The organism is Cellulomonas fimi, assembly GCF_028527925.1.
Classification (GTDB): domain Bacteria; phylum Actinomycetota; class Actinomycetes; order Actinomycetales; family Cellulomonadaceae; genus Cellulomonas; species Cellulomonas fimi_C.
Genome location: NZ_JAPESW010000012.1, coordinates 1 through 57505, shown reverse-complemented (window position 1 = coordinate 57505; position 57505 = coordinate 1). Strand labels below are relative to the sequence as shown.

Below are 57505 nucleotides of genomic sequence, written 5' to 3'. Positions count from 1 at the left end.
ACCCGACGCCCGGCCACCCGATGGGCCTGTCGTTCTCCGTGCAGGCGGACGTGCGGCCGCTGCCGCGCTCGCTCGACAACATCTTCAAGGAGCTCGTCGCGGACCTCGGCGTGCCGCGGCCGACCACGGGCGACCTCTCGCCGTGGGCCGACCAGGGCGTGATGCTGCTCAACAGGGTCCTCACCGTGCGGCCGGGCGCGCCCGCGTCGCACCGCGGGAAGGGGTGGGAGGCCGTGACGGACCGCGCGATCGCGGCGCTCGTCGAACGGGGCGGCCCGCTCGTGGCGGTCCTGTGGGGACGCGACGCGCAGTCGCTCCGGCCCGCGCTCGGGTCGGTGCCCCGCGTCGAGTCGGTGCACCCGTCCCCCCTGTCGGCGAGCCGTGGGTTCTTCGGCTCGCGCCCGTTCTCGGCCGTCAACCGCCTGCTCGCGGAGCAGGGCGCGCCTCCCGTGGACTGGCGCCTGCCGTGACCGTCGGGGCGGCCGCCGGCCCCGGGGGACCGCACACCCTCCGGCGTCGCGCCAGAATGAGGGCGTGACGACCCCCCTCGACCCTCCCCGCTGGACCCGCTACGTCGCGATCGGCGACTCGTTCACCGAAGGGCTCTGGGACTCCCCCGACGGCCCCGACGCCGCCCAGCGCGGGTGGGCGGACGTGCTCGCCGCGCGCCTGTCGCAGCGACGGACCGCGGCCGGCGAGGCGCCGCTCGAGTACGCCAATCTCGCGATCCGGGGACGGCTGCTGCGGCCGATCCTCGTCGAGCAGGTCCCCGCCGCGCTCGCGATGAAGCCCGACCTGGTCAGCCTCGTGGGCGGCGGGAACGACATCCTGCGGCCCGCCGCGGACGTCGACCGGCTGGCCCGGATGCTCGAGCAGGCCGTCGTGCGGCTGCGCGAGGCCGGGGTCGACGTGCTGCTCGGCACAGGCGTCGACGCGTCCGACAGCCCGCTCGTGCGGGCCACGCGGTCGCGCGTCGGGATCTACAACGCGCACATCTGGTCGATCGCCCGCCGGCACGGCGCGCACGTCGTCGACCTGTGGGGCATGCGCAGCCTGCGCGACTGGCGGATGTGGGCCGACGACCGGATCCACCTCACGTCCGACGGGCACGCGCGCGTCGCGCAGGCCGCGCTCGTCGGCCTCGGCCTGGAGCCCGACGAGCCGCGCTGGGACGACCCGCTCGCGCCGCTCCCGCCCACGCCACGCCTCGACCAGCTGCGCGGCGACGCGCAGTGGTTCCGCGAGCACGTGTACCCGTGGGCGACCCGTCGTCTGCGCGGCCGGTCGTCGGGCGACACGCGCGTGCCCAAGCGTCCGGTCCTGACGCCGCTCGACTAGCGCGCCGCGGTCAGCGGTCGACGACGCAGGTGGAGAACGAGAAGCTCTGCGTCCCGACGATGTTGGACGCGGTCCGCGACGTGGTCTGGAAGACGTACGGTCCCGCCAGCGACGGCACGACCGTCCGGTCGAGTCGCCACTCGTCGCCGCCGTACCGCCACGCGTCGGGCGAGCGGCCCGCGGACCGCAGGCGCGCGACGGCCGCGGTCATGTCGACGGGCGTCTGCCAGGCCACGTAGAACGGCGACGTGCCGTTGCCCGTGACGGTCGTGACGACGCACGCCTCGCGGTCGGTCCACGTGCCCTGGGCGAAGGACACCGTGTAGGCCGACGGGGTCACGACGGCGCCCGGCAGCGAGAAGTTGCAGACGGTCACCGTGCGGACCTGACCCGCGACGACCGTGTCGTACGGCTGCCACACGTCCGTGCGGCCCGAGATGCGGATGAGGCCCGCGGTCGTGGGAGCGCCGAGCTGGTACTTCCACGACTCGTCGCCCTGCAGCGTGTAGCCGGTGCGCGCGCCGTTGAAGGGCGCCTGCGTCGTGTCGATCCAGGCGGACCAGACGATCGGCGTGGTCGACCGCGTCGTGACGCGGATCGTGAAGCACGCCTGCTGGCCGCTCGTGGCGTTGGTGAGGTCCCACGTGACGCTCGTGTCGAACGCGGACCCGTCGGGGCCGGGGTACACGGGACCGGACGCGGCGGGCGGGGTCCACGTGGCGGCGACGGGCCAGCCGTCCCCGGCGACGAAGACGCGCGCGGTCGTGGCGGTCGGTGCGGAGAACGGCGTGGTCGTCGACGCCGTGAAGGTGCCGGCGGCGAGCGTGCCCGTCGCGTCCAGCAGCACGGTGCCCGTGCTCGTCGCGAGGATGACGCGCCCGGTCGTGCACGTGCCGCCGAGCCCGCTCACGGTCACCTGCGTGTACTGGCCGCCCACGGGCGTGCCGCTCGCCGCGACGGTCGCGGGCCCGGTCGCACAGCGCTGGACCGCGGTGCCGTACGGCTGACCCGGCGTCGTGAGCGGCAGTCGCGCCGCGCTGGCGACGCCCGTGGCGAGGACGGCGACGACGAGCACGAGCACCGTGACGACCAGGCCGGCGGTGCGCGGGTGCAGCAGGCTCCGGTGCACGGCGTCAGCCGCCGGCGGGGGTGAGCGCGGGGCGCCGGGTGCCGTCGTGGTCGACGGCGTGGGGCTCGGCGGGGGCGGCATCGCCGTCGGGGCCGGGTCCGGCGGCGGCGGCCTCCGCGGCGCGCGCGTCACCCTCGTCAGGCTCGTCACCCTCGTCACGCGACGACGGCCAGACGAGCAGGGCGCCGGCGATGAGCAGGCACGAGCCGAACACCCAGGGCGACGCGACGAACCGGCCCACGAGCCCGACCTTCGCGACGTGCAGCTGCGCGACGCCGAGGATCTGGTCGTTCGTGGGCGCGAACGGGTCGGTCCAGTCGTTGTTGTCGCCCTGGACGACCCAGCCGTTCGTGCCGTCGCCGCCGACGAGGCGGTGGATGATCCGGCCGCCGTCGAGCTCGTCGGGCCGGTAGACGACGACGTCGCCGACCTGCGGCGTGCCGCAGCGCGAGACCACGAGGTCGCCCGTCTCGTAGGTGGGCTCCATCGAACGCCCGGAGACGATCGTCAGCGTCGTGCAGCCGCCCAGGTTCGTCGGCCACAGCAGCCACGCGGCGACCGCAGCCGCCGCGTAGATGAGGACCGACGCTACGGCACGCAGCACCCGGCGCGCGAGGGGCGCACCGGGTGCCGTCGTGACGTCGCTGGTCATCGGTCTCAGCCGTCGATGCTGACCGCGAACGACGAGATCGTGTTGTAGTCGACGCCCGCCGGGAGGGCGAAGGCGACGAGCGTGGCCGTGGTGTGCGGCGCGGTGAGCGTCTTCGGGGTGAGCTCCGTGTACGAGCCGGTCGCGGTCTTCCACGCGACGCGGATCGTCTTGCCCTGGCAGTCGGCGTCGATGTTGCTGAACTGCACCTCGGACGGCGCGAAGCCGGTGGTGCCGAGCGTCGGCGTCTTGTACTTGGCGGTGACGGCGCCCGTCGCGGCCTTCTGGCACGTCGCGTCGACGCTCACGGTGCCCGTCGCGGCCGTGCCGCTCGAGGTCAGGTTGAGCTGCGACGCGGACGCGAGGGACAGGCCGGCGACGCCGAGGACGGCCAGGCCGACGGCCAGGCCCTTGCGGGTGGAGAACTTCGCCATGGTGACTCCTGGATCGTGACGACGCGGGTCGGCGTGTCGTCGATCCGCACGGCCTCCGGTCGCGGAGCGCCGTCGCAGACGCTACGAATCTCCGATCGACCGCCGTCGGCCCGGCCTGGGTGCCAGCACCTGGCCCGCCGGGAACGTCGTTTTCTTTCACCCGGAGCGGATCCGAACGTTCCTGGACGACCGTCCATGAAGCGGACAGTGCGCGTGTGACCTGGCCCTACGTCCGAACGGGTGAGGGCTTGTGGCCGTTGGTGCCGAGCGGGATGCGCGCGACGAGACGCGCGCCGCGGCCGGCGCCCGGGCTCAGCTCGACCGACCCGCCGACGAACCGCAGCCGCTGGCGCATCCGCGCGGTGCCCGACGCGACCCCCGCCGTCTCCTCGTCGTAGAGCGCGCCGTCGTTCTCGACCGCGACGACGAGGACGTCGTCCTGGACGTCGATCTCCGCCGTGATCGACGTCGCGGGCCCGTGCTTGAGCGAGTTGGTGACGCCCTCCTCGACGACGCGCACCGCGAGCAGCCGCTCGGGGATCGTGAGGCGAGGGCTCGCCGGGTCGTCGTGCGCCCGAGCGGCGTCGGTCACGTCGAGGCGCGTCGCGATGCTCGCGGGCAGGCGGCCGAGCAGCGCGCGCACCGCCGGGACGAGGCCGAGCTCGAGGCGGTCCGGGTAGAGCAGCCGGCTCATCTCGCGCACGTCGGCGGCCCGGGCCTGCTCGAGCTCGCCCGAGATCCAGCGCAGGTCGTCGAGGTCGCCGTCGTCGAGCGGGCCCTGCGCGGCGTGCGCGACGATCTGGTCCAGCCGCGCCTCGACGAGCACGAGCTTGTTCTGCAGCGTGCCGTGCAGCCCCTCGGCGACCTCGCGCCGGACACGGATCTCCTCCTGCTCCAGGGCGCGCACGGCGTTCTCGACGAGGACCGCCTCGCGCTCGGCGCCCCGGATCTGCGCGCGCAGCCGGCGCCGGGCGACGAGCCCCCACATGCCGATCGCGCCGGAGATCACGCCGATGACGAGACCCGAGAACAGCTCCGCCTCGACGACCTCGCGCGTCGGGTCGTCGTAGACGCCGAACAGCTGCTGCGCGCCGATCCGCAGCACCGCGCACGCGGTCGCGGCGAACAGCAGCGAGACCGCCATGTGCCAGACGCGCGTCGCGCGGTGCGCGTTGACGACCGCGAGGACGGCGACGAGACCGACGACGGCGGCGAAGTTCGCGGCGAGCCGACTCCAGACGCTGACCGACTCCCACTCCTGGACGACGCGGCTGTAGATGTACGTCGTCTGCAGGGCGGCACCGATCGCGTAGCCGCTCGCGACGATGCCGCTGGCACGCAGCAGGCCGACGCGGTCGTTGCGCAGGTCGCGCGCGCGGCGGGCGACGAGGGCGGCCGACTCGTCGTCGGGCGTCGTGGTGCGGGTGGTGGGCATCGTTCGTCCCTGCGGGTCATGCGGGTGCACCGGACGGGTGCTCGTGCGCGTGGCGTCGGTCACGTTGCCGCGTGCAGGTGACTGCGTCGGGGCGCGGCGACGACGATACTTGCCCCGATGAACGCTGCCGTGACCGGCCCGGTGCGCGTCGCCGTGGTCGAGGACCAACCACTCTTCCGGTCGATGCTCGAGCGGATGCTCGACGACACCGACGGCCTGGAGGTCGTCGTGGCGACGGGCTCGGTCACGGAGGCGACCCGCCTCCTGCCGCCGGGGACCGTGGACGTCGTCGTGCTCGACGTCGACCTGCCCGACGGCAACGGGATCGCGCTCGGCGTGACGCTCCGGCGCCGCCAGCCCGGCGTCGGCGTGCTGCTGCTGTCGGCGCACGATGCGATGGACCTCCTGCTCGACCTGCCGCCCGACGTGGCCGCGGGGTGGGGCTACCTGTCGAAGACGTCGTCGACGAGCGAGGAGGTGCTCGTCTCGGCCGTGCGGGCGGCGGCGGTCGGCGAGACGGTCCTCGACCCCGCGCTGCTGGCCCGCATGGCGCCGCGGGCCGGGTCCGCGGTGTCGCGCCTGACCGACCGGCAGTACGAGGTGCTCCGGCTGCTCGCCGAGGGACTGTCGAACGCGGGCATCGGCGCACGTCTGGGGATCACCGAGAAGTCGGTGCAGAACCACGTCAACGCGCTCTACGCGACGCTGGGCATCGACACCGACCCGAGCCGCAACCCGCGGGTGAGCGCGGCGCTGCGGCTGCTCGCGGAGACCGGCCCGGCGTAGACGCCACCCCATCAGGCCTGGTCAGGAACAACTTCTCGATTCGGCTTGACCGGTACAGGCGCGGATCCTACTGTACCGGTATAGCGATCTGTAGCGGTACAGATCGGAAGGGAGAAGGACCCGTGCTCGACCAGTCGATCGGCCTGCTGCTCGCCCGTGACGCGTCCGTCCTCGAGTCGCACAGCGCCCGCCCCTGGGCCCCCGTGGCCGAGGAGCGTCCCGCCCGCGAGCCGCACGCGCGCCGTCCGCGCGTCCCGCGCACCCGTCGCGCCCTCGCCCGGGGCCTGCACCGCGTCGCCGACGCCGTGCAGCCGACCTGCACCTTCGAGGTCGGCCACCCCGCGCGATGACCACGACGCCCGCCCCGCCCGCCACGTCCGGGACCAGCCCCGCGGCGACATCCCTCGGGCGGCGCTCCCCGGCGCCCGGCGGCACGACCTACCCTGTCCCGCATGCCGCGGAACAGGGTGGCGTCGTGCCCCGGGTGACCCTCCAGACCATCGCCGACAAGGTCGGCGTCAGCCGCATGACCGTGTCCAACGCGTTCTCGCGCCCCGACCAGCTCTCCGCCGACCTGCGGCGGACGATCCTCGACGCCGCCGCCGAGCTCGGCTACGTCGGCCCCGACCCCTCCGCGCGCGCGCTCGCCCGCGGCACCACCGGCGCGATCGGCCTGCTGCTCACCGCGTGGGTCGGCGAGGCGCTGCGCGACCCCATCGCCGCGTCGTTCTTCGGCGCGATCGCCGAGGAGCTCCAGCCCACCGGCTACGCCGTCGCCCTCCTGCCGGGCGAGAAGGCCGCGCGCGACATCCCCCTCGACGGCGCGCTCGTCTACGCGTGCGGCGGCGACTCCGCGGCGCTCGACTGGCTGGTCCGCCGCAAGCTCCCGCTGGTCTTCGTCGACCTCGACCCCATCCCGGGCCACCCGTCGATCGTGCTCGACGACCACGCCGGCAGCCGGCAGGCCGCCGAGCACGTCCTCGCCCTCGGGCACCGGCGCATCGCGTTCTTCACCATGGGCGGCCGCGACCGCCACGGCCACCTCGCCGACGGCCGCACCGCCGGGCACGACTACGTCTCCCGCGCCCGCGTCGCCGGTGCGGTCGAGGCGCTCGACGCCGCCGGCGTGGTGCCCACCGCGTACGAGATCGTCGACAACGTCGACCCCTACGCGCACGAGGGCGCCCGCGCGCTGCTCACCGGCCCCGACCGCCCGACCGCGGTCCTCTGCTTCTCCGACCTCATGGCCACCGCGGTCCTCGACGTCGCCGCCGAGCTCGGCCTGCGCGTCCCCGAGGACCTGTCCGTCGTCGGCTGGGACGACAGCCCGCTCGCCGCGCGCGTCCGCCCCGCGCTCACCACGCTGCGTCAGGACCTCGACGCCAAGGGCCGCACCGCCGCACGCACGCTGCTCGCCGCGATCGAGCGCTCGCGCGCGGGCGCGCCCGTCGACGCCGTCCGCACCGAGCTCCCCGTCGAGCTCGTCGTGCGCGAGAGCACCGGACCCGCGCCGACGGACTGACGCGCCTCGTCGACGCCCCGCCCCTCCGGTCCGCGGAGCGCCGTCGGCCCCGCGTCGCCCGTCGGGGCGGTCACCCGCCGCGCGTCACTGGTCCGGGTCGCCGATGTGACCCGGCGCCGTCACCGACAGCACCCGCTCGACGAACCCGCAGTACTCCGCCATGTAGTGCCGCAGGAACTGCTCGAGCGAGGAGTCCGCGACCGACCCGTCGTCGCCGAACGTCTGCTCCGTGACCTGGATGTACACCTCGGGCGAGTTGAGCTGGGGCGCGTTGAGGAAGCTCAGGACGCTGCGCATCGACGACTGCATGACGGCCGTGCCGACCGCGCCGATCGACGCCCCCACGATCCCCGTCGGCTTGCGCGCGAACGAGTTGGTCCCCCAGGGCCGCGACCCCCAGTCGATCGCGTTCTTCAGCGCTCCCGGGATGCTGCGGTTGTACTCGGGCGACACGAACAGGATCCCGTCGGACGCCTCGATCGCGTCCTTGAGCGCGCGCGCCGGCGCCGGGTAGTCGGCGTCGTGGTCCGGGCTGTAGAGCGGCAGGTCGCCGATCGGGATCTCGGTGAACTCCAGCTCGTCGGGCGCGAGCGCGATCAGCGCCTGCGCGAGGCGCCGGTTGATCGAGCTGCTCGACAGGCTGCCGACGAAGTAGCCGATGCGGTAGGTCACGAGGGTCTCCTCTCCGCGGGCCGGCGGAGCAAGACGCGCACGCCGGCACCGGGCTTGCGGACCCGTCCGATTCTCGTGCGGACCGTCGGGGCGCGCGCGGCGGGAGGACCGTCGTCGTGGAGCCCCCTGTCGGATTCGAACCGACGACCCCCTGTTTACAAGACAGGTGCTCTGGCCAGCTGAGCTAAGGAGGCGGGCGGGGACAGCGTACCGGTGCCCCGTGGCACGCCCGGGCGCACCACGACGCACGGCGCCCGACGCGCCGACGGGCGGACCGGGACCCCTCGCGGGGTCCGGCCCGCCCGTCGGCGGTGCTGCGGTGCGGCGTCAGCCCTTCGCGGCGGCGGCCTGCTCCACCGCGGCGCGCAGGGCACCCGGCTGCTGCCAGTTGCCCTCCCACTTCACGCCGTCGATGAGGATGTACGGCGTGCCGAGGTCGGGGAACTGCTCGGACGCGGATGCGTAGGCGGCCTTGATCCAGGGCGCGAAGGTGCGCCACTCGCCGTCCTTCTCGGTCGTGTCGTCACCGGTGCCGACCTCGTACGTGCCGGTGACGGTCGAGGTGAACTTCCCGATGACGTCGTCCGGGACGCCGACCCCGGACGCGACGTCGGCGATCTCGGCGTCGGACAGGCCGGACGTGCCCTCGGCGGGCTGGGTGCCGTCCGCGTACATCGCGGACATGAAGTCGACGAGGTGCTCGGGCGACTCGTCCGCGATCACGGCGTACGCGTTGGCGGCGCGCGTCGAGTAGAACGTCCCCTGCGACGTGTAGTCGAGGAACGAGAGCGGGTGGAACGCGACGGTCACGCCGTCGGTCTCGGTGAGGGCCTTCACGTCCTCGCCGTTGGTCTGCTCGAACTGGCCGCACACGGGGCACATGAAGTCGAAGTAGATGGACAGGACGGTGTCGTCGTCGCCCTGCTCGCCGACGCCGGCGGGGCTCACGGGGATGCCGCCCTCGTCGTTCGCGGGAGCGGGGGCGTCGACGTCCGCGAGCGCGGGAGCGACGACGTCCTCCGCGCCGCCGCCGTACGCGACGCTGCCGTAGGCCTCGGCGCGCTCCTTCGACTGGTTGACGATGAAGAAGACGACGGCGCCGAGCGCGAGGACGGCGACGACGAGGCCACCGATCGCGAGCATCCGGTTCCGCTTGGCCTTGCGCTCCTGCTCGGCGCGCATCGCGGCGGCCTTGGCGCGCGCCTCGTCGCGGCGGACCGCCTTGGTCGGGCGGGGTTCGTTCGTGGGCATGGGGTACTCCTGGTCCGGGAAGAGAGGGGGGCGGGTCGGTCAGGGGGTGACCGGTGGCCCGCGGACCGGGAGGACGGCGACGAGCAGGCGGTCGCGCAGGACGGGCGCGGCACGGTCGACGGCCGCGGTGGCGTCGACGGGCACCACGACCGCCGCGTCGTCCAGACGGACGGCCCAGCGACGCAGCAGCCGCGCGACGCCCCGGGCCGCCCGGGCGACGACGACCGACGCGCCGAGGCCGCTCGCGGCGAGCGCGAGATGCGTGAGGGCGACCGGGACCGCGACGCTCAGCAGGAGCACCGCTCCGCCGGTGGCCGGGCCGAACGCGTAGGCACCGTCGGGGCAGTCGGCCGCGTCGCTCAGGAGCAGCAGCCGGACGCCCCAGGGGCCGACGCCGCCGGCCGACACGCACTGGTGCAGCAGCACACGGCCGGACATCGCGATCGCGAGCCCGAGCACGGCGGCGAGCGCAGCGACGGCGACGAGCGCGCGCGAGTCCGTGAGCGGGACTCGTCGTGCGCGCATGCGCCACAGCGTAGGGCCCCGACCTGTGCGCCCGGGCGGCCCGGAACGCTTCGTCCCCGGTCCGGCGGTGCCGGTGCCTCGCGCGTCGCGGCCGACGGACGGTCGACGGTCCTGGTGGGCCGCGCCCGGGTTCACGGCATGGTCGGCGCGGGCAGCGGCCACCACGTGATCGCACGCCCGTTCAGCAGCAGCGCGACGAGGACGGCCGCGGCGGCGAGCAGCACGACGACCGCGACGAGCCCGCCGAGACCCCCGGGGGCGACGACGGCCAGCGTCCGCCGGGCCCCGACGCGCGTCATGCTCGACAGCGGGCCCCACCACACGACGAGCACGGCGAGCAGCACGAGCCCGCCGACGACGAGCGACGCGGTGAGCCCCTGCACGGGCTGCCCCGACGGCGAGCCGTCGACGGTCCACCGGCCCGAGTCGAGGAGCCACCACATGACCCCGGCGGCGACGACCGCGACGCTGCCCCCGACGACGAGCGAGGGCACGAGACCGGCGGTCGCCCGCAGCAGGTGCCAGGGGCCGGCGGCGACGGTGACGGGCACGTCGGAGCGCCGCACGCCGAACCGTTCGCGGCGGATGTGCATGGCCTCGACGGCGGTGCCGAACGTCCGGACGACGAGGAGGAGCACGCCGACGACCACGAGCGTGCCCCCGGGGAACAGCGTGCCGGCGACGCCCACGAGCAGCCCCGCGGCGAGGAGCGTCCCCCAGCGCCGCTCGGTGGGCGGTCGCACGTAGCCCGACCCCTCGGGCCCGGGCTGCTCGGACGCGTCGAGGTCGTCCTGGATCCACTCGACGCCCTCGGGGTCCTCGTCGTCGGACCAGCCGTCGGGTTCGTCGTCGGACCAGCCGTCCCAGCCGTCGTCCCCGTCGGCGACGTCGTCGTCGGTGCCGGGCTCGAACGTGCGCGTCCGCCCGTCGTTCGCGACGAGCGTGGCCGTGCCCGCCGCGGCCGCGGGACCACCCGGACGCGTGCCCGCGCCCGTGAGGAGCGCGGTGCCGGTCGCGTCGGCCGGGTCCGGGCGGGTCGTGTCGGTGCCGTCGCCCGGGCCGAGGTGCGTGGTGTCGGTGAGGTCCTCGGTGCTGACGAGCATGGTCGCGGTGCCGTCCTCGGTGACCACGTCCCCGTCGGTCGCGGCGACGGTGAGGGCGGCGACGACGTCCTCCGGGTCGGTGCGGGCGTCGGGCGCGGCGACCAGGGCACCGCGCAGCGCGGTCGCGGTGAGCGGGCCGAGGCCGTCGAGGTCGGGGTCGCCCGAGCGCGCACGGGCGAGCACGGCCTCGAGCGGGCGGGTGCCGAACGGTGCACGCCCGGTCGCGGCGAACGCCAGGACGGCGGCCCAGCCCCAGTAGTCGCTCGCCGCGGTGGGCTCGTCGCCGTCGAGCAGCTCGGGCGCGAGGTAGCCGGGCGTGCCGATGACGAGCCCGTCGGAGGTGAGCGGCGCGTCGCCGGCCGCCTGCGCGATGCCGAAGTCGATGAGCACGGGACCGTCGTCCGTGACGAGGACGTTCGCGGGCTTGAGATCACGGTGCACGACGCCGGCCCCGTGCACGGCCGCGAGCGCGGCCCGCAGGCCCTCGGCGAGGTCGAGCAGGTCCTGCGCGCCGAGCGGCCCGCGCTCGCGCACGTGCTCCTCGAGCGTGTCGCCGTCGACGAGCTCGGTGACGAGGAAGGCCTCGGTCGAGTCGGCCTCGGCGTCGAGGATCGCGGCGACGCCCGGGTGCCGGAGCTTCTGCAGCGCGCGGACCTCGCGACGCAGCCGGTCGCGCGCGACCGCGTCGGAGCCGAGCTGCGGGTGCAGCAGCTTGAGCGCGACGGCCGTGCCGCCCCCGTCGACGGCCCGGTAGACGGTCCCCATGCCGCCCGAGCCGAGCGGCGCGACGATGCGGTACCCCCCGATGTCCGACCCCGGCGTCAGACCGATCCGCTCCATGCCCCGCAACCTAGCCCGCGGCGCGGACGGGCGTCCCCCAACGCGCGGGTGACGTGTGACGCGCGTCGCGTCCGTCCGTGACCAGGGGCGCTCACCTGGTCGGACGGCTAGGGTCGACGCAGACCCGAGGAGTTGATCGCGTTGCCTTCCGACGTGCACGACGCCGGCTACGACCTGCTCGTCGTCGCGAACCGTCTCCCCGTCGACGTCGCGCTGGGCGACGACGGCGAGCCGACCTGGACCCGCTCCCCCGGCGGTCTCGTGACCGCCCTGGCGCCCGTGATGGCGGGCGCCGACGGTGCCTGGATCGGCTGGGGCGGCTCACCCGACCTCGAGCTCGAGCCGTTCGAGGTGGACGGCACGCAGCTCGTCCCCGTGACGCTGAGCCAGGCCGACGTCGAGCGGTACTACGAGGGGTTCGCCAACGACACCCTGTGGCCGCTCTACCACGACGTGATCGCGCCGCCGACGTTCCACCGGCAGTGGTGGGACGCCTACCAGCGCGTCAACAAGCGGTTCGCCGAGGCGGCCGCCAAGGCCGCGTCGAAGGGCGCGACGGTGTGGGTGCACGACTACCAGCTGCAGCTCGTCCCGAAGATGCTGCGCGAGCTGCGCCCCGACCTGCGGATCGGCTACTTCCACCACATCCCGTTCCCGCCGCTGGAGATCTTCGCGCAGCTCCCGTGGCGCCGCCAGGTCGTCGAGGGCCTGCTCGGTGCGGACCTGGTCGGCTTCCAGCGCGCCGGGGACGCGGCGAACTTCGTGCGGATCGTGCGGCGCCTGACGGACCTCACGACGCGCGGCCAGGTCGTCACGCTCATGAAGCACGGCCGCGTCGACCGGCACGTGCGGGCCGCGGCGTTCCCGATCTCGATCGACTCGCACGCGTTCGACGACCTGGCACGCAGCCACGACGTGCAGATGCGCGCCAAGCAGATCCGGCACGAGCTGGGCGACCCGGAGGTGCTGCTCCTCGGCGTCGACCGGCTCGACTACACCAAGGGCATCCGGCACCGCATCAAGGCGTACGGCGAGCTCCTCGAGGACGGCCGCCTGTCGCCCAGCACGACGACGCTCGTGCAGGTCGCGAGCCCGAGCCGCGAGAACGTCGGCGCGTACCAGCAGCTGCGCGACGAGGTCGAGCTGCTCGTCGGACGCATCAACGGCGACTTCGGCCAGGTCGGGCACGCGCCGGTGCAGTACCTGCACCAGTCGTTCCCGATGGAGGAGATGGCGGCCCTGTACCTCGCGGCCGACGTCATGCTCGTGACCGCGCTGCGCGACGGGATGAACCTCGTCGCGAAGGAGTACGTCGCGGCGCGCTCGGACGACCGCGGCGCGCTCGTCCTGTCGGAGTTCACGGGCGCCGCCGACGAGCTGCAGGGCGCGGTCCTGGTGAACCCGCACGACATCGACGGCATGAAGGACGCGATCACGTACGCCGTGCACATGGACCAGCGGGAGGCGCGCAAGCGCATGCGCCGCCTGCGTCGCCGCGTGCTCGGTCACGACGTGACCGCCTGGTCGAAGGAGTTCCTCGCGGTGCTGACGGCGATCCCCGCCCGGACGGACCATGTCTGACGCCCCCGCGGGCGCCGCGGCCCTGCGGGACACGCTCGCCGACCTCGTCGCCGACCCCGCGTCCCGCCCGCTGCTCGTCGCGCTCGACTTCGACGGCACGCTCGCGCCCCTCCAGGACGACCCGCAGGCGTCGCGCATCCTGCCCGACGGCGTCGACGCGCTCACGCGGCTGGCCGCCGCCGAGGGCGTCGCGCTCGCGCTCGTGTCCGGCCGCGCGATGAACGACCTGCACGCACTCGCCGAGGTCCCGCCCGGCACGTACCTGGTCGGGAGCCACGGCGCGGAGCGGGCGCGCGTCACGCGCTACGGCCTCGACCGGGACGTCGTGCAGCTCACCGACGAGCAGGCGGACCGGCTCGCCGCGCTCGGCGCGGAGGCCGCTCAGGTCGCGCGCGGTCGCGACGGCGTCTGGGTCGAGACCAAGCCGACCGCGGTCGTCGTGCACACCCGGCTCGCCGAGCCCGACGTGGCCGAGCCCGCCGAGACCGAGGCGATCGCGCTCGGCGAGCGGCTCGGGTCGGGGGTCCTGCACGGCAAGGACGTCGTCGAGATCTCCGTGCTGCGCGCGAGCAAGGGCGAGGCGCTGACCGCGCTGCGCGACGAGCTCGGTGCGCCGGTCGTCCTGTACGCGGGCGACGACGTGACCGACGAGCACGCGTTCGCCGCGCTCGCCGACGGCGACGTCACCGTGAAGGTCGGTCCGGGCGACACGCGCGCGCGGTTCCGCGTCGACGACCCGCACGCCGCGGTCGCGGTGCTCGCGGACCTCGCGGCGCAGCTGCACGCCTGACCGTCCCGCGGCCTCACCCGCTCTCCGCCCGCGCCCGCGCGGACCCGGGGTTACCGTGACGAGATGTCCGGCCGCATGCAGGACGTGCACCTCGTCGAGGTCGATGAGCACGACGACGGACCGGTCACGCCCGGCCGGCGGACCGGTGCGCGCGGCGACGCACCCCGTCGGCGCGGGACCCGCCCGGCCGCGGCCGCAGCACCCCACGCGCCGGGAGGACCGGCCGACCCCGACGACCCGGCGGCGCCGGACACCGCGAGCGCTGCGGCGCCGGACGTCGCCGCGGGAGCGTCCGGCGACCCCCGCGACCCCGCGGCCGCCGCGCGCGGTTGGGTCCGCCGGCACCTGCGCGTCCTCGTCCCCGCGGTGGTCGCCGTCGCCGCGCTGCTCGTCGGCGCGCAGGCGCTGCTCGACGCGCGCGAGCGGGCCAGGGTCGACGCGCTCGCCGACGTCCGCGGGGTGCTGCGTCCCGTCGACCCCGGGCTCGCGGTGCGCTGGGCCGCAGGCGCCGAGGACGCGCGCGTCGTGGAGTCGGGCGTCCTCGTCGCGGGCCTCGTCGTGGGCGTCGCGCCGCTGCCGGCGGCACAGGTCCAGGTGCGCGCGCTCGACGAGCGCACCGGCGCGCTGCGCTGGACGCGCGACCTCGACCTGCCGACGCCTCTCATGACGCTCGACGCGGCGAGCCCCGCGACGTGGACGGTCTGCACGACCGCGGGTGCAGCCGCCGAGGACGCGCCCGCCCGGCCGCAGGGTGCGCGACCGCCCGTCGTCGCGTGCCTCGCGCAGCAGCCTGGCTCGGACATCGGCCCCGCACCCGACGTGTCGCTGTGGTTCCTCGACGCGCGCGACGGCACGGTCCTGTCCACCCGGCGGCTGCCGGGCGACACCGCGTTCACGGTGCTGGACGGCCGGTTCCTCACCGCGACCCGCGTCGACGAGCAGGAGGACTCGACCCGGTGGCGCGTCACCGCGACCGACCCCGCGACCCGCGACGCGCTGTGGACGTGGACGACGCCCCGGATCCCCGCCCCGCGCGTCACGCAGCCGACCGACGTGTGGTCGTCGTCGTTCGCGTCGCTCGACGCGCGCGGCGACCGGGTGCTGCTCGCCGTCGGGTCGTCGTCGTGGCTGCTCGACGCGGACGGCGCGCTCCTGCGCCGGGACCGGCTCGAACCGGGGTGGTGGCCGGAGCTCGCGCGCGGCGGCGCGGTCGTGCACTCGACCTGGTCGGAGGACGGGCGGCCGCAGTCACGGCTCCTGCGCCCCGACGGCACGCGCGCGACGGTCGACGCGACACCCCTGTGGCTCACGGTCGACGACGGCTCGGCGCCGGGCGCGGTGCTGTTCGCGACGCGCGACGTCGGACCGTCGGGCGTGGTCGCGTCGGTCTCCGCGCGGGACGCGTCGTCGGGCGACCTGCGGTGGCGCGTGACGGGCCTGGAGGCGACGTCGGCGGTCCTGCTCGACGAGCACCTGTACGTCGTGGGGTCGGACGGTCTCGCCGCGATCGACGCCCGGACGGGCCGCGTGGTGTGGACGACACCGCTCGCCCGCACGGTGGACGAGATCGCCACGGACGGCCGCTGGCTGCTGCTGCGGGGTCCGGGACCGGTGGTCGAGGCGTACGCGACCGCGGACGGCGGCCGCGCGTGGCGCGCGGACCTCACGGGCGAGGCGCTCGAGGCGGGGACGAGCCTACGGGTGGGGTGGCAGGTGCCGCGGATGTACGCGCTGCGCACCGACGGGTCGGTCGCGGTGCTCGGCTGACCGGCGCTCCGCGCGGGCCCCTGAGACCCCCGCGCGCGTGCGCGCCGGTCGCGGTGACGGTTGCCCCGGCCGACGAGACGCAGGTCACGTGTGTGGCATGATGACCTCGGACCGAGGACGGGCCTTCGCCCCCCTCGGTCCGTGTCAGCGAAGACACTCTGACACCCTCCACAACGGATCGTCCGGCACGTACCTGCCGGTGAAGGGAACGGATCAGACATGGCTACGGTCACGTTCGACAAGGCCACCCGGGTCTACCCGGGCACGGAGCGCCCCGCGGTCGACTCGCTCGACCTGCACATCGAGGACGGCGAGTTCCTCGTCCTCGTCGGCCCCTCCGGCTGCGGCAAGTCCACCTCGCTCCGCATGCTCGCGGGTCTCGAGGACGTCAACGCGGGTCGCATCCTCATCGGCGACCGCGACGTCACGGACGTCCAGCCGAAGGACCGGGACATCGCGATGGTGTTCCAGAACTACGCGCTGTACCCGCACATGACGGTCGCCGACAACATGGGCTTCGCGCTCAAGATCGCCGGCACGCCGAAGGCGGAGATCCGCCAGCGCGTCGAGGAGGCCGCCAAGATCCTCGACCTCTCCCAGTACCTCGACCGCAAGCCGAAGGCCCTCTCGGGTGGTCAGCGTCAGCGTGTCGCCATGGGCCGCGCCATCGTGCGTCAGCCCCAGGTGTTCCTCATGGACGAGCCGCTGTCGAACCTCGACGCCAAGCTCCGCGTCCAGACCCGTACGCAGATCGCGTCGCTGCAGCGTCGTCTCGGTGTCACCACCGTCTACGTCACGCACGACCAGACCGAGGCCCTGACGATGGGTGACCGCATCGCGGTCCTCAAGGACGGCCTCCTGCAGCAGGTCGGCACGCCGCGCGACATGTACGACACCCCGGCCAACGTCTTCGTCGCCGGCTTCATCGGCTCGCCGGCCATGAACATCGCGACCGTCCCGGTCCTCGAGGGTGCCGCGCAGCTCGGCCGTGCGCGCGTCTCGCTGCCGCGCGACGTCATCGCCAAGTTCACCGAGGCCGACCGCAACCACATCACGCTCGGCTTCCGTCCGGAGGCGCTCGAGGTCGTCCCGCAGGGCACCCCCGACGCGATCCCGGTCATCGTGAACATCGTCGAGGAGCTCGGCTCGGACGCGTTCCTCTACGCGTCGCTCACGAACGAGTTCGGTGGCGCCGAGGCCGTGCACTCCGGTGCCGGCGACGCGCAGATCATCGTCCGCATCGACCCGCGCGGCGTCCCCGCCAAGGGCGAGACCGTCTGGGTCCGCATCCGCGAGGGCCAGCAGCACCTGTTCCACGCGGGCACCGGTGAGCGCATCACGGTCTGATCGCTCCCTGCAGCACCGCCGACGGGCGGGTCCGGCTCCGGCCGGGCCCGCCCGTCGGGCTTTCCACCGCACGGCTTGTGCGGGTCGACCACAGCACCTCCCCGACATCGGTGCCCGTCCGCGGGGTCGCCCCGTCGGACCACTCTGAGAGGATCGGGGCATGAGCCCGACGCCGCAGCGCCTGCAGATCACCGCGGCCAACCCGGACCCCGCGCTCCTCGACCTGCCGTGGCAGGTGCCCCTGGAGGACTGGCCGGCCGAGACGCTGGCCGCGCTCCCCCGCGGCATCTCACGCCACATCGTGCGGTTCGTGCGGCTGTCGGGCCGGGTCATCGCGGTCAAGGAGATCGGCGAGACGGTCGCCTACCGCGAGTACGAGCTGCTGCGCCAGCTCGACCGCATCGACGTGCCCAGCGTCGTGCCCGTCGGCGTCATCACCGGCCGTCGTGACCCCGACGGCGAGCCGCTCGAGGCCGTGCTCATCACCGAGCACCTGCAGTTCTCGCTGCCGTACCGCGCGCTGTTCAGCCAGTCGCTGCGCCCCGACACCGCGACGCGGCTCATCGACGCGCTCGCCGTGCTGCTCGTCCGCCTGCACCTGGCGGGCTTCTACTGGGGTGACGTGTCGCTGTCGAACACCCTGTTCCGCCGCGACGCGGAGACGTTCGCCGCGTACCTCGTCGACGCCGAGACGGGCGACCTGCACGACACCCTGACGACGGGTCAGCGCGAGTACGACCTCGAGGTCGCTCGGGTCAACATCATCGGCGAGCTCATGGACCTGCAGGCCGGCGAGTTCCTCGAGGAGGACGTCGACGCCGTCGCGATCGGCAACGCGCTCGCCGAGCGGTACCGCGAGCTGTGGCGCGCGCTCACCGAGACCGAGTCGTTCGGCTACGGCGAGCGGTGGCGCGTGCAGGCGCGCATCGACCGCCTCAACGACCTCGGGTTCGACGTCGGCGAGCTCGACATCACGACCGACGTCGGCGGCACGACCGTGCAGATCCAGCCGAAGGTCGTCGACGCGGGCCACCACTCGCGCCGCCTCATGCGCCTGACCGGCCTCGACGTGCAGGAGAACCAGGCCCGTCGCCTGCTCAACGACCTCGACGAGTACCGGGCCGCGACGGACCGGCAGCGTGAGGACGAGGCGTTCGTCGCGCACGACTGGCTCACCGAGGTGTTCGAGCCCGCCGTGCGCGCCGTCCCGCGGGACCTGCGGCACAAGCTCGAGCCCGCGCAGGTGTTCCACGAGCTGCTCGACCACCGGTGGTACCTGTCGCAGCAGCACGGGCGCGACGTGCCGATGCCCGAGGTCGTCAAGAGCTACGTGAAGAACATCCTGCCGACGCGCCCCGACGAGGACGCGATCCTGGGCGTGCAGTCGGGCGACATCCGCGACACCGACATGTTCCCCCAGGTCGAGGACGACCAGCTCCTCGGGTGAGCGAGGCGGGCCGCTGAGGTCGAGCAGGCCGCGTCAGGAGGCGCGGCGGCGGGCGACCTCGTAGAGCGCGATGCCCGCGGCGACACCCGCGTTGAGCGACTCGACGGCTGACGCGATCGGGATGGACGCGATCGCGTCGCACTGCTCGCGCACCAGGCGCGACAGGCCCTTGCCCTCCGAGCCGACGACGAGCACGAGCGGGTCCTCGGCGAACGCGACGTCGCCGATCGCGACGTCGCCGCCGCCGTCGAGCCCGACGACGAACACGCCGGCCTCCCGGTACGCCTGCAGCGTCCGCACGAGGTTCTTCACGCGCGCGACGGGGACACGCGCCGCGGCCCCCGCGGACACCTTCCACGCCGACGCGGTGACGCCCGCGGCGCGACGCTCGGGCACGAGCACGCCGTGCGCGCCGAACGCCCCGGCGGACCGCAGCACCGCGCCGAGGTTGCGCGGGTCGGTCACGCCGTCGAGCGCGACGACGAGCGCCGGCTGCTCGGACGCCTCGGCGGCGTCGAGCAGGTCCTCGTCGTCGGCGTACGCGTACGGGGGCACCTGGATGGCGACGCCCTGGTGCACGGAGCCGTCGGTGAGCCGGTCGAGCTCGGTGCGGCTGACCTCGAGCAGCGGGTAGCCGGCCTCGGCGGCCGTCGAGACGATCTCGCGCGTGCGGTCGTCGGCCTCGAGGCGCGCGGCGAGGTAGACGGTCGAGACCGGGATGCCGGCGCGCAGCGCCTCGACGACCGAGTTCCGCCCGGACACGATCTCGTGCGTCGACGACGTGCGACCGCCGCGCCCCCCGGCCGCGCTGCGCGACGCGGACGCGGACCGCTGGCCGGACCGGCCCTGCCCCGCGACCGCGCGCTTCTCGGCGGCGACCTTCTTCTTGTACGCCGTGTGGTACGGGCGGTCCTCGGCCTTCGGCGTCGGCCCCTTGCCCTCGAGCGACTTGCGGCCGTGCCCGCCGGTGCCGACGGTCGCGCCCTTCTTCGAGCCCGGCTTGCGGGTCGCGCCTCGGCGCTGGGAGTTGCCGGCCATGGGTGCTGTCTCCTACGTCTGGTGATGCGTGCGTCGTGCTCGGGTCGGGCCCGGACCGGTGCCCGGTCGGGCCGCGGGTCAGGCCTCGGGTCGCAGGGACCAGCGGGCCCCGGTGGGCGAGTCCTCGACGACGATGCCGGCCGCGGCGAGGCGGTCGCGGATCGCGTCGGCGGTCGCGAAGTCACGGTCGGCGCGCGCCTGCGCCCGGGCCTCGAGCTGGCCGGCGACGACCGCGTCGAGCGCGGACGCGTACCGCTCGTCGCCGCCGCGCGCCGCCCACTGCGGGCTGCCCGGGTCGAGGCCGAGGACGTCGAGCATCGCGCGCAGCTGCACCATCTCGGCCCGGGCCGCCTGCAGGTCGCCGGACGCGAGCGCGCCGTTGCCCAGGCGCAGGTGCTCGTGCACCACCGCGAGCGCGGCGGGCACGTTGAGGTCGTCGTCCATCGCGGCGACGAACGCGTCGGGCAGGTCGGCCTTGGCGACCTCGTCGAGATCTGCGGCGCCGACCTTCTCGGCCGCGCGCTCGACGAACCCCGCCAGCCGGTCCCAGGTCGCCTCGGCCTCGCGCAGCGAGTCGTCGGTCCACTCGAGCATCGAGCGGTACTGCACGGCCGTGAGCGCGTACCGGAGCACAGCGGCGCGCACGCCCTGGAGGACGACGTCGACGAGCAGCCCGTTGCCGAGCGACTTGCTCATCTTCGCGCCGCCCTGCGTGACCCAGCCGTTGTGCAGCCAGTACTGCGCGAACCCGTACCCCGCGGCGTGCGACTGCGCCTGCTCGTTCTCGTGGTGCGGGAACCGCAGGTCGAGTCCGCCGCCGTGGATGTCGAACGCGTCGCCGAGGTACCGCCGCGCCATCGCCGAGCACTCGAGGTGCCAGCCGGGCCGCGCACGTCCCCACGGGGTGTCCCACGACGCGCTGGTCGGCTCGCCCGGCTTGGGCGACTTCCACAGGGCGAAGTCCCGCGCGTCGCGCTTGGTCACGCCCGACGCGTCGTCCGGGGCCGGGACCATGTCGTCGACGCGCTGGTTGGTGAGCGCGCCGTACTCGGGGTAGGAGCGGACGTCGAACCACACGTCACCCGGACCGGTCGTGTACGCATGACCGGCCTCGACGAGCCGGTCGACGAGCTCGACCATGGCCGGGACGTGCCCCGTCGCGCGCGGCTCGTACGTCGGCGGCAGCACGCCCAGCGCGTCGTACGCGGCCGTGAACGCGCGCTCGTTCGCCATCGCCCACGCCCACCACGGCTCACCCGCGTCGGCGGCCTTGGCCAGGATCTTGTCGTCGATGTCGGTGACGTTGCGGACCATCGTCACGCGGTGGCCCGTGCGGCGCAGCCAGCGCACGAGCACGTCGAACGCGACGCCGGACCGGACGTGGCCGATGTGCGGGGGCGCCTGGACGGTCGCGCCGCACAGGTAGATGCCGACCTCGCCCGCGGTGAGCGGGACGAAGTCGCGCACCGTGCGGGTCGCGGTGTCGAACAGGCGCAGGGTCACGCCCGTCATCGTACGGGTCATCCCCTGGCCGTCGCCGCCGTCACGGCTGCTCAACGGCCGGGACCCGCGTCCGGGCCGTGTCAGCCGAAGGTGCGGCCCTCGCCCCGGTACGTCGGCACGGTCGCCTCGACGGAGGTGCCGCGCACGAGGTGCACGTCGGCGAACCGCTCCATGACCTCGCCGGCCTTGGCGTGCCGGAACCACACGCGGTCACCGACGCGCAGGTCGGCGCCCGACGAGAGCCGCAGCGGCGTCTGCACCTCGCCGGCGCCCTCGCGGCCGGTGAGCGCGAGCCCGCCGGGCCACACCGGGCGCGGGAGCCGCGTCCTCACGGCCGGGCCGGACGCGACGTACCCGCCGCCGAAGACGGTCGCCCAGCCCGGTCCGGGCACCCGGACGACGTCGAGGCCGAAGAACGCCGCCGGGCGCGGCTCGAACGCGCGGTACCGGTCGAAGAGCGTCGGGACGAACAGCCCGGAGCCTGCGGTGACCTCGGTGACGGTCCCGTCGGAGACGCTGGTCTCGACCGAGCCCGACCCGCCCGAGTTCACGAGGTCGAGCGGGTGCCCGACGGCGTCCTGCACGGCCTCGACGACGGCGGCGCGCCGGACCGCGAGGTCCGCGACGGACAGCCGCTTGACGGCACGGACGGCGGGGCTGGTGTCGGGCAGGCCGGCCACCTGTGCCTCGTAGAACATGACGCCGCGCACGACGAGCGGTCCCCGGGCCTCGACGGCGGCGGCGAGCACGGCGGCGTCGGCGGCCGAGTGCACCGGGGAGCGGCGGACGCCGAGGTGCGCGCGCAGCGGCCCGAGGCGCACGCGCAGCGACGCGTCGACGTCGAGGCACACCCGCAGCGTCGTCCCGTGCGCCACGGCCGCGTGGGCGGCGAGGTCGGCCTGCGCGACGTCGTCGACCATGAGCGTCACGGCCGCCGCGGCGCGCGGGTCGGCCGCGAGCTCGTCGAGCGCGCCCGCGTCGACGCTCGGGTAGCCGAGCAGCACGTCGTCGACGCCCTCGCGCGCGAGCCACACGGCCTCGCGCACCGAGTACGCCATGACGCCGGCGAACCCGGGCCGGGCGAGCACGTCGTGCAGGACGTGCCGGACCCGCACCGACTTCGACGCGACGCGGATCGGCGTCCCGCCCGCGCGGCGGACCAGGTCGGTCGCGTTGGCGTCGAGCGCGTCGAGGTCGACCACGGCGAGCGGGGCCGGCAGGCCGCGCGTCGCCTCGTCGAGCCGCGCACCGAGCGTGCCCGTCGCCGCGGCGGCACGCGCGGACGCCGCGCCCGCGTCGGGTCGGCCCTCGCTCGTGAGGAACGCGTCGCCCGGCCGGAGCGTGCCCGGGGCCGCGTCGCGGCTCATCGCGCGGCTCCGTCGGTCGGCGGGACGGCTCCGCCCGAGGAGGTGACGGCGCCGGCCGCCGCACCGGGTGCGTCCGTCCGCCCGCCGTCCGCGCTCCCGCGCCGTCCGAAGCGCGGCGCGACCACGGCGACCGCCACGACGAGCAGCACGGGGACGACGAACCCGACGCGCAGCGTGGACCCGGAGCCGATCGCGCCGACGAGCACGCCGCCGAGCACCGCACCGACGTAGTTGAAGATGTTGAGCCGCGCGACGACGGCGTCGGCATGCCCGGGCGCGAGCGCACCGGCGGCCGAGAAGCACAGCGGCGCGATCACGCCGAGCCCGGCCCCCGTGACGGCGAACCCGAGCAGCGCGACGGGCGTCCCGGGCGCGACGACGACGAGCGTGAGCCCGATCGCACCGACGACCGCGGCGACGCGGACGACGACGGCACGCCCGTGCCGCCGGACCAGCGGGTCGCCCGCGACGCGCGAGACGAGCGTCGTCGCGAGGTAGGCGGCGTACCCGAGCGGCGCGACGCGGGCCGTCGCGGCGAGCACGTCGCCGAGGTAGATGGTCGACCACGTGGAGACCGCGGTGTCCGCGACGTAGTACGCGACGACGCCGAGGCCGAGCAGCAGCACGGGCCCCCACGGCACGCGCCCGCCGACGTCGGTGCTCACGTCGCCGGTCGGGTCGGCCGCGGCTCCACCCGCCCGTCCGGGGTGCCAGCCCGCGGAGGCGACGAGGACGGCGGCTGCCGCGGCGACGAGGATGCCGGACCAGAGCACGAACGCGACCGGCTCGACGGGCGTGCGGCCCGCGGTGACGGACACGAGCACGGCGCCCGCGATGCCACCGACCGACCACGCGGCGTAGAAGCCGGTCAGGAGCGAGCGGCCGTAGACCCGCTGCACGGACACGGCCTGCATGTTGGTGCCCGCGTCGACGAGCCCGAGCCCGAGCCCGTAGACCGCGAAGCCGAGCGCGAGGACCGCGAAGCTCGGCGCGGTGGAGACCACGGCGACCGCGCTGACGAGGACGCACAGCCCGGTGGCGAGCGCCCCGCGGCTGCCTGCACGGCCGCGGGCGACGCGGTCCGCGACGAGCGTGCCCACGGCGGCGAGCGCGCACACACCGAGGACGACGAGCGTGATCTGCCCGTCGTCGACGCCGTACCGGTCCTTGAACTGGTCGAGGCTTGTCAGCAGGAGCGCGTAGACGAACCCCTGCGTGGCGAACCCGCCCGACGTCGCGACCCGGGCACGCCGGGCCGCGGTGCCGACTGCGCTGGTCCCCCTGGTGACGTCGGCGCTCACGCGGTGGACTGCTCGTCCGCGCGCGCGGACGTGCCCTGCGGCAGACCGTGGTCGAGCGCCTCGGGCGCGAGCTCGACGGGGACGGCCATCGCGGCGAGGTACTGCCCGAAGCCCTGCAGCCCGCGCCGCGCGGCCTCGGAGTCGCCGTCGACGAGCCACGCGAGCGAGTAGCCGTCGACCACGGCGACGACGGCCCGCGCGACGTGCGCGCGCGGGACGGTCCAGCCGACGTGCGCGGCCTTCTCGACGAGCTCGAGCACCTGCTCGGCGGCGGACCACTGCCCCCGGTACTGCTCGATCGCGACCTGGTTGAGCTCGGCGTGCCGCAGGGACGACGTCGTGAGCTCGTAGGACAGCAGCTGCGGGCCGCGCGCGGACGCGATCGTGTCCCACAGTGCGTCGAGCACGGCGCCCACGATGGTCCCGACCTCGGCGCCCTCGGGCAGGTCGTCGAGGCTGCGCGCCAGGTTCTGCGCGGTGATGGCGTGCGCCATGGACCGCAGGAGCTCGTCCTTGTCCTGGAAGCAGTAGTGCACGACGCCGAGCGACACGCCCGCCTCGGCGGCGATGGCGCGCACCGTGGCGGCGTCGATGCCGTCCCGGCTCGCGACGGTGAGCGCAGCCTCGATCAGCTGCTCGCGCCTCTCGGCGACGGGCAAGCGGTTCATCCGGGTCCCCTCCCTCGAGCGACGTCCCCTCACCGGCCCGACCGCCGGTCGCGTCGAGGGTGCGTCGCGTCTCCCCACGCCATATCTCAATGTCACTCGTGACGATAGTCAAGGTATGTACGCACTTGACTTGGACAACCGCCCAGGAGGACCGTGGGTGACGATGGGGAGGACGTCGGCCGCCACGCCCTGGCAGAACTGGGCCCGCACCGCGCTCGCGACGCCGCGCAGCGTGGCGCGCCCGCATGACCTGGGGGAACTCGTGGCGACCGTGCGCGCCGCGGCGCACGCGGGGCTGCGCGTGCGGGCGGTGGGCGGTGGTCACTCCTTCACGCCCGCGGCGGTCACGGACGGCGTGCAGGTCCACCTCGACGCGATCGACGCGCTCGAGCGTGTCGCGCCGCAGCCGGACGGCACGACGCACGTGACCGTCGGCGCCGGCATCCGGCTGGGCGCGCTCAACACCCTGCTCGCGCAGCACGGCCTGGCCATGCGCAACCTCGGCGACATCGACAAGCAGTCGATCGCGGGCGCGGTCTCGACCGGCACGCACGGCACGGGCGCACGGCTCGGCGGCCTCGCGACGCAGGTCGTCGGCGCCCGCCTGGTCCTCGCCGACGGTGAGGTGCTCGAGGTCTCGTCCCGCCGGCACCCGGAGCTGTTCGAGCTCGCGCGGCTCGGCCTCGGCAGCGTCGGCGTCCTCGCGGCCGTGACGCTCGAGGTGGTGCCCGCCTTCCGCCTCGAGGCGCGCGAGGAGCCGTGGCCCCTCGACCGCGTGCTCGAGGAGCTCGAGGGACCCGACGGGCTCGTCGACGGCAACGACCACTTCGAGTTCTACTGGTTCCCGCACACCCGTCGGGCGCTCACCAAGCGCAACAACCGGGTCCCCGACGACGACGTCCGCCCCCTGAGCCCGGTCCGCTCGTGGATCGACGACGAGCTGCTCTCCAACGCGGTGTTCGCGCTCACCAACCGCATCGCGACGCTCGTGCCGCCGACGACGGTCGGCCTCAACCAGCTGAGCAGCCGCGCGCTGTCGCCCCGCCGCTACACGGCCCCCTCGGCGGAGGTCTTCGTCTCGCCCCGACGCGTCCGCTTCCGCGAGATGGAGTACGCGGTCCCGCGCGAGAGCGTCGCCGACGTGCTGGCCGAGGTCGACGCGTGGATCCAGTCGTCCGGCGAGCGGCTGCCCTTCCCGGTCGAGGTGCGCTTCGCGGCGGCCGACGACCTGTGGCTGTCGACCGCGCACGGCCGACCGACCGCGTACGTCGCCGTCCACCAGAACGTGCACCTGCCGTACACGCGGTACTTCAGGGCGGTCGAGCGGATCGCCGCCCAGGTCGGCGGGCGGCCGCACTGGGGCAAGCTGCACTGGCTCGACGCGGAGGCGCTCGGACGGGTGTACCCGCGGTTCTGCGACGCGCAGCGCGTGCGGGCCACGGCCGACCCCGGCGGCACGTTCACCAACGCGTACCTCGACCAGGTCCTCGGGCCGGTGCCGCACGACGAGCAGGCGCCGCGCGCCGCCTGACCCTCGCGCTGGACCTGCGACCAGGTCGGAGCGGGTCCGGTCACTCGTGCGAGTGATGACGTGCATGCGCACGCATCAACCCTGGCGGCGGACGGGTGACCGGTGCAGGCTGTGCCGGTGAGTGTCACGAGCAGGGCTGTGGTCGCGACCGCGTTCGGTGGGCCGGAGGTGCTCCGCACCGTCGAGACCGCACCGACGGACCCCGGACCGGGCAACGTGCTCCTCGAGGTCCGGGCCGCCGCGGTCAACCCGATCGACTGGAAGATGTACGCGCCGGGCCCGGGCAACGACCCCGCGAGGCTGCCGATGCGGCTGGGGCTCGAGGTCGCCGGGGTCGTCACCGCCGTCGGGCCGTCGGTGCGCTGGCTCGCCGTCGGCGACGAGGTGATCGCCTGGCGCGTCACCGGCGGGTACGCGTCCCACCTCGAGGTGTCGGAGCTCGTCACGTGCCGACGTCCGCAGACGCTCGACTGGGCCGCCGCGTCGGGGCTGCTGCTCTCGGGCACGACCGCCGTGCACACGCTGGCCGCGACGGGCGCGCACGACGGCGACGTCGTCCTCGTCCACGGCGGCTCGGGCGGGGTCGGTCGCATGGTCGTGCAGCTCGCGGGCCTGCGCGGCGCTCGCGTCGTCGCGACCGGCTCCCCCGCGACGCACGACGACCTACGCGCGCTCGGGGCGGTCCCCGTCGCGCACGGGCCCGGCCTGCTGGACCGCGTGCGGGAGGTCGAGCGGACGACGGGCCCCGTCACGGTGGCGATCGACACGGTCGGGTCGGACGAGGCGCTCGACGTGTCCGTCGCGGTCGTCGCGGACCGGCAGCGCGTCGCGACCATCGCCGGCTTCGGCCGCGCCGCCGACCTGGGGATCCGCGCGCTCGGCGGCGGCCCGGGCGCCGACCCGGGGACCGCGGTCCGGGAGGCGGCCCGCGCGCAGCTCGCCGAGCTCGCCGCCGACGGGTCGCTCGACGTCCGGGTCGCCCGGACGTTCCCGCTCGACGACGCCGCCGAGGCGCACCGTGCGAGCCGCGAGGGTCACGCGCGCGGCAAGCTGGTGCTGATCCCCTGACGCCGGGGGTCGGGGCGCGCGCACGCGGCCGTGCCGGCGGCGGGACCGCCCTGGCACGTCGCCCGCGGTCGGCCCGCGACGTCGGCCGGACGGGTGTCCGGCGACCCGAGCGCGCAGCCTGACGCCGACGTGCGGTCAGAACGTGACGGGCGGCGGTGCGTCCTGACCCAGCGCGCGGCGCTGCTCGTCGTCCAGGTCCGCGAGGCCCTGCTCGGTCGCGGCCAGCACGTCCGCGGGCACACGCACCCGCACGCGGACGCGGTTTCCGGGCTGACGCAGCGGGAGCGACGCGGAGCGGGCAGCCGAGAGCGCTCCCACGCCCTCAGGCGCGGGCCCCTGCTCCTCGGACCACTTCGTCACGACCCGGGACGCTAGCGCAGGACCGGACGGCCGCGCGAGCCCCCGTGGGGGTGGAAAGGCGCGCGGGCCTCACGCGGGCACGGCCCCACCGATCCGGTCGGCGAGCGCCCGCAGCTCGTCCAGGACGCGCCGCACGACGACCCGCTCGGCCCGGTCGGCGCGCAGCAGCGCGTCGATGCGCCGCCCCGCGGGGACGTCGGCCAGCGGGACGAGGCGCACGCGCGGGTCGTCGCCGAACGTGTACCGCGGCAGCAGCGCGACGCCGTGGCCTGCGGCGACGAAGGACGCGGCGACGTGGAAGTCGTTGATGCGGTGCACGACGCGCGGTGCGTCCCCCGAGCGGCGCGCGACGGCCGCGAGCACGGTCGCGACGGGGAACCCCTCGCGCACGGCGACCCAGTCGATGCCCGCGAGGTCACCCGGCGGCACCGACCGGCGCCGCGCGAACGGGTGGTCGGGCGGGACAGCCACGTCGAGCGGCTCGCGCAGCAGCGGGACGACGCGCACGCCGGGCGCGGCCCACGGGCGGCCGTCGTCGGGGCGGTGCGCGACGACGATGTCGACGCGGTCCGTGAGCGCGACGAAGTCGTCCTGCGCGACGTCCTCGTCCGAGCACTCGACGACGACGCCGTCGAGCTCGGCGACCCGGCTGAGCAGCCCCGGCAGGAGCAGCTGCGCCCCGCTCTGGAACGCGCTGACGCGTACGACGCCCGCGGGCTGGGCGAGGTAGGCGTCGACGGCGCCGCGGGCACGTTCGAGGGCGACCGCGACGTCGACGGCGGCGTCGGCGAGCGCAACCCCGGCCGCCGTGAGGCGCAGTCCCCGGCCGACGCGCTCGGTCAGCGGGACGCCGACCTCCCGCTGGAGGCTCGCCACGTGCTGCGAGACCGCCGACGGCGTGAGGTGGAGCGCCGTCGCGGCGGCCGTCACGCCGCCCTGGACGTGCACGGCGCGCAGGATCTCGAGGGAACGGGCGTCCACGCCGTCGATCCTACGCAATCGTTCAGTGGTACTGCATCGTCGCATCGGGACAACTCGATGGTGCTGAAGCGTGCGGCCGCGTCATGCTGCGTGACATGCCCGCCCGCGACCGCTCCCTCGCCGTCCTCGTCGCGGTGCTGTGGGGCCTGAACTTCACCGCCATCCACCTGTCGCTCGAGCAGTTCCCGCCGTTCCTGCTCGTCGCGCTCCGGTTCGCGCTCATCGCCGTCCCCACCGTCCTGCTCGTGCGCCGCCCCGCCGCGCCGTGGCGATGGGTCCTGCTGTACGGCCTGGGCTTCGGCGTCCTGCAGTTCCTGTTCCTCTACCTCGCGATGGACTCCGGCATGCCGACGGGGCTCGCGTCGCTCGTGCTCCAGTCGTCGGCACCGTTCACCGTGGTGCTCGCGGCGGCGCTGCTGCGCGAGCGGATCACCGCCCGGCAGGGCGTCGGCGTCGCGGTCGCGGTCGTGGGGCTCGGTGGCATCGCGCTGCACCGCGCGGGCCTCGACGGGGGCGCGACGCTGCTGCCCGTCGTCCTCACGCTGTGCGGCGGGCTCGGCTGGGCCGTCGGCAACCTCGGGAACCGCCTCGCGATGCGCGCCGCGCCCGGGGAGCCGCTCCGGCTGCTGCTGTGGATGTCCGTCATCCCGCCGCTGCCGATGCTCGCCGCGTCGCTCGTCGTCGAGGGTCCCGAGCGGATCGCCGCGTCGTTCGACGGCCTCGCGACGACGCAGGGGCTGCTCGCGATCGGCGGGCTGCTCTACACCGTGCTCGTCGGGACCCTGCTCGGCTCCGGGCTGTGGTCCGCGCTCATGGGCCGCCACCCGTCGAGCACGGTGGCACCGTTCTCGATGCTCGTGCCGGTCGTCGGCATCGCCGCGTCGTGGCTGCTCCTGCGGGAGGCGACGCCGCTCGTCGAGATCGCGTGGGGGGTCGTCGTGGTCGGCGGCGTGCTGCTGGGGAGCACGCGCGGCGTGCCGTCGTGGTGGCCGGGCAGGGCACGCCGGAGCGCCACGGGTCATCCAACGACCGGCCGGCCCGCGACGGAGCGGCCGACGACCGGCCGAGATCGCGATGCAGGAGAGCTTGACGATCGAACCCGGGTGCTGCGATGACGACCAGGTGCGGCCGGAGCTGCGGGAGGCGTCCGGCGAGGATCCCCCGAGCGAGCGCCGTCGCGCGCCGCGAGTTCCCCCGGGCTACGTTGACGCCGCGCACGCGAATCGCGTGCACACGGACGTGCCGAAGGAGAACCACGGTGAAGACGAAGACACGGCTCGGACTGGTCGCGGCGCTGACCGGAGCGCTCGTGGCCGTTCCGACAGTCGCGAACGCCGGCGACGTGAGCATGTACTCGACCAGCGGCCGGAGCCACGTCTGGTACGACGACAGCGGCAACCGGGTGGTCGTGTGCGACATGGTCAACGGCGACGGGATCGGTGCGTACATCTACTGGAGCGGCGGCTTCGAGCTGATCGCCTACAACGGGTGCGAGACCCACCGCGTCACCGACGGCTACTACACCACGGTCCAGGTGTGGGACTGGGTCCACGTCAACGGTCAGCGGGTGGGCCGGAACGGCAGCGAGGTGCGGGGTTTCTACACCTGACCCGGCACGGGAGGTGAGGGGGCGGCCGTGACGGCCGCCCCCTCGCTCCTTCGCGTCGCTGCGAGGACGGCCGGACAGCGGCGGTCGGGTCGGGCGACGGCACTCGCGCCCGGGCAATCCGTCCTGCCTCTCGACAGCCGGCCCACGACGGGTCAGGCGCCGACGGGGACGACGAGCGCGGTCGCGACCGCCGCGACGCCCTCGCCACGACCGGTCAGCCCCAGCCCGTCGGTCGTCGTCGCCGACACCGTGACCGGCGCACCGGCGGCCGACGAGAGCGCCGCCTCCGCCTCCTCACGTCGCCGACCCAGCCGCGGTCGGTTGCCGATCACCTGCACCGCGACGTTGCCGACCTCGAACCCCGCGGCACGCACGCGGCGCGCGGCCTCCGCGAGCAGCGTCGTGCCCGCGGCACCCGCCCACTGCGGCTCCGACGTGCCGAAGTTCGACCCGAGGTCGCCCAGGCCCGACGCCGACAGCAGCGCGTCGGCGGCGGCGTGCGCCGCGACGTCGGCGTCGGAGTGACCCGCGAGCGGGCGCTCCCCCGGCCACGCGAGCCCCGCGAGGTGCAGCACCGCGTCGGGCGCGGGCTCCGGGTCGTAGGCGTGCACGTCGACGCCGATCCCGGTGCGGGGCAGGGGCAGGGTCACGGGGCCTCCTCGACGACGCGGGCGGACGACCGCAGGACGAGCTCGGCGACCGCGAGGTCGCGCGCGGTGGTCACCTTCGCGGCGTCCTCGTGACCCGCGACGACCCACACGGCCCCGCCGGCGAGCTCGACGAGACCGGCGTCGTCCGACGCGGCGAGCGCTTCGTCGTGCGCGACGTGCGACCCGTGGGCGTGCGCGGCAGCGAGCACGTCGAACCGGAAGCCCTGGGGCGTCTGCACCGCGCGCAGGTCGCCTCGGGGAACGGTCCGCACGACGGGCTGGACGACGCCGGCCGCCGTGCCGACCTGCTTGACGGTGTCGGTCACCGGGAGGCCCGGGACGACCGCGTCGTGCCCGGCGCGCACGGCCTCGACGACGCGCGCCACGAGCGCGGGCGGCACGAGCGGGCGGGCGGCGTCGTGGACGAGCACGACGTCGACGCCGTCACGCGACGCGAGGACGTCGAGCGCCGCGGCGACGGACGACTGGCGCGTCGGCCCCCCACGCACGACGACCACGTCGCCACCGAGCCCCTCGAGGAGGGAGCGGACGGTGTCGACGTGGTCGGCGGGTGCGGTGACCACGAGGGTCACGACGTGCTCACCGGCGGCCGTGCGGGCCGCCAGCAGCCGTCGTGCGGCGTGCACGACGAGCGGTTCGCCACCGAGCGGCACGAGGGCCTTCGGCAGCAGGTGGCCGAGGCGCGAACCGCTGCCGGCGGCCGTGAGGACGGCGGCGACGCTCACCGGGACGCGGGGGCGGGGTGGGCGAGGCCGACGTGCTGGACGGGGGTCAGGACGCGAGGACCTCGTCGAGGATGGCCTCCGCCTTCTCCTCCTCGGTGTGCTCGGCGAGCGCGAGCTCCGAGACGAGGATCTGACGGGCCTTGGCGAGCATGCGCTTCTCACCCGCGGACAGGCCACGGTCGGCGTCACGACGCGAGAGGTCACGGACGACCTCGGCGACCTTGATGACGTCGCCCGAGGCGAGCTTCTCGAGGTTGGCCTTGTAGCGGCGCGACCAGTTGGTCGGCTCCTCCGTGTACGGGGCGCGCAGCACCTCGAACACGCGGTCGAGGCCCTCCTGGCCCACGACGTCACGCACACCCACGAGGTCGACGTTCTCCGCCGGTACCTCGATGGTCAGGTCCCCCTGTGCGACCTTGAGCTTGAGGTAGATCTTGTCCTCTCCGCGGATGGTCCTGGTCTTGATCTCTTCGATCAACGCTGCACCGTGGTGCGGGTAGACAACGGTCTCCCCAACAGTGAAAGTCATCTGCAGGCGTCCCCTTTCGCAGACGTGTATCTTATCACGCCCGATTTGACTCCCCGACGGCGTGAGACCTGCATCACTGCAGGTCAGCGCGGTGCTCGTCGACGGCACCGCACACCGGCACGCTCGACGCGCGGGACGTCGGACCCACGGCCTGGGCGAACGTCCCGGTAGGTTCCTCCCGGGCAGGTCGCGCGCGTGCGCCGCGCCCGGTCGCGGCCCGCGGGCGGCTAGGCTGGCCGTACGGTCGTCCTCGACGCTCGCCGGCAGCTCGCCGGCGCAGCGCTGCGACGGCCGTCGACCTGACCGGATCCCCGCACTGGGGCACCCGACGCCCCGAGGAGTCATCGTGACCTCGCCCCGCCTCCGCACCCCCCGGCTCCTCGCGATCGCCGGCGCCACCGCCGCCGCGCTCGCGCTCGCGGGCTGCTCGGCCACCAACCCGATCACCACGCAGGACGAGTACGCGGCGTCCGACGGCGTCCGCGTGACCGTCGGCGAGATCCGCGGCGACAACCTGATGGTGCTGTCGGACGGTGACGGTGGTCCGGGCGTCCTGCACGGCGGCCTCGTCAACGACGGCTCCGAGGACGAGCGGGTGACGTTCACGTTCGAGGGCTCCGAGCCCACGACGGTCGACGTGCCCGCGGGCGCCACGGTGCTGCTCGACGGCACCGACGGCGACGACCGCGCCGACGTGCGGCTCGCCGCGGTCGACACGATCCCGGGCGGCCTCGTGTCGCTCACGCTCGGCACCGACACCTGGGGCGCGTCGACGTTCGACGTCCCGGTGCTCGACGGCACGCTGCCCGAGTACGCGGGTCTCGTCCCGACGGCGACCCCGACGGCCACCCCCACGCCGACGCCGACGGCCACCGAGACCGCGTCCGCGGAGCCGACGCCGACCCCGACGCCGACCGCCGAGGGCTGACGGCACCCGCCGGACGCACGCACGACGAAGGCCCGACCGGATCACCGGTCGGGCCTTCGCGCGTCCCGGGTCGTGCCCGGCCGGGACGGGTCAGCCGAAGCGGCCCGAGATGTAGTCCTCGGTGGACTGCTCGCGCGGCGAGGAGAAGATCGTCGACGTGTCGTCGATCTCGACCAGCCGGCCGGGCTGCCCGGTGCCGGCGAGGTTGAAGAACGCCGTCCGGTCGGACACGCGCGCGGCCTGCTGCATATTGTGCGTGACGATCACGATCGTGTAGCTCGCCTTGAGCTCGGCGATGAGGTCCTCGATCGCGAGCGTCGAGATCGGGTCGAGCGCGGAGCACGGCTCGTCCATGAGCAGCACCTGCGGCTTCACGGCGATGGCGCGCGCGATGCACAGACGCTGCTGCTGACCGCCGGACAGGCCCGAGCCGGGGCGGTCGAGGCGGTCCTTGACCTCGTTCCAGAGGTTCGCGCCGCGCAGCGACGCCTCGACGAGGTCCTGCGCGTCGCCCTTGGAGATGCGGCGGTTGTTGAGCCGCACCCCTGCGAGCACGTTCTCGGCGATGGACATCGTCGGGAACGGGTTGGGGCGCTGGAAGACCATGCCGACCTGGCGGCGGACCGCGACGGGGTCGATGTCGTTGCCGTAGAGGTCGACGCCGTCCATCGCGACGGTGCCCTCGACGCGCGCGCCCGGGATGACCTCGTGCATGCGGTTGAGCGTCCGCAGGAACGTCGACTTGCCGCAGCCCGACGGGCCGATGAAGGCCGTGACCGAGCGGGGCTCGACGGCCATCTCGATGTCGGCGACGGCGCGGAAGTCGCCGTAGAAGATGTTGAGGTCCTTGACGTCGATGCGCTGAGACATGCGGGGTCCTTAGCCGAGGTTCTTGGGAGCGAAGAAGCGGGTGATGAGGCGCGCGACCAGGTTGAGCAGCATGACGATGAGGATCAGCGTCAGCGCGGCAGCCCAGGCCCGGTCGTAGTTGATGGTCGCGACGCAGTCGACGGCGTCCGGCGCGCACGGCACGAGGCCCTGCTGGTACTGCCGGTACACGTAGACGGGCAGCGTCATCATGCGGCCCTCGAACAGGTTGAAGTTGATCGAGTCGATGACGCCGACCGTGACGAGCAGCGGGGCGGTCTCGCCGATCACGCGGGCGATCGCGATCATGACGCCGGTGCCGATGCCCGCGACGGCGGTGCGCAGCACGACCTTGACGATCGTCAGCCAGCGCGGCACGCCGAGCGCGAGCGCGGCCTCGCGCAGCTCGTTCGGCACGAGCCGCAGCATCTCCTCGCAGGACCGCACGACGACCGGGATCATCAGCACGGACAGCGCGACCGACCCGACGACGCCCATGCGGACACCCGGGCCGAGGATCACGGCGAACAGCGCGTACGCGAACAGACCGGCGACGATCGACGGGATGCCCGTCATGACGTCGACGAAGAACGTCACCGAGCGCGCGAGCGCGCCGCGTCCGTACTCGACGAGGTAGATCGCCGTGAGCAGGCCGATCGGCACCGAGATGAGCGTCGCGAACAGCGTGATCTCGACCGTGCCGACGATCGCGTGGTAGATGCCGCCGGCGTCCATGCCGCCGAAGACGCCGCGCATCGAGTGCGTGAGGAAGTACGCGTCGAACCGCTCGATGCCGTGCGCGATCACGGTCCACGTGACGGAGACGAGCGGGAGCATCGCGACGACGAACGCGCCGACGACGAGGCCCGTCATGGTGCGGTCGCGACGGCGCCGGCCCTTGTCGACGGTCGACAGCACCCGGCGCAGGTCGGCGTTCGCCGTGGGGGCGACCGGTGCGGTGGCGGTCATCAGTTGGCTCCCGAGAAGTCCTTGCGGCGCGCGACGATCGCGCGGGCGGCCATGTTGACGAGCAGCGTGATGACGAACAGCGCGAGACCCGTCGCGATGAGCGCGGAGACGCCCAGCGGGTTGGCCTCGGGGAACTGGGCCGCGATGTTCGCGGCGATCGTCTGCTGCTGACCCGCGGCGAGCAGGTAGAACGAGTAGAGGAACCCGGGCGACAGGATCATCAGGACCGCCATCGTCTCGCCCAGCGCCCGGCCGAGGCCCAGCATCGCGGCGGAGATGATGCCCGAGCGCGCGAACGGGAGGACCGCGGTGCGGATCATCTCCCAGCGGGTCGCACCGAGCGCGAGCGCCGCCTCCTCGTGCAGGCGCGGTGTCTGCAGGAACACCTCGCGGCTGACGGCGGTGATGATCGGCAGCAGCATCACGGCGAGCACGAGCCCGACGGTCATGATGACGCGCGCGGTCGGCGACACGTCGCCGCCGAACAGCGGGATCCAGCCCAGGTACTGGTTGAGCCACTCCCACACGGGCTGCACGAGCGGCGCGAGCACCAGCGCGCCCCACAGGCCGTAGACGACCGACGGGATGGCGGCGAGCAGGTCGACCAGGTAGCCCAGGCCCGACGCGAGCCGGCGGGGCGCGTAGTGCGAGATGAACAGCGCGATGCCGAGCGCGATCGGCGTCGCGATGAGCAGCGCGAGCGCGGCCGCGAGCACCGTGCCGAACACGAGCGGGCCGACGAACGCGGCCAGCGAGTCCGCGCCGCGCAGCCACGTGATCTTCTCGGTGAGCTCGGCGGCGGGCGTCGTCAGCGCGGGCCACGCGCGCAGCACGAGGAAGACCGCGACCGCGGCGAGGACGACCAGGATGAGGGCGCCCGCGCCGGTCGCGGCCCAGCGGAACACACGGCTCGCGCCCCGGTCCCGCACGCGGCCGGAGCGGCGCAGGGTCGGGGCGGGGCGCGACGGCGGCCCGTCGCTGCGTCGGCCCGCCGTCGGGGGGCTCGTCGTACTGGTCACGGTTCTCCTGATCTGAGAGAGGGGGCGCAGGCGCCCCACGTGCGAGGAGCCGGTGACCGACCCGCATCCCCCCGGTGCGGGCCGGTCACCGGCGTGCCGTCACGCGGCGGCGATCGCCTCGACGGCAGCCTGCGCGTCGGCCGCGAGCGCGTCCGACAGGGGCGCGGAGCCCGCGGCCTGGGCGGCCGCCTCCTGGCCCTCGGTGCTCACGACGTAGCCGAGGAAGCCCTTGACCAGGTCGGCCGTCGCGGCGTCCTCGTACTGGAGGCACGCGACCGCGTACGAGACGAGGAACAGCGGGTAGGCACCCGACTCGGTCGTCTCACGGTCGATGTCGATGACGATGTCGTGCTCGGTGCGGCCCTCGGCACGCGGCGACGCGTCGAGCGCGACCGCGACGGCGTCCGCCGACGGGGCCACCCACTCCTCGCCGACCTTGATCGACGCCTTGCCGAGCGAGCCGGCGGCCGACTCGTCGGCGTAGGTGATCGTGCCGTTGCCGCCCTGGACCGTCTGGATCACGCCGGACGTGCCCTGCGCGGACTCGCCGCCCTCGATCGGCCAGTTGCCGTCGGCCTCGTGGGCCCACGCGCCTCCCGACGCCTTGCCGAGCCAGTCGGTGAAGTTCTTCGTCGTGCCCGACTCGTCGAGGCGGTGGACGGGCGTGATCGCGACCGCGGGGAGCGTCGCGTCGGGGTTCTCGGCCTTGATCTCCGGCGCGTCCCAGCTGGTGATCGTGCCCTGGAAGATGCCCGCGATGGTCGTCGCCGAGAGGTTGAGCTCGGTGACGCCCTCGAGGTTGAACACGACGGCGATGGGGCTCACGTAGACCGGGATGTCGATCGCGTCGGCCGAGCAGGTCTCCTGCGCGGTGGCGAGCTCCTCGTCGTCCAGGGCGGAGTCGGTGCCGGCGAACTGCACGGCGCCCTCGAGGAACTGCGTGCGACCGCCGCCCGACCCGACCGGGTCGTAGTTGACGGTGACGTCGGGGTTGCCGCTCTGGAAGCCGGCGCGCCACGCGTCCATGGCCTTCTCCTGCGACGAGGCGCCCGCGCCGTTGAGCTCACCGGAGAGCGTCGAGACGCTCTCGTCGGACCCGGAGGTCGCGTCGCCGGTGCCGGTGGGGTCGTCCGATCCGCACGCCGCGAGGGCGAGGGCGAGAGCGCCGGTGAGGGCGACCGCCCCGGCGCGGCGGTGGAGGGAGAGCTTCACTGTGGGTCCGTCCTTTCGTGCGCGCACCGGGGTGTGCGCGGCGAGGCCGACGGTAGGAAGCCCACGTGACGCGCCGGACGGCGGTGGGTGAACCGAGGGTGAACGGTGGCCGACGAAGTGCGCGCCGACCTTGATCGTCGGGGCGTCCCGGACGTATCGGGCCTCCGGGGCGGCGCCGACGGTGCGACAACGGCACGAGACCGCGACATGGTGGTCGCGGTCTCGGGCGGATGTCGCGCTCTCGGGCGGATGCAGCGGTCGGGGCCGGGGTCCGGCTACGCCTCTTCGAGCTTGTACCCGAGGCCGCGGACCGTCAGCAGCAACGTGGGGTTGGCCGGGTCCTCCTCGATCTTGGCGCGGACGCGCTTGACGTGGACGTCGAGGGTCTTGGTGTCGCCGACGTAGTCCGAGCCCCAGATGCGGTCGATGAGCTGCCCGCGCGTGAGGACGCGGCCCGCGTTGCGCAGCAGCATCTCGAGCAGCTCGAACTCCTTGAGCGGGAACGGCACGACCTCGCCCCGCACCTTGACGGTGTGCCGGTCGACGTCGAGCTCGACCGGGCCGCTGACGAGCAGCTCGTCCTCGACGGCCGGACCGGAGGGCGCGGCGGCTGCCCCCGCGGTGACGGCCGCCTCGCGCCGACGCAGCACCGCCCGCATGCGGGCGAGCAGCTCGCGGGACGAGTACGGCTTCGTGACGTAGTCGTCCGCGCCGAGCTCCAGGCCGACGACCTTGTCGATCTCGTCGTCCTTCGCGGTGAGCATGATGACGGGCACGTCGCTCGTGAGCCGCAGCCGGCGGCACACCTCGGTGCCCGGCAGCCCGGGCAGCATGAGGTCGAGCAGGACGAGGTCGGCGCCGTGCTCCTCGAACCGCTCGAGCGCCTCCGGGCCGGTCGCCGCCGTCACGACGTCGTAGCCCTCGCGCTCGAGCTGGTACGTCAGCGGCTCGCGGTACGACTCCTCGTCCTCGACGAGCAGGATGCGGGTCATGAGGCGGTCCGCCGCACGGTGTCTCCCTGGGGGGTGGTCGCGGGCGGCGTCAGGTCGACGACGTCCGAGCTGGTGAGGTCGGCGCGCGGCAGGCGGATCGTGAACGTCGACCCGCGCCCGGGCTGCGACCAGACGGCCACGTCGCCGCCGTGGTCCGCGGCGACGTGCTTGACGATCGACAGGCCGAGGCCCGTGCCGCCCGTGTCGCGCGAGCGCGCGGGGTCGACGCGGTAGAACCGCTCGAACACGCGCTCCTGCTCGGCGGCCGGGATGCCGATGCCCTCGTCGACGACCGCGATCTCGACCAGGTCGTCGACCTCGCGCACGCCGACGCCGACGTGCGCGGCCTCGCCCGAGTACGCGACCGCGTTGTCGACGAGGTTGCGGACCGCGGTGACGAGCAGGTCGTGCTGGCCGAGCACGCGCGTGCCGTGCACGCCGCCGATGTCGAGCCGCACCTTCTTCGCGTCGGCGCGCGTGCGGGCCCGGTCGACCGCCTCGGTGAGCACCGCGTCGACGTCGACGACCGCGACCTGACCGACCGCGCCGGCGACCTGCAGGCGCGACAGCTCGATGATCTCGTGCACGAGCGCCGACAGCCGCGCCGCCTCCGCCTGCATGCGGTCGGTGAACCGGCGCACCGCGTCGGGGTCGTCGGCCGCGTCGTGCACGGTCTCCGCGAGGAGCTGCAGCGCACCGACCGGCGTCTTGAGCTCGTGCGAGACGTTGACGACGAAGTCGCGGCGCATCGCCTCGATCCGGCGGGCCTGCGTGAGGTCCTCCGCGAGGACGAGCACGTGGCGGGGCGTCACCTGCGCGACGCGCACCTGCACCATGAGGATGCCGGAGCCGACCGGGCCGCGCGGGACCTCGAGCTCCTCGTCGAGGATGACGCCGTCGCGGCGGACCGCGGCGATCATCTCCCGGATGGCCGGCGGGACGATCCGCCCGTCGCGGACCAGCCCGAGCGCGTGCGCGGGCGCGCTCGCCCGCACGACCGTGTCCTCCTCGTCGAGCACGATCGCCGCCGAGCGGAGCACCGCGAGCGCGCGCACGAGCCCGTCGTCGAGCTCGGGCTCCGGCTGCGGCAGCGGAACCTTCTGCGCGCGCTCGCTCACACGGAACGCCAGCGTGGCCCCGATGCCGGTCAGCAGTCCGAGGCCGCCGGCGAGGAGCAGCGCAAGGCCGTCGAACCCGTCCACGCCTCCAGCGTAGGCCGCGTGCGGGAGCGCACCGGCGACGGCGCACGTCTGCGCAGGGACCGTCGCCCAGCGTTCACCGAGCCGTCCGCGACCGTTCACCGCGCCGCGCGCCGCGGGCCACCCGTGTCGAGCCGGCCCGTCAGCCGAACGTCTCGAGCAGCGTCGAGCGCTCGCCCTCGGTGAGGTTCGTCGCGACGAGCGTCGAGTGCAGCCCGTGGAACCGCTCGCCGAGCCGGTCGAGGTCGCCGTCGGTCGTCACCGCGCAGAGCAGCGACGTGCCGGGCGTGACCTGCTCGCGGATGGTGTTGAGCTGCGCCTCGTCGATCCCCACGGCCGCCACGGCCTTCGAGATCGAGCCGATCGCCGCGCCCGCCGCCGCACCCAGCAGCGGCACGAAGAAGATGCTGCCGAACAGCAGCCCCCAGAACGCGCCCCAGCCGGCGCCGCGCTTCTTGTCGTCGTTGCTGTGGTGCACGTCGGGGCGGGACGCGTCCGCGGGCCACTCGACGAGCGCGTGGTCCACGATCGTGACGAGGCCGTCCCTCGCGGCTCCCTTGAGCGCCTCCTGCGCCTTGCGGGCACCGTCGGGGCTGTCGAACTTCCACGCGGTGAACGTCGTCATCGTGCGCCTTCCCTTCGTCCGTCGGGACCGTCAGGAGACGGCCCGCTCGACCTCCTCGCCGTGGACGATCAGCGCCCACAGCACCACGACGTCCAGCACGATCACCGCGAGCGACCACCACGGCGTGATCGGCAGGGACACGAACTGCGCGACCAGGTTGAGCACGACCAGCACGCTCGCGGTCCAGCGGGCCCACGCGGCGCCCGTGAACAGGACGAGTCCCAGCGCGGTCATCGCCGCGCCGAGGATCAGGTGCACCCAGCCCCACGTGGAGACGTCGACGATCGTCACGCCCTGGCCGGACCACGCGAGCACCTTCTCCTCCGAGAAGACCGCGATCAGGCCGGCGACGACGTTGAACAACCCGACGGTGAGGAGGCAGAACGCGCCGAACCACACCCAGCCGACCCAGCCCGTCACCGTGCGTGCCATCGCGTGCCCCTCTCGTCGACCGCCGTCGGCCCTGGTCCGGGCCGTTCGCCGACACTGTCGCGCGGCACGTCCGCGCGGTGCCTCACCCGCGTCGGGTGACTGCCGGACGGGCCTGCCGCGCATATCACCCGACGGGCGTGAGGCAGCGGGAACGGCCGCGCGGCGACCCTGGTCCGGTCGGTCCGACGAGGGAGCTGCCGTGCTCTACCACATCCGCGTGGACGGGTCGCCGGGGGGTGCCGACCTGGAGCAGCTGCTGCGTGAGCACGCCGACGTCGTGGCGACGCCGACCCCCGGCGGGACGGTGCTGTCGTGCCGCCTGCCGGACACCGCGGCGCTCACCGGGGTGGTCGCGCTGCTCCACGACCTCGGCCTCGTGCTGGTCGAGGCGCACGCCGTCCCCGAGCCGAGCGAGGGCTGACGCCGCTCCGCGGCGCCCGGTCCCGCGCGCTCCGGACGACGTCCGGCGTCTAGAAGAGACCGCGCTCGGCGGCGACGCGGATCGCGTCGCGGCGACCGGCGACGCCGAGCTTGCGGTAGATCGACCGCTGGTGCGTCTTGACCGTGTTGGTCGACACGAACAGCGCCGCGGCGATCTCCGTCGTCGTCATCGTGGAGCGCAGCCGGACCAGCACCTGGTGCTCGCGCTCGGTGAGGTCCAGGTTGCCCCACCCGCCGCGCTGCGCGCGCCGCGGGACGTCACCCGCGACGAGGCTCGCGACCATCGCCTCGTGCGTGCTCCCCCACCGCAGGTGCTCGAGGAGCAGGTCGTGCAGGAGCGGCTCGAGCTCGACGAACGGGCGGCGGACCCCGGCGGGGTCGGCGACGTCGAGCGCACGCTCGAGCAGGCGGTGCGCGGTGTGCTCGTCGGCCTCGGCCACCGCGAGCGCGCGCTGCAGGACCGCGACGACGTCGACCGAGGTGCGGCAGTGCGACGTCGCGATCCGTCCCAGCACGTCGAGGCTCACGTGCTGCTCGGCGTCGGGGCCGTCGGCGGGTGCGGCGTGCCGTGCGCCACCGCTGTCCGAGGTGCGCAGCGCGACCTCGACCCGGCGGCGCGCCTGCTCGAATCCCGTGCGGTCGTCCTGCGCGTGGCACACGAGCGCGAGCGTCGCCGCGGCCCGGACGGCGACCGCGAGCTGTGCCGGTCCCGCGAGCGTCAGGGCGTCGTCCAGGTCCGCGCGCGCGTCGTCGAGCCGGTCCTGCCAGTAGGCGACGAGCCCGCGGACCAGGTGCGCCGGCGCGAGCGCGCCGGTGCGGACGCCGTCGCCGGCCAGCAGGTCGACCGCGAGCGCGTCCGCCACCGCGAGCTCGCCCGCGTCGGCGAGCAGCAGCGCACGCTCCGCGCGGCACGCGCACGCCACGGTCGGCAGCCCGACCGCGTCGGCGGCGGCCGCCCCGTGGGCCAGGTGCGCGGCGGCGGCCCCGGGGTCGAGCCCCTCGTGCGCCTCGGTGCGACCGAGCAGGTACAGGGCCAGCGCGCGCGTCGGCGGGGCGACGTCCTCCCGGTCGAGGTCGACGGTCGGACCGTCGTGCGTGCCGTGCGGGACGCCGTCGGGGCCGACCGGGGAGCCCAGCGCGCTCGTCAGCACCTGGGCGAGCAGGTCGTCGTCGGGCCCCCATGCCGCGACCGCGCGCCGGATCTGCGGGAAGACGGTGGGGTCGCCGTGCCCGTCGAGCAGGTCGGCGGCGGCCTGCGCGAGCAGCAGCCACGCGTCACGCCGGCCCTGCGCGACGACGAGCGCGCACAACCGGCGCAGCAGCGTCGTGTCGCCCGCGACGAGCACCTCGGGCCAGTGCGCGCGCAGCACGTCGACCGCGAGAGCCCCGTCGCCCGCCGCGCAGGCGTGCCGGACGGCGCCCGGCCAGTCCGTGTCCCGGCGGTGCGTCGCGACGGTCCGGTGGGCACCCGCGAGCGCCGCCGGGTCGCGGCGGGACAGCAGCACGCGGCACTGCGCCGCGAACAGCCCGTGCCAGCGGTAGGCGGGCGCGTCCGGTGATGCCGCGGGCGTGAGGAACAGGCCGCGCGCGACGCACTCGTCGAGCAGGGCAGCGCCACCGGGCACGAGCACCTCGGCGAGCCCGGGGTCGACGACGTCGTCGACCGTCGCGAGCAGGACGAACGCGCCGAGCGCCGGAGGCAGACCGGCGAGGACCTCGTCGACGACGTAGTCGGCGACGGGCACCGTGGTCGGCGGGGCGGTCCCGAGGCGACGCGCCGTGTCGGGCCCGGTCGCGAGGCCCAGGAGCATCATGCGCACCGCGACCGCCCACCCGTCGGTCAGCTCGCGCAGCCGCTCACCGCCCGCCCGGTCGAGCCGCACCCCGGCGGCCGCGGCGACGCGCACGACCTCGTCGGCGCCGAGCGCGAGCGACACCGCGCGGACCTCGCCCAGCTCGCCGTCGACGCGCAGGCGGTGCAGCGGGACGCCCGGGTCGGCGCGCGCGACGAGGACGAGCCGCAGCGTGGGCGGTGCGTACCGGACGAGGCGGCTGAGCACGTCGCGACCGGTCGGCCCGTGCACCTCGTGGACGTCGTCGACGACGAGCACGAGAGGTGTGGTCCGCTCACCGAGACCGACCAGCAGCGCGTCGAGACGTCCGCGCGCGCCGCGGTCCGCACCGGCGGCGGCGCGCCGCAGGGCCGTGCGCTCCTCCTCCGACAGCGCCACGGCGACCGCGGCCTCGAGGCCGCGCACCAGTCGCACGGGGTCGTCGTCGGACGCGTCGAGCGTGAGCCAGGCGACGGGGAGGCCGGTGTGCGCGGCCCACGACGCGACGAGCGTCGTCTTGCCGAACCCGGCGGGGGCGACGACCGCGGCGACCCGGTGACCGACGACGGCGGCCTCGAGCTCGGCCGTCGGACCCGGTCGTGGCACGACGTGCACCCCCAGGGGCGGTGTCGAGACCTTGACCCCCGGTGCCGTGCCGTGCGCCACGTGCCGGACGCTCACGAGGCGAACGTATCGGGCAATCGGGGCGGACGCGAGACCACCCGGGTGACGTTTCTCCTGACGACCGCCGTCGCGCGTTCACCTCGCCGCGTCCGGCCGTTCACCTCGCGGTGCGAGCCTGTCGACCGCGCGGCAGCGGGCCGCAGCAGGAGAGGACTACATGCGGGACATCTTCGACGCCGAGCTGGCGCAGCTCGGCCACGACCTCGTCGCGATGAGCGGCCGGGTCGAGCGCGCGATCACCGACGCGGGTGTCGCGCTCCTCACGGCGGACGTGACGCTCGCCGAGTCGGTCATCGCGGCCGACGTCGAGATCGACGCGATCGAGCGCGACCTGGACGAGCGGTGCGTGCTCCTGCTCGCCCAGCAGCAGCCCGTCGCGACCGACCTGCGCATCGTCGTGTCGGCGCTGCGCATGAGCGCGACGCTCGAGCGCATGGGGGACCTCGCCCGGCACATCGCGCAGGTCGCGCGCGGGCGCTACCCGCGGCACGCGATCCCGCACGGGCTCTCGGGCACGTTCACCGAGATGCACGACGCGGCCGTCCGCGTCGCGCGGCGGACGACGACGCTGCTCACCAACCACGAGCTGCCGCTGGCCGAGAGCATCGAGCAGGACGACGACCTCCTCGACGAGCTGCACGAGGACACGTTCGCCGCGCTGCTGTCGGGCGGCTGGGACGGCTCGATCCAGGAGACCGTCGACGTGACGCTGCTCGGCCGCTATTACGAGCGCTTCGGCGACCACGGCGTGTCGATCGCGCGTCGCGTGACGTACCTGGTCACGGGCGTGCTGAGCCAGGAGCTCGACCGCTCGGCCAGCTGACACCGCTGACGTCGGGCGCGCCAGGACTGCAGCACCTCGGTCCCGCGCCGGACGGACGAAGGCGCCGCCACCCCTGCTCGGGTGGCGGCGCCTTCGTGGTCTGCGGGGTCAGCGCCCCTGGTTCGCGACGGCCTTGATGGCCTCGGCGGCGGCCTCGGGGTCGAGGTACTGGCCGCCCTTCGTCACGGGCTTGAGGGTCTCCTCGTCGAGCTCGTAGAGCAGCGGGATGCCCGTCGGGATGTTGATGCCGGCGATCGTGTCGGCGTCGACGTCGTCGAGGTGCTTGACGATCGCGCGGATCGAGTTGCCGTGCGCGGCGACGAGGACCGTCTTGCGGGCCTGGAGGTCCGGCACGACGTCCGACTCCCAGTACGGCAGCGCGCGCTCGAGGACCTGCGCGAGCGCCTCGGCGCGCGGGATCGGCTCGCCCGCGTAGCGCGGGTCGCTGTCCTGCGAGTACTCGGAGCCGAGCTCGATGTCCGGCGGCGGCACGTCGTAGGAGCGGCGCCAGAGCATGAACTGCTCCTCGCCGTACTCGTTCAGCGTCTGCTTCTTGTCCTTGCCCTGCAGCGCGCCGTAGTGGCGCTCGTTGAGGCGCCAGCTGCGCTTCACCGGGATCCAGAGGCGGTCCGCGGCGTCGAGCGCGTAGTTCGCGGTCGTGATCGCGCGGCGCAGGAGCGACGTGTGCACGACGTCGGGCAGGACGCCCGCGTCCGTGAGCAGCTTGCCGCCGCGCTTCGCCTCCTCGACGCCCTTCTCCGAGAGGGCGACGTCCACCCAGCCGGTGAACAGGTTCTTGGCGTTCCACTCGCTCTCGCCGTGGCGGAGCAGCACGAGGGTGTAGGTCATGCGCCCATCCTGCCGCAGGGTGCGCGGAGCGTCGCCGGGACGTCCGTCCCTGGGACGGTCGCGCGGTCGGTGCTCTGCGGGAGGGGTCAGCCGGGTCAGCGGGAGCGGCGGGCCTCGGCGGCGACGCCGTAGACCTTGAGCACCTGGTCGGCGGCCGCGGACCACCCGAACCGCTCGGCGCTGCGCCGCGCGGCCTCGCCGTACGCGGCGCGCACGGCCTCGTCGGCCAGCACGTCGGCGAGCACGTCGGCCCACACCGCGGGGTCGTGGCCGCGCACGAGCCGGCCCGACACGCCGTCGTCGACGATCGTCCGCAGTCCCCCGACGGCAGCCGCGACGACCGGGACACCGCTGGCCTGGGCCTCCGCCGCGACCAGGCCGAACGACTCGCTGCGCGACGGCATCGCGACGACGTCGGCCGCGTGGTACCAGCGCACGAGGCTGTCGCGGTCGGCGGGCGGGCGGACGACGACGTCGTCGGCGACGCCGGTCACGGCCGCGAGCGCCTGGAGCTCGCGGACGGCCGTCGACCGACCGCTCGGGCCGCCGAGGACGACGAGCAGCGGCACCGGGCGGCCCGTCGCGCGCAGCACCCCGAGGGCGCGGACGAGGACGTCGGGAGCCTTGAGCGCCTGGACGCGCCCCGCGAACAGGACCACGTCGCGGCCGGCGGGCAGGCCGAGTGCGGCGCGGGCCGCACGACGCTCGGCGCCCGGCACGGGGGCGAAGCGGTCGAGGTCCACGCCTGGCTCGACGACGTGCACGCGCGACGGGTCGGCGCCGTAGAGGTCGACGAGCTCGCGGGCCTCGACGGGCGTGCTCGCGACCAGCGCGTCGGCGGCCGCGACGACCTCCTCCTCGCCGAGCACGCGCCCGCCGGGCTCGGGCTCGTCGCCGGGGGCCAGGGACGCGTTCTTGACGCGCGCGAGGGTGTGCGAGGTGTGGACGAGCGGGACCTCCCAGCGGTCCGCCGCGATCTGGCCGACCTGCCCCGACAGCCAGTAGTGCGAGTGCACGACGTCGTACCAGCCGGGACGGCGCGCGGCCTCGGAGCGCAGCACCCCCGCGGCCATGCCGCACAGCACGCCCGGCAGGTCGTTCTTGTCGAGGCGCTCGAACGGGCCTGCGGGCACGTGGTGGACGAGGACGGGTGGCACGACGCCCGCATCGACCTCGTCGGCCAGGAGGACCGCGCGGGACTCGTCGCGGGTCAGGGTGCGACCGCCGGCGTCGGTGCCCGGCACGACGACCGTCTCCGGGAGGTCCGACGACGTGGCCCGCGTGAAGATCTCGACGCGCGCACCGCGGGCGGCGAGCGCCTTCGACAGCTCGAGGACGTAGACGTTCATCCCGCCCGCGTCGCCCGTGCCCGGCTGGTCGAGCGGCGACGTGTGGACCGAGAGCATGGCGACGCGCGGGGCATGCTCCGAGGTCACGTGGGCTCCTGGGGACGGGCGGGTTCCTGCGCCCATTGTCGCCCCGGGATGCCGGTGCTCGCCGCGCGGGGCGCGAGATGCCCGTCACGTGGCGGCGGGCGGGGGCGTCGGAGGTGCGCTGCCCGCCGCCGCGCGCCCGTCGCGTGGCGTCCGGCGTCGGGCGGGCCAGGGTCGGTTGGCCCGCCCGACGCCGGGCCGGTCAGCGCACGACGAGGATCCGTGGCAGCGCGAGCGACGCCAGGTAGGTGCCGTCGCCGCCGTACGTCACGACCACGAGCGACGTGCGCGTGGACCGCGGCAGGTCGAGGACGGCGTGCCCGTCGGCGTCCAGCGTGCCCGTCGCGGCCTGGCGGCCGTTCAGCCACACCGTGACCGTGCCCGTCGGCTCGCGGCCCGCGACCCCGTCGACCTGCACGTGCACCTGCTTCGGGTCGTCGCGCCCCACCGTCCAGTCCGTGCCGGCCGTACGGACCTCGGGCCGGACCTTCCCGACGGTGAGGCGTCGCTCGTCGGACGTCGACGCCGCGACGGGCGGGTCGGTCGCCGCCGTGCCGCCGTACACGGCGACGACGGTGTGCCGACCGGTCGCGAGGTCGGCGGGGAGCCGCACCTCGGCGACGGCCTGGTCGCGGCCCTTGGCCGCCAGCGTGCCGGCCGCCACCGCCTCGCCGTCGACCCGGATCTCGACCGTGCCGGTCGGCGAGACGCCGTCCGCGCGGACGGTGACCTTCGCGGTGACCGCCTTGCCGAAGGGCGTCGACGACGGCAGCTGGAGCGACGTCGTCGACGCGACCGGGGCCGTCGTCGGGACGCCCGCGACCTGCGCGAGCAGGTCCGCCGCCTCGCCCGCCGAGCCCGCCATGAGCAGGTGCTCGGCATCGGCTGTCGCCGCAGCCGCGTCGGCCGGCGCGCTGCCCGCGACGACCGCCGCCTGGGCGAGGTCGCGCAGCAGCGACACGACCAGCCCGGCCGCGGTGGCCGTGGTCCGGTCGGTGCCGTCGAGCGCCGCGGCGGCGTCGGCGAGCAGCGGGACCGCGGTGCCGTAGGCAGCCGGGTCGAGCGTGCCGCCGTCCCAGACGTCGGCGTCGAGCACGGCCTGCACGGCGTCGCGCGCGTCGCTGGCCGGCAGGGGCTCGGCGGCCGTCGTCAGGCGGTCGCGCTGGGCGTCGGTCCGCAGGCCCCAGCCGTACGCGTACAGCGGGTCGTAGGCGTCGTCGCCCACGTTGACCGGCACCTGGCCGGCGTCCGCGGGCCAGGTCACGGGCAGCCGGCCGGTGAACGGCTGGTCGCCGAACAGCACGTCCGCGACGCCCGCGCCCTCCGAGCCCGGCAGCCACGACGCGACCAGCGCGTCGATCGCGTCGAGCTTGTCGGTGACGAGCTGCGGACGTCCGGAGACGACGAGCACGACGCAGTCGACCGCGGCGCACACGGTGTCGACCGCCGTCCGGTCCGCGGCCGACAGCGACAGGCTCTTGCCGTTGTTGCCGACGTCGCCGACGCCCTCCGCGTACGGCGTCTCGCCGACGACGACCACGCCGACGGTCGCGTCGCCGACGGGCGCGGACGCGTCCTTCGAGTACGTGACCGACGGGTTCACCGCCCGGATCGCCTCGAGGATCGACGTGCCCGTCGTCGTGTCGCCCGAGCCGCCCTGCCACGAGACCGTCCAGCCGCCCATCTGGTTCCCCAGGTCGTCCGCGTTCGAGCCCGCGACGTAGACGTGCGCGTCCTTCGCGAGCGGCAGCGCCCCGTCGTTCTTCAGCAGCACCTGGCTGCGCGCCGCGGCCTCGCGGGCCACCGCGCGGTGCTCGGCCGAGCCGAGGTCCGCGGTGTGCGTGCGGTCCGCGAAGGGCTGCTCGAACAGCCCGAGGGCGAACTTCTGCGTGAGGATGCGGCGGACCGCGTCGTCGACGCGCTCCTCGCTCACCACGCCGCCCTCGACGTTCGCGACCGTCGAGGTGATGAACGCGCCGAAGTTGTACGGCGCCATCGCCATGTCGAGCCCCGCGTTCACGGCCCGCGCCGCCTTCTGCGCGTACGTGCCGCCCGGCAGCTTGTCGATGCCCTCCCAGTCGGAGATCAGGAACCCGTCGAAGCCGAGCTCGCCCTTGAGCAGGTCGGTGTTGAGGGCCGTGTTCTCGTGCATCCGGACCGGGTCGCCGCCGTCGACCGACACCGCCGAGTACGACGGCATGATCGTCCCGACGCCCGCCTCGATCGCCGGGACGTACGGGTCGACGTGCAGGCGACGCAGCTCGTCGAGCGAGGCGACGCGCGTGACGCCCTGGTCGATCGGGTAGCCGTTGCCCGCCTGCTCCGGCACGTACGTCGTGCCGCCGTCGCCGACCCAGTGCTTCGCGGTCGCGAGCACCGTGTCGGGACCCGACAGGTCAGACGGGTCGTCGCCCTGGAGACCGGTCACGGCCGCCTCGGCCATCGCGGTGACGAGCGCCGGGTCCTCGCCGAACGACTCGTAGCTGCGGCCCCAGCGCTCGTCGCGCGTCACGCACAGGCAGGGCGCGAACGTCCACGGGACACCCGTCGCGCGCACCTCCTGCGCGGTGACCTGCTGCACGCGCTCGACGAGGCCCGGGTCGCGCGCCGCTCCCAGGCCCTCGTTGTGCGGGAAGATCGTCGCCCCGACCACGTTGTTGTGGCCGTGCACGGCGTCGACGCCGTAGACGAGCGGGATCTGCAGCCGGCTGGCGAGGGCCTCGCGCTGGAAGCCGTCGACCATGTCCGCCCAGCCGGTCGGCGTGTTGTCCTGCGGCACGGACCCGCCGCCCGACAGCACCGAGCCCAGGCCCAGCTCGCCGATCTGCGTCGGCGACTGCAGGCCCAGGCGCTCGGCCTGCGTCATCTGACCGACCTTCTCGGCGAGCGTCATGCGGCCGAGCAGGTCCTCCACGCGCTCGGCGGTCGGCCGGTCGGCGTCGAGGTACGGCATGCCGACCGCGTTGAGCACGACGCGCGGGTTGCGGTCGACCGCCGCGCCCGTCGCCGTGAGCGTGAGCGCGAGCGTGCGCGCCTCGTCCTCGGCCGCCGTGGCGTGCGTCGTGACCTCGACGCTCTGCGTCGTGCCGGACGCGGTGCCGGCTGCGAACGTGAGCGTCCCCTCGGCGGCGTCGTAGTGCTCGCCCGCCGTCGCGCTGCCGTCGGTCGTCGCGTAGGCGACCGTGACGTCCTCGGCCAGCGGCGCGCCGTCCGTCGTCGTGAGGACGACGGGCACCTGCGCGGTCTCGCCCGGGTCGACGAGGACGACGTCCTGCGCGGGCGTCACCTCCGCCGTCGGTGCCGGGACCGCCGAGCCGTAGAGCTGCACGTCGTCGACGGCCCAGCGCACCGGGTTCGCGGTGTTCGGCACGAACGTCAGCGCGTACCCCCACGCCGACGTGAGGTCGAGCGTCCCGTTGCGCGTCGCCTCGTCGCCCGGCTGGTAGCCGCCGAGCGTGAACTGGTCGAACGGCAGCTCCACGAGCTTCCAGCGGCTCCCGTCGGGCGACCAGTTGTCCTTGAACGTCGTCGCCCAGAGCTCCGAGTGCTCGCCGTCCGGGCCGCCGTCCTTGAGCTCGACCTTGATGTCGTCACCGGCCGTCGGCGACGCGGGACGCGTGTCCTGCGACGCGTACCAGAGCAGCCGGATGCCGCGGAACGACGACCAGTCCTGCGCCGCCGCGAGGTTCTGGCTGAAGCCACCCCAGCCGCCCGACGGGATCAGGTACTCGCCCGACAGGACGTGGTTGTCCGCCGGGCCCCCGTCGCGGTCCTGCTGGGTGACGCCGAGCGACACGTCGGCGCCCGCCGAGCCCCAGGTGAACAGGCCCACGGTCGTGCCCGGTTCCGCGATCGGGACGTCGCCCTCGGCGTCCTCGATCGTCGTCACCCGGTCGTAGAGCGCCACATCGTCGAACTGCCACGCGCCCGCGCCCAGGTCCGTGAGGGTGACCGCGAAGCCCGTCGACGCCGTGGGGTCGAAGCGTGCGTCGTTGCCGGGGTCGTTCTTGAGCCGCAGGTTCGCGAACGCGACGCTCACCTGGCGCCAGCCCGCGGTGTCGTCGACCACGCGCTCCTCGAACAGCTGCCCGCCGCTCTTGAGCTCGTACCGCAGCAGGCCGCCGTCCCCCGTGCCGCGGAACCAGAACGTGAACCCGTCGTGGTCCGACCAGTCCGTCGGGGCGAGGTCGTGCGTGAAGCCGAACCAGTCGCCCGGCGCGGGGGTGCCGCCGACGGTCGCGACCAGCACGTCGCCGCCGTCCGGCCGGTCGCCGGGCGTCGTCGTGAGCACGGGTGTGACAGGGGCGCTGATCCCCCACGTGGTGTAGCCCTGCGGGACGCCGTCCTCGAAGTCGTCGAGCACGGTCACCGCGCCGACGTCGGGCAGCGAGCCGTGCGGGGTGATGGTGAGCGTCGTCGTCGTGCGACCGCCCAGCACCAGGCCGTCCGACGGGTCGCTCAGCGTGAGGACGACCGTGCGCGCGGGCGCGAGCGGGCCGTGGTCGACCGTCGCGACCTCGACCGTCGCGCTCGTGCTGCCGGGCGCGAAGGTGACGACCTGGTCGACGGCCGTGTAGTCGCCGCCGGCGCTGGCGGTGCCGCCCGTTCTGGTCACGCGGACGCTGCGCTCGGCGTCCGCCGCGGTCGCCAGGACGACGGGGACCTGCGCCGTGCCGCCCGCAGCGACCGTGGCCGTCGACGCGCCGAACGCCACCGGGACCGCCTCGGGCGTGCCGAAGACCTCGACCGAGAACAGCGAGTAGCCGTACCAGTGCAGGACCGGGGCCTCCCAGTCGAAGCTCGTGCGCTCGTTCATCTGCACGCGCACGTACCGGGCGTCCGTCGGCGTGGCGAGCGCGACCTCGTCGGTGCCGCCGTCGCCCGCCGGCTCGGTGTGCACCGTCGTCCAGGACGCCGGGTCGTCGGGCGCCGTCGTCGCGACCTGGACCTCGTAGGCCTTCGCGTACGCCGCCTCCCACGCGAGCACGACGCGGTCGACCTCGGCCGTCGTGCCCAGGTCGACCTGCAGCCACGCCGTGAACTCGACGTCCTCGTCCGGGCCGTTGCCGCTCGCCCAGCGCGTCGCCGGGTCGCCGTCGACCGCCGCGGACGCCGGGAACGTGCCGTCCGCGTCCGCCTGGGACTGCGACGCCGTCGCCGTGCCGGTGTGCGCGAGGTCGCCGGGCGTCGCCGCTGCTGCGGCTGGCGGCGCGACCGCGGTGGCGGTGACCGTCGCGACGAGCGCGAGCGGGGCGGCCAGGGCCAGCGCCGCGAGGGCGGCCGTCAGCGGGGACCGCTGCGGGCCGGAGCGGACGCCGGTCCGCGTGGCGCCGAGCGGGTGGGCGGGGGCCCTGCGGGTGCGCAGGGTCGGACGGGCACGCAGCACGGTCACTCCTTCGTGACACCACGGCCGGGCCCCTGACCGGCCGGAGACCGCGGCCCCTGCCGTCGACGGGCTCCCTCGCCCGCCCGGCATCGCGTACGCCCGCGGCTGGCCACAGTCGACCACAAAGACTTACAGAGCAGTAAGTGCAGAAGGTCACGATTCGGTCACGGCGGGTCGCCGCAGCTCACACCGACACCCCTCGCCGGTCGGCGACTTCGCCCCGAGAGCGCGACATCGATGCCTCCACCTAGAGGAGAAGTCGCACTCCCCGATCAGAGGAGCCGCCCGGCGACCGCGCAGGTCAGGCGGCGAGGACGCAGGTCGGGGACGGGAGGTCGAGGGTCGAGACGATCTCGCCCGACGCGTCCAGCACGGTCAGGCGGTGCGCGCGCTCCAGGGCGACGACCACCCAGGGGCCGACGACCGCGAAGTGGCGCGGCCAGTGCCCGCCGAGCACGTGCGAGCGCCCGTCCGACAGCCTGCCGTCAGGACCGATCGCGTACCGCGTGAGGACGTCGGCGCCCCGGACGGTGACGAGCAGCTGGTCGCCGGCGACGGTCAGGTGCGACGGCAGCGCACCCGCCGGCTCGCGGACCGATCCCGACGTGGCGGTCTCGTCGTCGGTCGCGGGCGCGACCACCGCAGGGACGGTCTGCTTGGCGGTGCCGGTCGCCGTCTCGGGGTCCCAGGCCAGGACGTGGACCTGCACGTCGAGCTCCCCCGCGACGTACGCGGTGCGCCCGTCGGCGGCGAAGCCGACGTGCCGGGGACCGGTCCCGGGCGGCAGCGTCGCCGCGATCCCGTCGGGCTCGACTCCCCCGTCGACGACCCGGTACCGCCGCAGCTCGTCCGTCCCGAGGTCGGCGACGACCAGGTGCCGTCCACCCGGCGCGAGCACGGCGAAGTGCGCGTGCGTCCCCTCCTGCCGGTCCGTCACGGGCCCGCTGCCCTCGTGCCCGAAGGTCGACGGCTCGGCGGCGGCCTCCGACGGCTCGGCGGCGAGCACGCCCAGGTGGCCCGAGCCGTAGTTGGCGACGGCGACGAGGCCGTCGACGTCGGTGGTGACGTGGCACGGGTAGGCGCCACCGGACGCGCGGCGTGCCCGCTCGGTGAGCCCGCCGGCCTCGTCGACGTCGAGCGTCACGACCTCGCCGTCCTCGACCTCGAGGACCGCGTGCAGCGTGCGGCCGTCGGCGTCGGCCGCGACGAACGACGGCGACGGCAGCGTGACCACGAGCGACGCGTCGCCCAGCGCTCCGGTCGCGTCGTCGAGCGTCACCCGCCAGATGCCCTCGCCGAGCCCTACCGGGGTGCCGGCGCCTGCCTCGGGGTACGTGCCGATCCAGAGCTGAGTCACGACCGTCGAGCCTAGACCGGCCTGCGGTACCGCACCCGGCGGCGTCCGTGCCTGAGCAGCAGCTGCGCGGCCACGCCGTCGGGCGCGGGCGGGCGCAGCCGCCGACGTCGGGCCGACGAGCGCCGTCAGGCAGGGTCGGTGCCGTCGACGAGCCACGCGGACGGGTCGGCGACGACCCTCCGCAGGACCGTGAGGGCGGCGCCGGTCATCGCGGCGTGGTCGCCGGCGCGCGCGACGTCGACGGTCGGCTCTGCCCAGGGCGCCCCGATGACGTGCCGGTGGAGCGCGGCGAGCACGGGCCCGCGCACGTGGTCGGCGAGCGACGCGTACGTGCCGCCGAGGACGACGTGGCCGACGTCGACGAGGTTGACGACGTTGGCGAGCGCGGCACCCAGCACCGCGCCGGCCGCGGCGAGCGCGTCGCGCACCCCGGGGGCGCCGGCGGCGGCCGCGGCGACGAGCGCGTCGAGGCCGTCGTGCGGGTCGAGGCCGGCGGCGCGCAGCAGGGCGTCCTGCCCGGCGACCTGCTCGAGCGTGCGCCCGTCACCGACGAGCGTGTGGCCGAGCTCGCCCGCCCAGCCGTGCCGTCCGCTGAACAGGTCGCCGTCGAGGACGAGCGCGCCACCGACGCCGATCTCCCCCGACACGTAGACGAACGACGGCCGTACGCCGGGCTCGCGGCGGACGTCGGCCTCGGCGCGCGCGGCGAGGTCGGCCTCGTTCGCGAGCCGGGGCGGGTGGGTGGCGAACGTGCGCGACGCCGCGGCGGCGAGGGTTGCGACGTCGACGTCGCGCCAGCCCAGGTTGGGGGCGTACCGCAGGGCGCCGCCACGCGCGTCGACGAGACCGGGCAGCGCGAGGCCGACCCCGGCGAGCCGCACGGGACCGGGCACGTCGTCGCCCGGGACACCGACGGAGGGCGCGACCGGGGTTCCGGCGCCCCCGTCCGTGGCGCCGGGGGCGGTCGCGAGGCGGTCGGCGTCTGCAGTGTCCGACGCAGGTGTGCGCCGGTCGTCGGCTACGCCGCCGCGCCCGGTCGCGAGCCGGTCGGCGGCGGCGTCGACGAGCGCGCCGAGGCGGGTCAGCACGTCGGTCGGGTCGCTGCCGCGGAAGTCGCCGTGCTCGACGTGCTCGACGAGGACCCCGCGTGACAGGTCGAGCACGCGGACACCGAGGTAGTCGACGTTCACCTCGGCACCGAGCGCGGCGAGCGTGCCGGCCGCGGCGGTGAGCGGGACGGCGGGCCGCCCCGCGCGCTGCGTCGGGACGGGGTCGAGCTCGGCGACGAGTCCCCCCGCGACGAGCCTGTCGACGAGCGACGAGACGGTGGCGCGGGTCAGTCCGGTCGCGGCGGCGACGTCGGCGCGCGACGGTGGTGTGGCACCGGTCGCCGCCGCGTCCAGCACCTGGCGCAGGACGAGGCCCAGGTTGTGCTCGCGCAGGCTCCCCTGCCGCGCCGCCGTCGCCTTCACGGGGTTGACCCTAGCCGGGATCCGCCATAAGTTCATCCATACAACAAATCTCGTGCGACAGACCCCGCCGCACGAGGGCACTCGACGACGAGAGGTCCGTGATGGTCCGCAAGCCCACCCGCGACGACAAGTTCTCCTTCGGCCTGTGGACCGTCGGATGGAACGCCCAGGACCAGTTCGGCAGCGCCACGCGGCCGTGGCTGGACCCGGTCGAGTCGGTCCACAAGCTCGCCGAGCTCGGCGCGTCGCACGTGACGTTCCACGACGACGACGTCGTGCCCTTCGGCTCCGACGCGGCCGAGCGCGACCGCATCCTCGCGAGCTTCAAGAAGGCGCTCGACGAGACCGGCATCACGGTCGAGATGGTCACGACCAACACCTTCAGCCACCCGATCTTCAAGGACGGCGCGTTCACCTCGAACGACCGCCGCGTGCGCCGCTACGGCCTGCGCAAGGTCGTCCGCAACGTCGACCTCGCCGCCGAGCTCGGCGCGAGCACGTTCGTCATGTGGGGTGGCCGCGAGGGCGCCGAGTACGACTCGGCGAAGGACCTCAAGGCCGCGCACGACCGCTACGCCGAGGGCATCGACACGGTCGCCGCCTACATCAAGAGCAAGGGCTACGACCTCAAGATCGCGATCGAGCCCAAGCCGAACGAGCCCCGCGGCGACATCCTCCTGCCGACGATCGGTCACGCGATCGCGCTCATCGACCGCCTCGAGAACGGCGACATCGTCGGCCTCAACCCCGAGGTGGGCCACGAGCAGATGGCCGGCCTCAACTACACGCAGGGCATCGCCCAGGCGCTGTGGGCGGGCAAGCTCTTCCACATCGACCTCAACGGCCAGAAGTCCATCAAGTACGACCAGGACCTCGTCTTCGGCCACGGCGACCTGTTCTCCGCGTTCGCGACGGTCGACCTGCTCGAGAACGGCTTCCCGGGTGGCGGCCCCCGCTACGAGGGCCCGGTCCACTTCGACTACAAGCCGTCGCGCACCGAGGACTTCCAGGGCGTGTGGGACTCGGCCGCCGCGAACATGGCGACCTACATCCTGCTCAAGGAGCGCGCGCAGGCGTTCCGCGCCGACCCCGAGGTGCAGGAGGCCCTCGAGGCCGCCGGCGTCCTCGAGCTGTCGCAGCCGACGCTGGCCGAGGGCGAGACCCTCGACGACCTGCTGGCCGACACCTCGGCGTACGAGGACCTGGACGTCGACGCGGTCGCCGAGCGCGGCTTCGGCTTCGTCCGCCTCAACCAGCTCGCGCTCGAGCACGCGCTCGGCGCTCGCTGACCCGCACGACGCCGCCCGCCCCGGCTCCGCACCGGGCGGGCGGCGTCGTCGGCCGTCCGGACGACCCGGCCCCGTCCCCCGGGGTCGGGTCGTCGCGGCACCGGCTCCTCGCTCCACCCTCACCCGGCCCCCGCTCCGGACCGCGCGACGCCGCCGGTCCGCCCGCCGAAGGAAGCCTCATGACGTTCGTCGCCGGCGTGGACTCCTCCACGCAGTCCTGCAAGGTCGTCGTCCGCGACGCCGACACCGGAGAGCTGGTCCGCCAGGGCCGCGCCTCGCACCCCGACGGCACGTCCGTCGACCCGCGCCACTGGTGGGACGCGCTGCAGACCGCGATCGCCGACGCGGGCGGCATCGACGACGTCGACGCGATCTCCGTCGGCGGGCAGCAGCACGGCATGGTCGCGCTCGACTCCTCGGGCGAGGTGGTCCGCGACGCGCTGCTGTGGAACGACACCCGCTCCGCGCAGGCTGCCCTCGACCTCATCGAGGAGCTCGGTGACGGCGACGCCGAGAAGGGCGCGCAGGCGTGGGCCGACGCCGTCGGCTCGGTCCCGGTCGCGTCGCTCACCGTCACGAAGCTGCGCTGGCTGCGCGACGCCGAGCCGGAGAACGCCGACCGTGTCGCGGCTGTCGCGCTCCCCCACGACTGGCTGACGTGGCGCCTCGGCGGCAACGGCGCCGGCTCGGGCGGCGCGGGCCTCGACCAGCTCGTGACCGACCGTTCCGACGCGTCCGGCACCGGCTACTGGTCGCCGGTCACGAACGACTACCGGCTCGACCTGCTCGAGCGCGGCCTCGGCCACCGGGTGCACCTGCCCCGCGTGCTCGGCCCCTCCGAGGCGGGTCCGAGGGCCGTCGTCGGCGGGCGCGAGCCGATCCTCGGCCCCGGTGCGGGCGACAACGCCGCCGCCGCCCTCGCGCTGGGTCTCGGCCCGGGCGACGTCGCCGTGTCGATCGGCACGTCGGGCGTCGTGTCCGCGATCGCCTCCTCCCCCACCGCCGACGGCTCCGGTCTGGTGACCGGCTTCGCCGACGCGACGGGCGCGTTCCTGCCGCTCGCGTGCACGCTCAACGCGTCGCGCGTGCTCGACGCGGCCGCCCGGATGCTCGGCGTCGACCACGCGGGCCTGTCCGAGCTCGCCCTGTCCGCCCCCGCGGGCGCCGACGGTCTCGTCCTCGTGCCCTACCTCGAGGGCGAGCGCACCCCCAACAAGCCCGACGCGACCGGCGCGCTGCACGGCCTGCGGCTCGCGAACACGACGCCCGCGCACCTCGCACGCGCCGCCGTCGAGGGCATGCTGTGCGCGCTCGCCGACGGCATCGACGCGCTGCGCGCCCAGGGCGTCGCCGTCGAGCGGCTGTTCCTCATCGGCGGCGGCGCGCAGTCGCGGGCCGTGCGGGAGATCGCGCCGACGGTCTTCGGCCTGCCTGTGCACGTCCCGACGCCCGGCGAGTACGTCGCCGACGGCGCCGCCCGCCAGGCCGCGTGGGTCCTCTCGGGCTCCGCGACCGCCCCGGCCTGGACCGCCGCGGCCGAGGCGGCCGTACACAGCGCCGACCCCGTCGCTCGCGTGCGCGAGCAGTACGCCGCCGTCCGCGAGCTGACGGGCACCCGCCCGCTCTGACGCGCACCCGCCTCGCCTGACGAGAGCCCGGCCCCTCCGACGGACCGGGCTCTCGCCGTCCCACCCGGCTCCCTCCTCGCCGAGTTCGTGACTCCGTGCCG

General features: G+C 74.8%; 51 protein-coding genes and 1 tRNA gene (1 of these 52 cut by a window edge). 19 read left to right on the top strand and 33 right to left on the bottom strand.

What is annotated here, in order from left to right; genetic code table 11:
- Both OMK64_RS07935 and OMK64_RS07930 read left to right on the top strand, forming a co-directional pair.
- A protein-coding gene (locus tag OMK64_RS07935) for a uracil-DNA glycosylase (protein ID WP_272727542.1) crosses the window boundary here: on the top strand, window positions 1-470 show its 3' portion. The gene continues 208 nt to the left of window position 1, outside the view; only the last 470 of its 678 coding nucleotides appear in the window; its start codon lies beyond the left edge, outside the window; its stop codon occupies window positions 468-470.
- 64 nt (window positions 471-534) lie between these two features.
- A complete protein-coding gene (locus OMK64_RS07930; protein WP_272727541.1) occupies window positions 535-1338 on the top strand; it encodes an SGNH/GDSL hydrolase family protein in 804 nt (267 codons plus the stop codon).
- A gap of 10 nt (window positions 1339-1348) precedes the next feature.
- Here the strand turns inward: OMK64_RS07930 and OMK64_RS07925 are convergent, their stop codons facing one another.
- The 4 genes from OMK64_RS07925 to OMK64_RS07910 form a co-directional block, all read right to left on the bottom strand.
- On the bottom strand, window positions 1349-2467 hold the full coding sequence (locus OMK64_RS07925; RefSeq protein WP_272727540.1) for a hypothetical protein: 1119 nt from the start codon (window positions 2465-2467) through the stop codon (window positions 1349-1351).
- A gap of 4 nt (window positions 2468-2471) precedes the next feature.
- Window positions 2472-3119, bottom strand: coding sequence for a signal peptidase I (locus OMK64_RS07920; RefSeq protein WP_272727539.1), 648 nt, complete (start codon window positions 3117-3119; stop codon window positions 2472-2474).
- A 5-nt stretch (window positions 3120-3124) separates the two neighbouring features.
- Entirely contained in the window at window positions 3125-3550 is a 426-nt protein-coding gene (locus tag OMK64_RS07915) for a hypothetical protein (protein WP_272727538.1), read from the bottom strand.
- A gap of 226 nt (window positions 3551-3776) precedes the next feature.
- A complete protein-coding gene (locus OMK64_RS07910; protein WP_272727536.1) occupies window positions 3777-4985 on the bottom strand; it encodes a sensor histidine kinase in 1209 nt (402 codons plus the stop codon).
- A gap of 117 nt (window positions 4986-5102) precedes the next feature.
- Here OMK64_RS07910 and OMK64_RS07905 point away from each other — a divergent pair, with 117 nt between their 5' ends.
- The 3 genes from OMK64_RS07905 (at window position 5103) to OMK64_RS07895 (ending at window position 7293) form a co-directional block, all read left to right on the top strand.
- Entirely contained in the window at window positions 5103-5771 is a 669-nt protein-coding gene (locus OMK64_RS07905; RefSeq protein ID WP_272727535.1) for a response regulator transcription factor, read from the top strand.
- 122 nt (window positions 5772-5893) lie between these two features.
- Window positions 5894-6121, top strand: coding sequence for a hypothetical protein (locus OMK64_RS07900; RefSeq protein WP_272727534.1), 228 nt, complete (start codon window positions 5894-5896; stop codon window positions 6119-6121).
- Between the two features lie 125 nt (window positions 6122-6246).
- A complete protein-coding gene (locus OMK64_RS07895) occupies window positions 6247-7293 on the top strand; it encodes a LacI family DNA-binding transcriptional regulator (RefSeq protein WP_272727533.1) in 1047 nt (348 codons plus the stop codon).
- Between the two features lie 84 nt (window positions 7294-7377).
- Here the strand turns inward: OMK64_RS07895 and OMK64_RS07890 are convergent, their stop codons facing one another.
- The 5 genes from OMK64_RS07890 to OMK64_RS07870 all read right to left on the bottom strand — a co-directional run bounded on the left by OMK64_RS07890 (window position 7378) and on the right by OMK64_RS07870 (window position 11684).
- Window positions 7378-7965 (bottom strand): NADPH-dependent FMN reductase, encoded by a 588-nt coding sequence (locus OMK64_RS07890; RefSeq protein ID WP_272727532.1) that lies wholly within the window; start codon window positions 7963-7965, stop codon window positions 7378-7380.
- 117 nt (window positions 7966-8082) lie between these two features.
- A tRNA-Thr gene (locus tag OMK64_RS07885) sits at window positions 8083-8159 on the bottom strand.
- 133 nt (window positions 8160-8292) lie between these two features.
- Window positions 8293-9216 carry a DsbA family protein gene (locus OMK64_RS07880; RefSeq protein WP_272727531.1) on the bottom strand — a complete coding sequence of 308 codons (924 nt, stop codon included), beginning with the start codon at window positions 9214-9216 and terminating at the stop codon, window positions 8293-8295.
- 39 nt (window positions 9217-9255) lie between these two features.
- Window positions 9256-9741 (bottom strand): hypothetical protein, encoded by a 486-nt coding sequence (locus OMK64_RS07875; RefSeq protein ID WP_272727530.1) that lies wholly within the window; start codon window positions 9739-9741, stop codon window positions 9256-9258.
- Window positions 9742-9872: 131 nt separating this feature from the next.
- Complete coding sequence (locus OMK64_RS07870; RefSeq protein ID WP_272727529.1) at window positions 9873-11684, bottom strand: serine/threonine-protein kinase; 1812 nt, start codon at window positions 11682-11684, stop codon at window positions 9873-9875.
- Between the two features lie 141 nt (window positions 11685-11825).
- On the opposite strand from OMK64_RS07870, the gene OMK64_RS07865 reads away from it, so the two are divergent.
- From OMK64_RS07865 to OMK64_RS07845, 5 genes are all read left to right on the top strand, one after another.
- Window positions 11826-13265, top strand: a complete 1440-nt coding sequence (locus OMK64_RS07865; RefSeq protein WP_272727528.1) for an alpha,alpha-trehalose-phosphate synthase (UDP-forming) — start codon at window positions 11826-11828, stop codon at window positions 13263-13265.
- The gene (gene otsB / locus OMK64_RS07860; RefSeq protein WP_272727527.1) at window positions 13258-14055 is read left to right on the top strand and encodes a trehalose-phosphatase; all 798 of its coding nucleotides are present in this window, start codon (window positions 13258-13260) and stop codon (window positions 14053-14055) included. Before OMK64_RS07865 ends, otsB begins: the two co-directional genes overlap by 8 nt.
- A gap of 63 nt (window positions 14056-14118) precedes the next feature.
- Window positions 14119-15822 carry a BamB-related PQQ repeat family beta-propellar protein gene (locus tag OMK64_RS07855; RefSeq protein ID WP_272727526.1) on the top strand — a complete coding sequence of 568 codons (1704 nt, stop codon included), beginning with the start codon at window positions 14119-14121 and terminating at the stop codon, window positions 15820-15822.
- Window positions 15823-16041: 219 nt separating this feature from the next.
- On the top strand, window positions 16042-17169 hold the full coding sequence (locus OMK64_RS07850; RefSeq protein ID WP_162354037.1) for an ABC transporter ATP-binding protein: 1128 nt from the start codon (window positions 16042-16044) through the stop codon (window positions 17167-17169).
- Between the two features lie 160 nt (window positions 17170-17329).
- The gene (locus tag OMK64_RS07845) at window positions 17330-18616 is read left to right on the top strand and encodes a DUF4032 domain-containing protein (protein ID WP_272727525.1); all 1287 of its coding nucleotides are present in this window, start codon (window positions 17330-17332) and stop codon (window positions 18614-18616) included.
- A gap of 33 nt (window positions 18617-18649) precedes the next feature.
- On the opposite strand, the gene rlmB is transcribed toward OMK64_RS07845, so the two are convergent.
- The 5 genes from rlmB to OMK64_RS07820 all read right to left on the bottom strand — a co-directional run bounded on the left by rlmB (window position 18650) and on the right by OMK64_RS07820 (window position 24493).
- Window positions 18650-19654: a 23S rRNA (guanosine(2251)-2'-O)-methyltransferase RlmB gene (gene rlmB / locus OMK64_RS07840; RefSeq protein WP_272727524.1), complete on the bottom strand. Its 1005-nt coding sequence runs from the start codon at window positions 19652-19654 to the stop codon at window positions 18650-18652.
- A gap of 78 nt (window positions 19655-19732) precedes the next feature.
- Complete coding sequence (gene cysS / locus OMK64_RS07835; RefSeq protein WP_272727523.1) at window positions 19733-21157, bottom strand: cysteine--tRNA ligase; 1425 nt, start codon at window positions 21155-21157, stop codon at window positions 19733-19735.
- An 80-nt stretch (window positions 21158-21237) separates the two neighbouring features.
- Window positions 21238-22524: an alanine racemase gene (locus tag OMK64_RS07830; protein ID WP_272727521.1), complete on the bottom strand. Its 1287-nt coding sequence runs from the start codon at window positions 22522-22524 to the stop codon at window positions 21238-21240.
- Entirely contained in the window at window positions 22521-23825 is a 1305-nt protein-coding gene (locus tag OMK64_RS07825) for an MFS transporter (protein ID WP_272727520.1), read from the bottom strand. Before OMK64_RS07825 ends, OMK64_RS07830 begins: the two co-directional genes overlap by 4 nt.
- Window positions 23822-24493: a TetR/AcrR family transcriptional regulator gene (locus tag OMK64_RS07820; protein WP_272727519.1), complete on the bottom strand. Its 672-nt coding sequence runs from the start codon at window positions 24491-24493 to the stop codon at window positions 23822-23824. Before OMK64_RS07820 ends, OMK64_RS07825 begins: the two co-directional genes overlap by 4 nt.
- Before the next feature lie 163 nt (window positions 24494-24656).
- On the opposite strand from OMK64_RS07820, the gene OMK64_RS07815 reads away from it, so the two are divergent.
- The gene (locus OMK64_RS07815) at window positions 24657-26024 is read left to right on the top strand and encodes an FAD-linked oxidoreductase, L-gulonolactone oxidase family (RefSeq protein ID WP_272727574.1); all 1368 of its coding nucleotides are present in this window, start codon (window positions 24657-24659) and stop codon (window positions 26022-26024) included.
- 117 nt (window positions 26025-26141) lie between these two features.
- Complete coding sequence (locus tag OMK64_RS21065; protein WP_272727518.1) at window positions 26142-27092, top strand: NADP-dependent oxidoreductase; 951 nt, start codon at window positions 26142-26144, stop codon at window positions 27090-27092.
- Window positions 27093-27227: 135 nt separating this feature from the next.
- On the opposite strand, the gene OMK64_RS07805 is transcribed toward OMK64_RS21065, so the two are convergent.
- The gene (locus OMK64_RS07805) at window positions 27228-27452 is read right to left on the bottom strand and encodes a hypothetical protein (protein ID WP_272727517.1); all 225 of its coding nucleotides are present in this window, start codon (window positions 27450-27452) and stop codon (window positions 27228-27230) included.
- A gap of 69 nt (window positions 27453-27521) precedes the next feature.
- Complete coding sequence (locus tag OMK64_RS07800) at window positions 27522-28433, bottom strand: LysR family transcriptional regulator (RefSeq protein ID WP_272727516.1); 912 nt, start codon at window positions 28431-28433, stop codon at window positions 27522-27524.
- A 95-nt stretch (window positions 28434-28528) separates the two neighbouring features.
- Here OMK64_RS07800 and OMK64_RS07795 point away from each other — a divergent pair, with 95 nt between their 5' ends.
- Both OMK64_RS07795 and OMK64_RS07790 read left to right on the top strand, forming a co-directional pair.
- Window positions 28529-29548, top strand: coding sequence for an EamA family transporter (locus OMK64_RS07795; protein WP_272727515.1), 1020 nt, complete (start codon window positions 28529-28531; stop codon window positions 29546-29548).
- A 143-nt stretch (window positions 29549-29691) separates the two neighbouring features.
- The gene (locus OMK64_RS07790; RefSeq protein WP_272727514.1) at window positions 29692-30042 is read left to right on the top strand and encodes a hypothetical protein; all 351 of its coding nucleotides are present in this window, start codon (window positions 29692-29694) and stop codon (window positions 30040-30042) included.
- Between the two features lie 152 nt (window positions 30043-30194).
- Here OMK64_RS07790 and ispF read toward each other — a convergent pair whose 3' ends face one another.
- The 3 genes from ispF to OMK64_RS07775 are packed head-to-tail and all read right to left on the bottom strand — an operon-like array spanning window position 30195 to window position 31967.
- Complete coding sequence (gene ispF, locus OMK64_RS07785) at window positions 30195-30692, bottom strand: 2-C-methyl-D-erythritol 2,4-cyclodiphosphate synthase (RefSeq protein WP_272727513.1); 498 nt, start codon at window positions 30690-30692, stop codon at window positions 30195-30197.
- Window positions 30689-31438 carry a 2-C-methyl-D-erythritol 4-phosphate cytidylyltransferase gene (ispD, locus tag OMK64_RS07780; RefSeq protein WP_272727512.1) on the bottom strand — a complete coding sequence of 250 codons (750 nt, stop codon included), beginning with the start codon at window positions 31436-31438 and terminating at the stop codon, window positions 30689-30691. Before ispD ends, ispF begins: the two co-directional genes overlap by 4 nt.
- A 46-nt stretch (window positions 31439-31484) precedes the next feature.
- Window positions 31485-31967, bottom strand: coding sequence for a CarD family transcriptional regulator (locus OMK64_RS07775; RefSeq protein WP_013769765.1), 483 nt, complete (start codon window positions 31965-31967; stop codon window positions 31485-31487).
- Window positions 31968-32313: 346 nt separating this feature from the next.
- Between OMK64_RS07775 and OMK64_RS07770 the strand changes: the two genes are divergently transcribed.
- Window positions 32314-32895, top strand: coding sequence for a hypothetical protein (locus OMK64_RS07770; RefSeq protein ID WP_272727511.1), 582 nt, complete (start codon window positions 32314-32316; stop codon window positions 32893-32895).
- A 90-nt stretch (window positions 32896-32985) separates the two neighbouring features.
- Here the strand turns inward: OMK64_RS07770 and pstB are convergent, their stop codons facing one another.
- The 8 genes from pstB to OMK64_RS07730 all read right to left on the bottom strand — a co-directional run bounded on the left by pstB (window position 32986) and on the right by OMK64_RS07730 (window position 40210).
- A complete protein-coding gene (gene pstB / locus OMK64_RS07765; RefSeq protein ID WP_272727510.1) occupies window positions 32986-33765 on the bottom strand; it encodes a phosphate ABC transporter ATP-binding protein PstB in 780 nt (259 codons plus the stop codon).
- Window positions 33766-33774: 9 nt separating this feature from the next.
- Window positions 33775-34731, bottom strand: coding sequence for a phosphate ABC transporter permease PstA (pstA, locus tag OMK64_RS07760; protein ID WP_272727509.1), 957 nt, complete (start codon window positions 34729-34731; stop codon window positions 33775-33777).
- The gene (gene pstC, locus OMK64_RS07755) at window positions 34731-35750 is read right to left on the bottom strand and encodes a phosphate ABC transporter permease subunit PstC (RefSeq protein ID WP_374694073.1); all 1020 of its coding nucleotides are present in this window, start codon (window positions 35748-35750) and stop codon (window positions 34731-34733) included. Before pstC ends, pstA begins: the two co-directional genes overlap by 1 nt.
- Before the next feature lie 99 nt (window positions 35751-35849).
- Window positions 35850-36962, bottom strand: coding sequence for a phosphate ABC transporter substrate-binding protein PstS (gene pstS / locus OMK64_RS07750; protein ID WP_272727508.1), 1113 nt, complete (start codon window positions 36960-36962; stop codon window positions 35850-35852).
- Between the two features lie 275 nt (window positions 36963-37237).
- Complete coding sequence (locus tag OMK64_RS07745; RefSeq protein WP_272727506.1) at window positions 37238-37954, bottom strand: response regulator; 717 nt, start codon at window positions 37952-37954, stop codon at window positions 37238-37240.
- Window positions 37951-39156, bottom strand: coding sequence for a sensor histidine kinase (locus OMK64_RS07740; protein ID WP_272727505.1), 1206 nt, complete (start codon window positions 39154-39156; stop codon window positions 37951-37953). Before OMK64_RS07740 ends, OMK64_RS07745 begins: the two co-directional genes overlap by 4 nt.
- A gap of 139 nt (window positions 39157-39295) precedes the next feature.
- A complete protein-coding gene (locus OMK64_RS07735) occupies window positions 39296-39778 on the bottom strand; it encodes a DUF1269 domain-containing protein (protein WP_272727504.1) in 483 nt (160 codons plus the stop codon).
- 30 nt (window positions 39779-39808) lie between these two features.
- Window positions 39809-40210 (bottom strand): DUF7144 family membrane protein, encoded by a 402-nt coding sequence (locus OMK64_RS07730; protein ID WP_272727503.1) that lies wholly within the window; start codon window positions 40208-40210, stop codon window positions 39809-39811.
- 199 nt (window positions 40211-40409) lie between these two features.
- On the opposite strand from OMK64_RS07730, the gene OMK64_RS07725 reads away from it, so the two are divergent.
- Window positions 40410-40631 (top strand): DUF8691 family protein, encoded by a 222-nt coding sequence (locus OMK64_RS07725; RefSeq protein ID WP_272727502.1) that lies wholly within the window; start codon window positions 40410-40412, stop codon window positions 40629-40631.
- 49 nt (window positions 40632-40680) lie between these two features.
- Here the strand turns inward: OMK64_RS07725 and OMK64_RS21060 are convergent, their stop codons facing one another.
- Entirely contained in the window at window positions 40681-43164 is a 2484-nt protein-coding gene (locus OMK64_RS21060) for a LuxR C-terminal-related transcriptional regulator (protein ID WP_272727501.1), read from the bottom strand.
- Between the two features lie 160 nt (window positions 43165-43324).
- Between OMK64_RS21060 and phoU the strand changes: the two genes are divergently transcribed.
- Window positions 43325-43990, top strand: a complete 666-nt coding sequence (gene phoU, locus OMK64_RS07715) for a phosphate signaling complex protein PhoU (RefSeq protein WP_272727500.1) — start codon at window positions 43325-43327, stop codon at window positions 43988-43990.
- Between the two features lie 108 nt (window positions 43991-44098).
- On the opposite strand, the gene OMK64_RS07710 is transcribed toward phoU, so the two are convergent.
- The 5 genes from OMK64_RS07710 to OMK64_RS07690 form a co-directional block, all read right to left on the bottom strand.
- The gene (locus OMK64_RS07710) at window positions 44099-44839 is read right to left on the bottom strand and encodes a phosphoglyceromutase (RefSeq protein ID WP_272727499.1); all 741 of its coding nucleotides are present in this window, start codon (window positions 44837-44839) and stop codon (window positions 44099-44101) included.
- Window positions 44840-44934: 95 nt separating this feature from the next.
- Window positions 44935-46275 carry a glycosyltransferase gene (locus OMK64_RS07705; RefSeq protein ID WP_374694072.1) on the bottom strand — a complete coding sequence of 447 codons (1341 nt, stop codon included), beginning with the start codon at window positions 46273-46275 and terminating at the stop codon, window positions 44935-44937.
- 199 nt (window positions 46276-46474) lie between these two features.
- On the bottom strand, window positions 46475-51658 hold the full coding sequence (locus tag OMK64_RS07700) for a glycoside hydrolase family 3 N-terminal domain-containing protein (RefSeq protein WP_272727497.1): 5184 nt from the start codon (window positions 51656-51658) through the stop codon (window positions 46475-46477).
- A gap of 301 nt (window positions 51659-51959) precedes the next feature.
- Window positions 51960-53015: a lactonase family protein gene (locus OMK64_RS07695; protein ID WP_272727496.1), complete on the bottom strand. Its 1056-nt coding sequence runs from the start codon at window positions 53013-53015 to the stop codon at window positions 51960-51962.
- Window positions 53016-53140: 125 nt separating this feature from the next.
- A complete protein-coding gene (locus OMK64_RS07690) occupies window positions 53141-54487 on the bottom strand; it encodes an ROK family protein (protein ID WP_272727495.1) in 1347 nt (448 codons plus the stop codon).
- A gap of 101 nt (window positions 54488-54588) precedes the next feature.
- Here OMK64_RS07690 and xylA point away from each other — a divergent pair, with 101 nt between their 5' ends.
- Complete coding sequence (gene xylA, locus OMK64_RS07685; RefSeq protein WP_272727494.1) at window positions 54589-55776, top strand: xylose isomerase; 1188 nt, start codon at window positions 54589-54591, stop codon at window positions 55774-55776.
- Window positions 55777-55955: 179 nt separating this feature from the next.
- Window positions 55956-57404, top strand: coding sequence for a xylulokinase (gene xylB / locus OMK64_RS07680; protein WP_272727493.1), 1449 nt, complete (start codon window positions 55956-55958; stop codon window positions 57402-57404).
- Window positions 57405-57505 lie beyond the last annotated feature (101 nt).

What these genes read in the sequence shown, in the direction of transcription:
- OMK64_RS07920 (WP_272727539.1), bottom strand. Translation starts at nt 3,119, where the DNA reads ATGACCAGCGACGTCACGACGGCACCCGGTGCGCCCCTCGCGCGCCGG.
- OMK64_RS07915 (WP_272727538.1), bottom strand. Translation starts at nt 3,550, where the DNA reads ATGGCGAAGTTCTCCACCCGCAAGGGCCTGGCCGTCGGCCTGGCCGTC.
- OMK64_RS07910 (WP_272727536.1), bottom strand. Translation starts at nt 4,985, where the DNA reads ATGCCCACCACCCGCACCACGACGCCCGACGACGAGTCGGCCGCCCTC.
- OMK64_RS07905 (WP_272727535.1), top strand. Translation starts at nt 5,103, where the DNA reads ATGAACGCTGCCGTGACCGGCCCGGTGCGCGTCGCCGTGGTCGAGGAC.
- OMK64_RS07880 (WP_272727531.1), bottom strand. Translation starts at nt 9,216, where the DNA reads ATGCCCACGAACGAACCCCGCCCGACCAAGGCGGTCCGCCGCGACGAG.
- OMK64_RS07875 (WP_272727530.1), bottom strand. Translation starts at nt 9,741, where the DNA reads ATGCGCGCACGACGAGTCCCGCTCACGGACTCGCGCGCGCTCGTCGCC.
- OMK64_RS07870 (WP_272727529.1), bottom strand. Translation starts at nt 11,684, where the DNA reads ATGGAGCGGATCGGTCTGACGCCGGGGTCGGACATCGGGGGGTACCGC.
- otsB (WP_272727527.1), top strand. Translation starts at nt 13,258, where the DNA reads ATGTCTGACGCCCCCGCGGGCGCCGCGGCCCTGCGGGACACGCTCGCC.
- OMK64_RS07855 (WP_272727526.1), top strand. Translation starts at nt 14,119, where the DNA reads ATGTCCGGCCGCATGCAGGACGTGCACCTCGTCGAGGTCGATGAGCAC.
- OMK64_RS07850 (WP_162354037.1), top strand. Translation starts at nt 16,042, where the DNA reads ATGGCTACGGTCACGTTCGACAAGGCCACCCGGGTCTACCCGGGCACG.
- OMK64_RS07845 (WP_272727525.1), top strand. Translation starts at nt 17,330, where the DNA reads ATGAGCCCGACGCCGCAGCGCCTGCAGATCACCGCGGCCAACCCGGAC.
- rlmB (WP_272727524.1), bottom strand. Translation starts at nt 19,654, where the DNA reads ATGGCCGGCAACTCCCAGCGCCGAGGCGCGACCCGCAAGCCGGGCTCG.
- OMK64_RS07830 (WP_272727521.1), bottom strand. Translation starts at nt 22,524, where the DNA reads ATGAGCCGCGACGCGGCCCCGGGCACGCTCCGGCCGGGCGACGCGTTC.
- OMK64_RS07820 (WP_272727519.1), bottom strand. Translation starts at nt 24,493, where the DNA reads ATGAACCGCTTGCCCGTCGCCGAGAGGCGCGAGCAGCTGATCGAGGCT.
- OMK64_RS07815 (WP_272727574.1), top strand. Translation starts at nt 24,657, where the DNA reads ATGGGGAGGACGTCGGCCGCCACGCCCTGGCAGAACTGGGCCCGCACC.
- OMK64_RS07795 (WP_272727515.1), top strand. Translation starts at nt 28,529, where the DNA reads ATGCCCGCCCGCGACCGCTCCCTCGCCGTCCTCGTCGCGGTGCTGTGG.
- OMK64_RS07775 (WP_013769765.1), bottom strand. Translation starts at nt 31,967, where the DNA reads ATGACTTTCACTGTTGGGGAGACCGTTGTCTACCCGCACCACGGTGCA.
- pstB (WP_272727510.1), bottom strand. Translation starts at nt 33,765, where the DNA reads ATGTCTCAGCGCATCGACGTCAAGGACCTCAACATCTTCTACGGCGAC.
- pstA (WP_272727509.1), bottom strand. Translation starts at nt 34,731, where the DNA reads ATGACCGCCACCGCACCGGTCGCCCCCACGGCGAACGCCGACCTGCGC.
- OMK64_RS07745 (WP_272727506.1), bottom strand. Translation starts at nt 37,954, where the DNA reads ATGACCCGCATCCTGCTCGTCGAGGACGAGGAGTCGTACCGCGAGCCG.
- OMK64_RS07735 (WP_272727504.1), bottom strand. Translation starts at nt 39,778, where the DNA reads ATGACGACGTTCACCGCGTGGAAGTTCGACAGCCCCGACGGTGCCCGC.
- OMK64_RS07730 (WP_272727503.1), bottom strand. Translation starts at nt 40,210, where the DNA reads ATGGCACGCACGGTGACGGGCTGGGTCGGCTGGGTGTGGTTCGGCGCG.
- phoU (WP_272727500.1), top strand. Translation starts at nt 43,325, where the DNA reads ATGCGGGACATCTTCGACGCCGAGCTGGCGCAGCTCGGCCACGACCTC.
- OMK64_RS07710 (WP_272727499.1), bottom strand. Translation starts at nt 44,839, where the DNA reads ATGACCTACACCCTCGTGCTGCTCCGCCACGGCGAGAGCGAGTGGAAC.
- xylA (WP_272727494.1), top strand. Translation starts at nt 54,589, where the DNA reads ATGGTCCGCAAGCCCACCCGCGACGACAAGTTCTCCTTCGGCCTGTGG.
- xylB (WP_272727493.1), top strand. Translation starts at nt 55,956, where the DNA reads ATGACGTTCGTCGCCGGCGTGGACTCCTCCACGCAGTCCTGCAAGGTC.